Genomic DNA, 54,980 nt, shown 5'->3' on the forward strand with positions numbered 1-54,980 from the left:
TTCACCATCCTGATCGCGTCGCAGCTGCTGAACCTCGTGGTGATCTCGTTCGGGGGCGAACACTACATCCAGGATTTCCTGCGCAGCTTCGACAACGAGATCAAGGTCTTCCTGATCGTCATGCTGGTGCTGTTCATCCTGGGCTTCGTGCTGGATTTCCTGGAGATCATCTACATCGTGGTGCCGATCGTCGGCCCGGTCATCTATGGCGGCAGCTTCGATCCGAAATGGGTGACCATCATGATCGCGGTGAACCTGCAGACGTCGTTCCTGACGCCACCCTTCGGCTTCGCGCTGTTCTACCTGCGTGGCGTCGCCCCGGCCGAGGTCACGACCGGGCACATCTACCGCGGCGTCGTGCCCTTCGTGCTGATCCAGGTGATGGGGCTGCTGCTGCTGTTCTTCTTCCCGTCGGTGGTCACGATCCTGCCCGACCTGATGGCGAACTGACCGCGCCAAGCTAAAAAGTACGAAGGCCGCGTCCCCCGGGGCGCGGCCTTTTTGCTTTGGCGTCCTCGGTGGCCCGGCGCGTCAGCTGCGGGTGTCGGGCAGGCTGATATTGGCGACCTGCTCGGCGATCGGGTCGTTCGACAGGGGATGCGTGCTCGCCTCGTAGCCGGCGGGCTCCTTCAGGCGGGTCCACTGGCCGCGCACGTAGATCTCGAGCGCGTCGAACTGCGCCTTGTAGCCCATCTTCGGGCTGCCCGGGACCCAGTAGCCCAGGTAGATGTAGGGCAGTCCGGCCTCGCGCGCGATGTCGATGTGGTCGAGGATCATCCAGGTCCCGAGGCTCGCCTTGTGCAGCTCGGGCTCGTAGAAGCTGTAGACCATCGACAGCCCGTCATCGAGCATGTCGGTCAGGCACACCGCGATCAGCGCGCCGGTCTCCGAATCGACGTACTCGATCACGCGGCTGCGGATCGGCGTCTCCTCGATCATGGCGGCGAACTCGAACACGTCCATGTCGGCCATGCCGCCGTCGGCGTGCCGGTCGTCGAGGTAGCGGCGGAACAGGTCGTACTGCTCTTCGGTGGCCCAGGGGCTGGCGACGCGCCGTTCGAACCGGGCGTTGCGTTTCAGCGCGCGGCGTTGGCTGCGGCTGGGCGCGAAGTCGGCCACGTCGATCCGCGCCGACAGGCACGCCGCGCATTCCGAGCAGGAGGGCCGGTACAGCACGTTCTGCGACCGGCGGAAGCCCTGCTTGGACAGCGAATCGTTGAGCTTCTGCGCACCGTCGCCCTGCAGCGCGGTGAACAGCTTCCGCTCCATCCGGCCCGGCAGGTACGGGCACGGCTGGGGCGCAGTCACGTAGAACTGCGGGGCAAGCGGAAGCGAGTGGCGCATGGGTTTTTATCCCGGATTTTCGACAAAACGGTAACAACCAATTTGCGGTCCGCCAACCCTAATAGAAAGGCGCCGGACGGATGTCCGCGCCTTTCCTTGCAGTCGGTTAACGTGTCGGTGCAGGACCCAGCCTCAGATCGCGCGGCGATTGAGCGCGGCGGTCCCCATCACGTGGTCGGTCAGGCCCTGGCCGCGTTCGGTCGCCAGCATCAGGATGACCGAGATCACCTGCAGCGGCGCGAAGGCCAGTGAGACGGTGTAGCCGACCGTGTGCAGGAAGGCCTGGCCGAAATCCAGCCGGCGCCCGGCGGTGTCGCGCAGTTCGATCGCCATCAGGCGCATGCCCCAGGTGGCCGAGCCGCCCGAGATGCTCAGCACCCGGTAGACGAAGCTGATCGCGGCGTAGAGGAACGGAAGGAAGAACAGCCCGATGAAGGCCGTCAGCACCACCGCGGGCACCACCATCAGGGCGACCACGACGACGTCGATGGCCCAGGCGATGCCGCGCTTGACGGCGACGCCGTCGTAGAACTCGGGTTGAACCGCGGGGTCGGGCAGGGCGGGTTGAATGTCTGTGTACATGGATGTGCCGCTGTCTCGATGATGGTGTCCGGGAAAGGGTCGGCCGGCCCGGTCACGGGCCGGCATGGGAGCCGCCGGCCCGCGTCGGGCCGGCGCAGCGATCAGTCGGTCGCCTTGTCCGAACCTTGCTCGGGCGTGGCGTCGCGACGGGCGCGGTCGTCCATGAACTGGTCGAACTCGGCCTTGTCCTTGGCTTCGCGCAGACGCTCGAGGAAGGATTCGAAGGCGGCCTGCTCGTCCTGCAGGCGACGCAGGGTCTCTTCCTTGTAGGCGTCGAAGGCGGTGTTGCCCGAGGGTTTCATGGCCGCCATGGCATGGCGGTGCGAACCGGTGCGGCGGCTGCGGCAGGACCCGTTGAACATGCGTTTGCTCCAGATCATGTATGCGAGGACAGCCAGTCCGACCGGCCAGAAGAAGACGAAACCAAGTACCATGACTGCGATCCAGGCACCCTTGCCCTTGTGATCGAGCCAGGCCTCGGCGCGGGCGAACCAACCCGCGCGGGCGGGAAGGGTGGCGTCGTAGGTGGCGGTCATTGTCTCTCTCCGTTGTGGGTTGCGTCCCGGTGGGGATGTGAATGCGTTTCACATCACACAAGATCGGTCGCCAGGTTCGGTCTTTCAAGGCTCCATGTGAAGGTTTTTTACATTTTTCGCGCGGGCGGTCGGCGCGGGCTCTTCGCGTGCCTGTTGCAACCGCCCGCGCGGCATGGCCATCTGCGGTCATGTCCGCACTTTCAATCTCGCACCTGCCGCGCCCCTTCGACCCCGACCGCGGGGCCGAGGCGCGCGCCGCCGCGCCCTGGGCGTCTGGCGACGTCGCCGCGCTGATCGAGGGCGCCGGCGGGTCCAGCCCCTACCTCAAGTCCCTGATCGAGAAGGAGGCCGAGTGGCTCGGCCCCGCGCTCGACGATCCCGACGCGGCGCTGGCCGCGCAGGCCGAGGCACTGGCGAACCTGTCGCACGACGCGCTGCCCGACGCGTTGCGCCAGGCCAAGCGCCGCATGGCGCTGCTGGTGGGCCTGTGCGACCTCGCCGGCGCCTGGCCGCTCGAGCGCGTCACCGAGGCGCTCACCCGCTTTGCCGACATGGCCGTCGACCTTGCCCTGCGCGCCTGCGTCGGGCGCGAGATCCTGCGCGGCAAGCTGCCCGGCCAGACCGAGGCCGACATCCCCCAGGCCGGCGGCATGGTAGTGCTGGCGATGGGTAAGATGGGCGCGTTCGAGCTCAACTATTCCTCGGACATCGACCTGATCTGCCTCTTCGACGAGACCTGCTTCCACCCCGACGACTACCACGAGGCGCGCGCCTCGCTGGTGCGCGCGACGCGGAAGATGACGGCGATGCTGTCGGACATGACCGGCGCGGGCTACGTGCTGCGCACCGATCTGCGGCTGCGGCCCGACCCGGCGGTCACGCCCGTCTGCATGTCGATGGAGGGGGCCGAGCGCTACTACGAAAGCCTCGGCCGCACGTGGGAGCGCGCCGCCTACATCAAGGCACGGCCCTGCGCCGGCGACACGGCGGCGGGGACCCGGTTCCTCGAGACGCTGACGCCGTTCGTCTGGCGCAAGCATCTCGACTTCGCCGCGATCCAGGACGCGCACGACATGCGGCTGCGCATCCGCGCGCACAAGGGGCTGGGCGGGCCGATCACGCTGCCCGAGCACGACATGAAGCTGGGCCGCGGCGGCATCCGCGAGATCGAGTTCTTCACCCAGACGCGGCAGCTGATCGCCGGCGGCCGCGACCCCGACCTGCGCACCCGCGCCACCGTGCCGGGGCTGTCGGTGCTGGCCGACAAGGGCTGGCTGCCGCGCGACGTGGCCGATACGCTGAGCGATCATTACCGCGCGCATCGCGTGGTCGAGCATCGCCTGCAGATGATCGCCGACGCGCAGACGCACACGCTGCCGCGCGACGACGACGGCTTTGCCCGACTGGCCTGCCTGATGGGCGTGGACGAGGCCGAGATGTGCGCCGACCTCAAGCGCCGGCTGACCGAGGTGCACGACCTCGCCGACGGCTTCTTCGCGCCCGAGTCCGGCACCGGCGACGCGTGCGAGGATCTGCCCCCCGCGCTGCGCGACAGCGAGCTGCCCGCGCGATGGCCCAGCTACCCCGCGCTGCGCTCGAGCCGCGCGACCGAGATCTTCGCCCGGCTTGAGCCCGAGATCCTGCGCCGCCTCGCCACCACCGCCCGCCCCGAGGAGGCGCTGGGCAATTTCGACGGTTTCCTGCGCGGCCTGCCCGCCGGGGTCCAGCTGTTCTCGCTGTTCGAGGCGAACCCGCAGCTGATCGACTTGCTGGTGGACATCGTCGGCACATCGGCCGATCTCGGCCGCTACCTGTCACGCAACGCCGACGTGTTCGACGCGGTGATCGGCGGCGATTTCTTCGCCCCCTGGCCGGGCCGCGCGACGCTGCACCAGGGGCTGTCCCGACGCCTCGCACAGGAAGAAGACTACGAGCGGCAGCTCGACATCGCGCGGCGCTGGTGGCGCGAATGGCACTTCCGCATCGGCGTGCACCTGCTGCGCGGGCTGATGGACCCCGAAGAGGCCGGCCGAGCCTATGCCGACCTGGCCGAGGCGACCGTGGCCGCGCTGTGGCCCGTGGTGCAGGCGCAGTTCGCCCGCAAGCACGGCGCCCCGCCGGGGCGCGGGGCCGTGGTGCTGGGCATGGGCAGCCTCGGCGCGGGGCGGCTGCACGCGCGCTCGGACCTTGACCTGATCGTGATCTACGACGCCGAGGGCGACGACGCCTCGGAAGGGCCGCGGCCGCTGAGCGCGCGGCCGTACTACGCGCGGCTGACGCAGGCGCTGATCACCGCCCTGACCGCGCAGACCGCCGAGGGGCGGCTCTACGAGGTCGACATGCGCTTGCGCCCCTCGGGCAACCAGGGGCCGGTCGCGACGGCGCTGTCGTCCTTCCGCACCTACCAGGCCGAGGAGGCGTGGACCTGGGAGCATCTCGCCCTCACCCGCGCGCACGTCCTGGCCGGGCCGGCCGAGCTGGGCGAGGAGATCGAGGCGCTGCGGCGCGAGCTTCTGACCGCGCCGCGCGACCGTGATGCGGTGCTGCGCGCCGTCGCCGACATGCGCGCGCGCATCGGCCGGGCGAAAGGCCGGGGCGATGCGTGGAACCTCAAGATCGGGCCGGGGCGGATGCAGGACATCGAGCTTCTGGCGCAGGCCGCGGCCTTGGTGCCGGGGCCACCCGCGCGGCAGGTGGCCCGCGCGCTGCGCCGCGCCGACTGGCTCAGCGACGACGACCGCGCTGCGCTGACCGAGGCCTATGCCCTGCACTGGGCGGTGCAGATCGGCGCCCGGCTGGTCAGCGACAAGGCGCTGGACCCCGAAACCCTGGGCGCACAGGGCTGCGCCTTCCTGACCCGCCTGGCGGGGGTCGACGACATGAGCGCGCTGCAGCGCGCGCTAGACGATCACGCGGCCCGCGCCGACGCGATCCTGACCCGTGTGCTGCCCGATCCGGAGGCGATCGAATGAAGGGCGACGCGCTGGACCCCAAGGGCCTGATCTACGAGGCCTACCGCATCGACGGCATCTCCGAGGCCGAGTGCCGGTCGATCTTTCTCGACTGGGCGCTGTCGGTGACCGAGGGCGACATGCGCGCGATGATCGCCGCGCTACTCGACCGCTACGTCGTCGAGGGCCACGGCGAGGAGGACCATCCGATGACCCGCGTGCTGCGCGCCGGGCTGGACGGGCCGGTGACGCCCCGCCGCCGCGGCGGCCACCGGGCGCGGCCTCGGGGCTGATGTGCGGAAATTGACCGTGTTAATGCGGTAACCGCCCGCTTCGCGCAAAAAGGGCCGCAATCATGCGAGAAGTGGCCGACATTGTGGAGTTAGTGGCCGCTGATCGTGCGTAAACGTCCTTGATCATGCGCAATGCGCCCTAGCGTAGGCCGGCCGCCTCGGCCGCGAGGGCGGTGATGCCCGCCCAGTCGCCGGCTTCCAGCATGTCCTTGGGCGCGACCCAGCTGCCGCCGACGCACAGTACGTTCGACAGGCCCAGGTAATCGACCGCGTTGCCCAGCGTGACGCCACCAGTTGGGCAGAACCGAACCTGCGGGATCGGCGCGCCGATCGCCTTCAGCGCCTTGGCGCCGCCATTGGCCTCGGCGGGGAAGAACTTCTGCACCGAGTAGCCGCGCTCGAGCAGCGCCATTGCCTCGGATGCCGTGGCGGCACCGGGCAGCAGCGGCAGGTCGGCCTCCTCGCAGGCGTCCAGCAGCCGGTCTGTGGCGCCCGGCGAGACGCCGAAGCGTGCGCCCGCGTTCTTCGCGGCCTCGACGTCCTTGGGCGTCAGTAGCGTGCCGGCGCCCACGATTCCGCCCTCGACCGTGGCCATCTCGGCGATCGCGGCCAGCGCGGCCGGCGTGCGCAGCGTGACCTCGAGCACCGGCAGCCCGCCCTCGACCAGCGCGCGGGCCAGCGGCAGCGCGTGCGACACGTCGTCGATCACCAGTACCGGGATCACCGGCGCCATGCGGCAGAGTTTCTCGGTCTCGCGGCTTGCGTCTTGCGGAGTCATGCTTGGGCCCTTGCGTGGTATCGGCCGGGGCGGGGCGCCTCCGGCGGGAGTATTTGCGCCGAAGTGAAGGTCGCGTGCCTAGACGACGACGCCCGCACCGTGCGCGGCTTCGCCCACATTGGCGCGAAAGGCGGCGAAGAGCTCGCGCCCGACGCCGTGGCCGTTGGCCGACAGGTCCGATTTCACCGGTTCGCGCGCATCGAAGTCGGGGGCGAGGCAGTCGATCGTGCCGGTCTCGGCATCGACGCGGACGATGTCTCCGTCGCGCAGCTTGGCGAGCGGCCCGCCGTCGGCGGCCTCGGGCGAGACGTGAATCGCTGCCGGAACCTTGCCGGAGGCGCCCGACATGCGACCGTCGGTCAGCAGCGCGACCTTGTGGCCGCGGTCCTGCATCACCGCCAGCGTCGGCACCAGCCCGTGCAGTTCGGGCATGCCGTTCGACTTCGGCCCTTGGAAGCGCACCACCACGACCGTGTCCTGGTTCAGCTCGCCGGCCTTGAAGGCGGTCTTGACGTCCTCCTGCTCGGTGAAGATGCGCACGGGCGCCTCGATCACGCGGCGCTCGGGCGTGACGGCCGAGGTCTTCATCATGCCGCGACCCAGATTGCCCGCCAGCTGGCGCAACCCGCCGGTGGCCTGGAACGGGTCGATCGCCGGGCGCAGGATCTTGTCGTTCTGCGTCTCGGTGGGCGCGTCCTCCCACGTCAGGCGGCCGTCCTTCAGCTTGGGCTCCTGCCGATAGAGCGTCATGCCGTCACCCGCGACGGTGCGCACGTCGTCGTGCAGAAGCCCGGCATCCAGCAGCTGGCCGATCATGTATTGCAGCCCGCCCGCGGCGTGGAAGTGGTTCACGTCCGCAAGGCCGTTGGGATAGACCTTGGCCATCAGCGGCGTCACGCTGGACAGGTCGTCGAAATCTTCGAGGTCGAGCACGATTCCGGCGGCGCGGGCCATCGCCGGCAGGTGGATCACCAGGTTGGTCGAGCCGCCCGTCGCCATCAGCCCCACGATGCCGTTGACGAAGGCCTTGGCGTCGATAATGTCGCAGACCGGGCGGTAATCGTTGCCGAGCGCGGTGATTTCCAGCGCGCGCGCGGTGCCGGCCTTGGTCAACGCTTCGCGCATGTCGGTGCCCGGGTTGACGAAGCTCGCGCCAGGAAGATGCAGGCCCATGAACTCCATCAGCATCTGGTTGGAATTCGCCGTGCCGTAGAAGGTGCAGGTGCCAGGGCCGTGATAGCTTTCCATCTCGGCCTTCATCAGCGCGTCGCGGCCCACTTTGCCGGCAGCGAATTGCTGGCGCACGCGGGCCTTCTCGTCGTTGGGCAACCCGCTGGTCATCGGCCCGGCGGGCATGAACACACCGGGGATGTAGCCGAAGGTCGCCGCGGCGATCACGAGGCCCGGCACGATCTTGTCGCAGACGCCCAGGTAGGCGGCCGCGTCGAAGACGTTGTGCGACAGCGCGACGCCGGCGGCCAGCGCGATCACGTCGCGCGAGAACAACGACAGCTCCATGCCGACCTGGCCCTGGGTGACGCCGTCGCACATCGCCGGCACGCCGCCCGCGACCTGCGCGGTGCCGCCGGCCTCGCGCGCGGCCTTGCGGATCACGTCCGGAAACGTCTCGAACGGCTGATGCGCCGAGAGCATGTCGTTGTAGGCGGTCACGATGCCGAGGTTCGGCGCCCGGTGGCCGGCCAGGCTGTCCTTGTCAGGGCCGCTCGCGGCATAGGCGTGGGCCTGGTTGCCGCAGGTCAGGTGCGCGCGGCGCGGGCCTTCGTCGGCGGCGCGGCGCATCCGGTCCAGGTAGATCTCGCGCCTTTCGGCCGAGCGCTCCTCGATCCGCTGGGTGACGCGGGCGACGGTGTCGTTGAGCGGCATGGAATCCTCCGGTGTCCGAGTGCCCGGGACGGGGCGGGCGGGTTGGGCGGCTTGTCTTCCATGTAAGCGCGTTAGCGATATCAGTAAAGCCATGCCGCCATCTTCGCCGCCGCGGATGTCGGTCCGGGCGTCGCACGGGAAACGCCGCAGGGGCGCGATCGGGTCCGTACGCGGCGGCGCATCGCGGGTGCTTTCCTTGTCCCGCGGCGCGCGCTATGGCGGGGCATGACCGACATGCCCGATCGCCCCGTCCTTCGCCTGAAGCCCAAGGCCAACGCCCGCGCCATCCGCCGCGGCGCGCCGTGGATCTTCGACAACGAACTCGTCCTCGACCGGCGCACCAAGGCGCTGGCGCCGGGGACCATCGCCACGCTCGAGGATGCCGAGCGGACGCCGCTGGGCACGGTGGCGGTGAACACCGCCTCGCGCATCACCGGGCGGATGCTGGACCGCGACGCCGAGGCCGTGATCGACGGCGCGTGGCTACAGGACCGGCTGGCCCGGGCGCAGGCGCTGCGCGCGCGTCTCTACGACGCGCCGTACTATCGGCTGGTCCATGCCGAGGGCGACAACCTGCCCGGCGTGGTGATCGACCGTTTCGGCGACACGGCCGTGATCCAGCCCAACGCCGCCTGGGCCGAGGCGCTGCTGGAGCCGCTGACCGACGCGCTGGTCGCCGTGACCGGCGTGACCACCGTGCTGAAGAACGCGGGCGGGCGCGGGCGCGCATTGGAGGGCCTCGACGATGCCGGTACGGTGCTGCGCGGCACGGCGCCGGAGGCCCCGGTCCCGGTCGCGATGAACGGCGCGACCTACATGGCCGACCTCACCAGTGGGCAGAAGACCGGGCTGTTCTACGATCAGCGCGACAACCACGCCTTCGCCGCACGTCTTGCGGGCGAGGCGCGCGTGCTGGACGTGTTCAGCCACGTGGGCGGCTTCGCGCTGGCCGCGCTGGCGGGGGGCGCGTCGCACGCGCTGGCGGTCGACGGCTCGGCCCCGGCGCTGGCGCTTGCCACCCGGGGCGCCGAGGCCAGCGGCTTCGCCGACCGGTTCGAGACGCGGCAAGGCGACGCCTTTGCCACGATGGAGGCGCTGGCCGAGGAAGGCGCCACCTTCGACATGGTGATCTGCGACCCGCCCGCCTTCGCGCCGGGCAAGCCCGCGCTGGAAAAGGGCCTGCGCGCCTACGAACGCGTGGCGCGGCTGGCCGCGCCGCTGGTGGCCGAGGGCGGCACGCTGGTGCTCTGCTCGTGTTCGCACGCCGCGGACCTCTCGGCCTTCACCGGCGCCTGCCTGCGCGGCATCGGGCGCGCGCATCGCTGGGCGCAGCTGATCCACACCGGCGGCGCCGGCCCGGACCACCCGCTGCTGCCGCAACTGGCGGAATCGGGCTACCTAAAGGCGCTGGTCTTCCGGCTGTGAAGGTCCTGCTCGACGCCTGCGTGCTCTACCCCACGGTGATGCGCGAGGTGCTGCTGGGCGCGGCGGGGCAGGGGCTGTACCGCCCGCTGTGGTCCGCGCGCATCCTCGAGGAATGGGCCCGCGCGACGCGCAAGATCGGCCCGGACGCCGAGGCGCAGGCCCGCGGCGAGATCGCGCTTCTGGGCGCGCACTGGCCCGGCGCGGCGGTGACTTGGCCGCCCTCGCTCGAGGACCGGTTGTGGCTGCCGGACGCGAACGACACGCATGTGCTGGCGGCCGCGATCGCGGGCTCGGCGGACATGATCGTGACGATCAACGCCAAGGACTTTCCCCGCGGCATACTAGCCGAAGAGGGACTGAGCCGCGCCGATCCCGACGCGTTCCTGCTGGGGTTGTTCAAGGCCGATCCGGAGCCGGTGCGCACCGCCTGCGCGGCGGTGCTGGACAAGGCGCGCGCCCTGTCGGCGGATCCGTGGGAAATGCGCCCGCTGCTCAAGAAGGCGCGTTTGCCGCGGCTGGCCAAGGCGCTCGACCAGGCGGCGGCGTAGGCTCAGGCCAGCGCGGGCAGGCCGGACTTGGTCGCGGCTCGGTAGCGCGCAAGGATGCTGTAGACGCAGGCGCGCATGTCGCTGGCGCCGCGGTAATCCCGCGCCGGAAGCACGAAACGATGTTCGCCCACACGCGCGGTCAGCACGTCGCCGGACCGGCGCATGTCGAACGGCTTGGTGTCGTCGAGCACGCCTTCCACCGCGTCGTCGTTCAACGTCAGAATCTTCAGGCCCATGGTTCTGCTCCTTCTTTTTGTCGGGCGATGCCGGTGCGCGCGGTCCCTGGCCGCAAAGGGCGTGGACTGATGCGCGCATCGACACTCTATAACGCGTTGATTAACGAAGCGTTCCCGATCCTCCCCCGACGGCACGAGGCTTGCGGGCAACGGCCGCGAAGGCTATCTGGCGCCTGACCCGAGCAATTTCATCGGAAATCCGCTTCGAAAGGCAGGCATGACCGTCCCAAGGCTTGAAACCCGCGACCTGGTGCGCCGCTTCGACGGCAAGCCCGTCGTCGACCACGTGTCGCTGTCGATCCTGCCGGGCAACGTCACCTGCCTTCTGGGCCCGTCGGGCTGCGGCAAGTCCACCACGCTGCGCATGATCGCGGGGGTCGAGCAGCAGGACAGCGGCGAGATCCTCGTCGACGGCAAGCTGGTCTGCGACACCGTCACCCGCGTGCCGCCCGAGAAACGCTCGGTCGGGCTGATGTTCCAGGACTTCGCGCTGTTCCCGCATCTCAGCGTCGCCGACAACGTGGCCTTCGGCCTCAAGGGCGCCAAGGCCGCCCGCCGCCGCCGCGCGGGCGAACTGCTGGAACGCGTGGGTCTGTCGCATTACATGGACGACTTCCCGCACCAGCTGTCGGGCGGCGAGCAGCAGCGCGTGGCGCTGGCGCGCGCCATCGCGCCCAAGCCCAAGGTCATGCTGATGGACGAGCCGTTCTCGGGCCTCGACAACCGGCTGCGCGACGGCATCCGCGACGAGACGCTGGACCTGCTGAAGGAAGAGGGCGCCGGCGTGCTGCTGGTCACGCACGAGCCCGAAGAGGCGATGCGCATGGCCGACGAGATCGCGCTGATGCGCGACGGCCGGATCGTGCAGCGCGGCGCGCCCTACAACATCTACAACTCGCCCGCCGACAAGGCCGCCGTGTCCTTTTTCTCGGACGTCAACGTGCTGACCGGGCGCGTGCAGGGCGCGCTGGTCGACACGCCCTTCGGGCAGTTCCTGGCGCCCGGTGTGCCCGACGGCGCGAGTGTCGAGATCGTGTTCCGCCCGCAGCATGTCACCATAGACTTCGACCGCGGCGGGCGCGGCCCCAACCCGACCGAGATCGCCGGCACGCCGGCCCGCGGCGTGGTGCGCCGCGCGCGCTTCATGGGCTCCGAAAGCCTGGTCGAGTTCCGCATGGACCACGACGACCAGGTCTTGCGCGCGACCGTGCCCAACGTGTTCCTGCCCAAGCCAGGAACGCCGCTGTGGCTGAGCGTGCGGCGCGACCGCTGCTTCGTCTTCCCGGCCTGAGCGCCTAGGCGTCCTTCGCGGCCTCGGCCAGCCGCGCCTGCACGCGCCGCAGCACGAAGACCCGCATTGCCGAGGCCAGCCCTGTGCCCGGATCGCGCGCCGCGTCGATCTCGGCCGCCAGCGCCTCGATCGGCTTGCCCTCGGCGCGGGCGATGGCGCGGAATTCGGCCCAGAATTCGTCTTCCAGCGAGACCGAGGTGCGGTGCCCGCGCAGGGTCAGCGAGTGCTTGACCGGCGGCCCGCTCATGCGTCCGGGTCGGGCGTGTCGCGCTTCTTGCCGGCATGGGTGCGCCCGGCCTTCTCGGCCTCGGCCCGCGCCCGCGCCTTCTGCGCCTTGCTCAGCCCGTGGAAGGCGGCGTTCGCGTCGGCCTGGCGGCGCTTTTCCGCACGATCGCGGGCCTTTCGCGCCTTGTTGAGGTTCACCACCCCGGTCACGACACGACCACCGCGTCCAGCGGACGCACCTTCAGCCGTGTGATGCGGTTGTTCTCGCGCGCCATGACCTCGAACCGGAAGCCGTGGAACGAGAACACCTGCCCCACGGTCGGGATCATCTGCGCCTCGTGGATCACCAGTCCCGCGACGGTGTTGGCCTCGTCGTCCGGCAGGGTCCAGTCGGTGGCGCGGTTGAAGTCGCGGATCGTCATGGCGCCGTCGATCCAGTAATGGCCGTCCTCGGCCTTGCGGATCGGGTGGTCGGCCTGCGGGTCGAACTCGTCGGTGATCTCGCCCACGATCTCCTCGAGGATGTCCTCGAGCGTGATGAGCCCCTGCAGGCTGCCGTACTCGTCCACCACCAGCGCGAAATGCGTCCGCCGGCGGAGGAACTGGCGCATCTGGTCGTCCAGCGACGTGGTGTCGGGCACGAAGTAGGGCTTCATCATCACGTCGGTGACCTTGAACTCCTTCAGCGCCTCGGCGGCGGAATCCGTCCCGTCGATCAGCTTGTACATCGCCCGCAGCAGGTCCTTGGCGTGGATCAGGCCGATGATGTTCTCGGGGTCGTCGCGGAAGATCGGCAGCCGCGTGTGGCTGCTTTCCAGGCATTGCTGCAGGATGTCCTGCGGCGGCGTGTCGGCGTCCAGCATCTCGATCTTCGAGCGGTGCAGCATGATCTCCTCGACCGTGCGGTCGCCGAGATCCAGCGCGCCCAGGATGCGGTCGCGGTCCTCCTTCTCGACCACGCCCTCGGAATGGCCCAGCTGCAGTGCGCCGGCGATCTCCTCGCGCACGGCGAGGATCTGGCTGTCGGGGTCAGTGCGCACGCCGAAGATGCGCAGCACGCCGCGCACCAGCAGGCGCACCGCGCTGACCATGGGCGAGAACACCTTGACGATGAAGGCGATCGGCGTGGCCACGCGTGCGGCGGCCAGTTCGGGGTTGGTGATCGCGTAGGTCTTGGGCAGCACCTCGGCGAAGATCAGCACCAGCAGCGTCATCACCAGCGTCGCCAGAGCCACGCCGGATTCGCCGAAGATGCGGGTGAACATCGCGGTGGCCAGCGAGGTGGCCAGGATGTTGACCATGTTGTTGCCCAGCAGGACCGAGCCGATCAGCCGCTCGTTGTCCTCGGTGATCTTCAGCGCGCGCGCGGCCCCCTTCGATCCCTTGTCCTGCGCGGCGCGCAGCTTGCCCCGCGACGCGGCGGTCAGCGCCGTCTCCGAGCCCGAGAAGAAGCCCGAGAGCGTCAGCAGGCCAAGGATGGCTGCGATGGTGATCCAGAAGGCGGCGTCCATGTCATCCCGACCTGTTTGATGTCGTGCCGGTTATGGGTTGCCCGGGCGCGTCAATCAAGGTCCGCCTCGGCGCGGGCCAGCGGATGATGCTGCAGCACCAGGTCGCGCAGACGCGCCTCGAGCACGTGGGTGTAGATCTCGGTCGTCGCCAGGTCCGCATGCCCCAGCAGCGTCTGGATCGAGCGCAGGTCGGCGCCGTTCTCCAGCAGGTGCGTCGCGAAGGCGTGGCGCAGCGTGTGCGGCGTCACCGCCTCGGGCGACACGCCCGCCTCGACGGCGAAGGCCTTGATCAGCAGGTAGAAGCCGTGCCGCGTCAGGTGCCCCGAGCGACCGTGCGACGGGAACAGCCACTGCGATTGCGGCCGTCCGGCGATGCGCGCCACGTCCTGGTCGGCGTCGCGCAGCGCCAGCCACTCGGCCAGCGCGGCACGCGCGGGCGGCGACAGCGGCACCATGCGCTCCTTGCCGCCCTTGCCGCGCACCAGCAGCATGCGCGGATCGCCCCGCGCGGCCGAGGCGGGCAGCGAGACCAGTTCCGACACGCGCATGCCCGTGGCGTAGAGCACCTGCATCAGGCAGGCGTTGCGCGCGCGCTCGGCCGGGCTGCGGCCATGCGCTGCGGCGGCGTCCAGCAGGCGGTCGACATCGGGCACCGACAGGCTTTTGGGCAGGCGCCGGTCGCGGCCCGGCCCGGCGATCTGCACCGCCGGGTTGTCGTCGCGCAGGCCTTCCTCGAAGGCGAAGCGGTAGAGCTGCTTGATCGCCGACAGCCGCCGTGCCCGCGTGGCGCGCGACAGCCCGTCCGCGTCGCAGGCGATCAGGTAGGCCTCGATGGTGTCCCGGTCGGCGGTGGCGAAATCCGCGCCCCGGTCGGCCAGCCACTCGGCCGCCAGCCGCAGGTCGCGGGCATAGGCCGCCAGCGTGTTGGCGGCCGCGCCGCGCTCGGCGGCGATCGCCTCGAGGAAGGGTTCGATCCAGCGTGCGCTCATCGCCGCGCCCGCTCGGCGTCAAGCAGCATCGCCTGCAGCGCCGCGCGCCGCGCGGTGTCCTGCAGGCCGACGGCGCGCAGCGTCGCCAGCGCGTCGGTCAGGCTTTGCGGGTTGCCCGCCATCCCGTCCGAGAAGAGGTCGATCGCGCGCAGCAGCGTCTCGCCCAGCGAGGTTTCGGCCAGCGCCTGCGCCAGCGCGTCGGGCATCGCCGCGTCGTGCGTGAAGGCGGCGGCGACGGCCTCGGCATGGGGCAGGTCGGGGACCTCGGCGCTGGCCAGGTCGTAGTCCTCGGGCGCCGCACCCGCGATCGCCTTCAGGAAGGCGGTCTCGGCGTTGCGGGCGCGCATGCCCTCGGCCAGGCTGCGATAGCCCGGCGACAGCAGGGCGGCGCGCTCGGCCATGTCGGCGGCGCGGCCTTCCAATGGCAATTCGGACAATTGGCGCGCGAAAAGCGTCGAAAACGGCACGAGCAGCCCCGCGCTCGCCATCTGTGGCCAGGCCTTCTCCAGCGCCGGGCCGACCGCGCCGGGCACGTCGCTGGCCAGCGCGCGGTCCAGCGCCTGGAACGCCTCGACGCGGTCCCACACCCCGCCCGAGGCGGCGGGCTGCCGCGCGGTGTAGATGCCCAGCAGGCGGTTGGCGGTCAGCGCGCCGGCGCGCGCCAGCCGTTCGGCGGCGACGATCTGCGCGCGCCAGCCCATGTCGCCGGTCATGTCCAGCACCGCGAAGGGCAGCGGCAGCGGCGCCGTGGGCAGCGGCTCTCCGATCGCCTCGAACAGGCGGAATTCCAGCGGGGTGGGGCGCACCGGCGGCAGCAGCGGCCCGCGGGATTCGTGGATCTCGGGGTCGAGGTAGCGTTCGAGCAGGTCGACGCGGCGCGCGGGCAGGGCGCCGATCTGCCCGGCGCTGCCCAGGATCAGCGCGGCCCGGCTCCAGTCGCCGCCGCGCGCGATGCAGAATACCCGCAGGCCCAGATCGTCGCTGAGTGCCGGGCGCGCCGACAGCGTCCGGCAGGGCGCCTCGATCCGGCCCAGCAGCATCGTCAGGTCCGACCAGCGCGCGAAGAGCTCGGGCTCGTTCGTGCCGACGATCTCCAGCACGGCCAGCGCCTCGTCCACTGCGCCGTCGGCGATCAGCCAGTCCAGCCGCGCGCCCAGATGCGCCACGTCCGCCTGCGGCGAGGGTGGTGCGGCCTCGGCGAGCATCAGCGTGCGCATCAGCGATTGCAGCGCCGGAACCGCCGGCTCGGTCCGCTCGATCAGCCGCGCGACGCGCCCCGGGTCCGAGCCCTGCCAGAGCGTGTTGGGAAAGCCGGTGACCGAGGGTGGCAGCAGGCCCGCGGATCCCACGCCCTGCGCGCCCAGCGGCGCGCTGTCGACCCGCGGCACCTCGGCCCCGCCGGTGACCGGGGGCTGATCCTGTTGCGCGCCAAGCGGTGCGGCGAAGGCCAGCAGCGCCAGCGCGAGGCCCGTGGTCTTCCTAGCGGTCATCGAGCTCGACAGGCACGCGGACTTCGGATTGCGGCGGGCTGAAATCGGCACCGAACCACGGGCCGAGATAGGCATACGCCACCAGCACGACCAAGCAGAGGATTAGCAGATAGAACAGCCATTTGATGAAGCGACCCATGCGTACCCGTCTTTCCTGCCCTGGATTTTTTCTTCTTATAACTGGCCTTTTTGTTCCTTACACGGCATTCACGCAACTTAAATGACGAATGGGCGAAGGACAGCCGACCGGCGATGGGCGACCTGGGCACGCGCGAGGGACCGATCCTGCTCAAGACCGTGGTGCTGGTGGGCATGATGGGGGCCGGCAAGACCGCCGTGGGCCGCACCCTCGCCGCACAGCTCGGCGTGCCCTTCCGCGATTCGGACGCCGAGATCGAGCAGGCCGCCGACCGCTCGATCGCCGAGATCTTCGCCCGCGACGGCGAGCCGTTCTTCCGCCGCAAGGAAAGCCAGGTCATCGCCCGCCTGCTCGAGGGCGAGCCGTCGATCCTGTCGACCGGCGGCGGCGCGTTCCTGTCGGCCGAGAACCGCGCCATGATCTCGGCCCACGGCGTGTCGGTGTGGCTCGACGCGGGGCTCGACCTGCTGTGGGCGCGCGTGCGCCACAAGCAGACGCGCCCGCTGCTGCGCACCGCCGATCCGCGCGCCTCGCTCGCCGCGCTCTACCGCGACCGGGTGCCGGTCTACGCGCTGGCCGACGTCACGGTGAAATCCGAACAGAACCTGTCGCTGGACAAGATGGCCGCGCGGGTGACGCGCGGGCTGCTGGCGCACCGTCCCGACGTGCTGAAAGAGCGCGCATGACCCAGCCGAAGGCACACGCATGATCCACACCGTTCCCGTCCCGTTGCCCGGCCGCGCCTACGACGTGCGCATCGGCCCCGGCCTGATCGCGTGCGCCGGCGCCGAGATCGCGCCGCTCCTCGCCCGCCCGCGCGTGGCGATCGTGACCGATCAGACGGTGGCGGCGGCGCATCTCGACGCGTTGCAGTCTGCGTTTACGGCAGAGGACATCGCCTCCGAGGCGCTGCGGCTGCCCGCCGGCGAGGCCACGAAAAGCTGGGCGCAGCTTCAGGCCTGCACCGAATGGCTGCTGGACCAGCGGGTCGAGCGGCGCGACGTGGTGATCGCGCTGGGCGGTGGCGTGATCGGCGACCTCGTGGGCTTCGCCGCCGCCATCCTGCGGCGCGGCGTGCGCTTCGTGCAGCTGCCGACCTCGCTTCTGGCGCAGGTCGACAGCTCGGTCGGCGGCAAGACCGGCATCAACACGCGCCACGGCAAGAACCTGGTCGGCGCCTTCCACCAGCCCGCGCTGGTGCTGGCCGACACGGCCGTGCTGGACACGCTGCCGCCGCGCGACCTGCTGGCGGGATACGGCGAGGTGGTGAAATACGGCCTGCTGGGCGACGCCGACTTCTTCGCCTGGCTCGAGGATAACGGCCCGGCGCTTGCGCGCGGCGACGCGGCCGCCCGCGCCCATGCGGTGCGTCGGTCGGTCGAGATGAAGGCCGAGATCGTGCTGCGCGACGAGACCGAGCAGGGCGACCGCGCGCTGCTGAACCTCGGCCACACCTTCGGCCACGCGCTCGAGGCCGCGACCGGCTATTCCGACCGTCTGCTGCACGGCGAGGGCGTGGCCATCGGCTGCACGCTGGCGTTCGACCTGTCCGCGCGCCTCGGCCTCTGTTCGCAAGAGGACCCGTCGCGCCTGGCCGCGCATCTGCGCGCCATGGGCATGAAGGCGACCCTGTCGGACATCCCGGGCGCGCTGCCCGATGCCGAGGGGCTGCTTGACCTGATGGGGCAGGACAAGAAGGTGATCGACGGCCGGCTGCGCTTTGTCCTCGCGCGCGGGATCGGGCGGGCCTTCGTCGCCTCGGACGTGCCGGGCGACACCGTGCGCGCCGTGTTGGCGGACGCGCTGAGGGCCTGATCGCACGAAAAAGGCTGCCCGGTATGCCCGGACGGCCCCTCATCATGCATTAATCGACCTGACGGCCTAGAACGGGATCTCGTCGTCCAGATCGCGCGACGGTGCGCGCGAACCGCCGCCACCACCGCCACCGCTGCTGCCGCCGCCATAGCCGGGGTCGTCGTAGCCGCCGCCGTAATCGCCGCCGCCGCCATAGCCGCCACCCTGGCCACCAGCACCACCGCCACCGCCGCCGCCTTCGCCGCGGCCGTCCAGCATGGTCAGCGTGCCGCCCACGCCGGCGACCACGATGTCGGTCGAATAACGGTCCTGGCCGGACTGGTCCTGCCACTTGCGGGTCTGCAGGCTGCCCTCGACATAGACCTTGCTGCCCTTCTTCAGGTACTGCTCGGCCACGCGCACCAGCCCGTCGCCGCGCAGCACCACGTTGTGCCACTCGGTGCGCTCGCGGCGCTCGCCTGTGCTGCGGTCCTTCCACTGCTCGGAGGTGGCGATGCGCAGGTTGCACAGCTTGCCGCCGTCCTGGAACGTGCGGACCTCGGGGTCGCGCCCCAGGTTGCCCACGATGATCACCTTGTTCACGGATCCGGCCATTCTGCCCCCTTGCGAATCTCTGTCCTGGCTTCGTTGGCGACAAACTACATCACGCGCGCGGCGGAGATAAGGGCGCGACGGCCGATCCGGCGGCGCATCGCCCGAAAGCGACGCTGCGACACGAAGGACTCGCGCTCTGGCGAAAAGTGCGTAGCATGCGCGCAAAAGACGTTCTCATAACGGACCGGGGGGACCGCCATGCGACCGACTGCATCCAGACCGCGTGCGACCACGCCATACCTGCGCGCCGCGCCGGCGCTGATCCTCGGCCTCGGGCTGACGATGGCCGCGACGCATGCCTTCGCCGACATCGTGTCGACCAAGTCGCGCCAGGGCCTCTTCGCCAGCAAGACCTCGGTCCTCGACGATCGCGCGGCCGAGCAATACAAGAGCTCGATCCGCCTGCAGCCGCCCAGCGTGGTCACGCCCACCAAGTACGGCGCGCTCGACGGCACGGTGCCGAAATACCGCGGCGCCTATAACGGCGAATACGCCGGCCTCGCCCGTGACGCCGCGCGCCGCCACGGCATCCCCGAGGACCTATTCCTGCGCCTCGTCCAGCAGGAATCGCGCTTCAATCCCAAGGCGTTGTCGCACAAGGGCGCGATCGGTCTGGCGCAGCTGATGCCCGGCACCGCGCGCCTGCTGGGCGTCGATCCGCACGACCCGCTCGACAACCTCGAAGGCGGGGCGCGGTACCTGCGGATGATGCACGAGAAGTTCGGCTCGTGGCGGCTGGCGCTGGCGGCCTACAATGCCGGCCCCGGCGCGGTCGAGAAGCACGGCGGCGTGCCGCCCTACCGCGAGACGCTGGGCTACGTGAAGGCGATCTGGGGCAGCTAGCCCGCGACGCGCCACTTGTAGGCGCGCGGCAGGTAGGCGATGTGCTGGTCCGCATCGATCACGTGCGGCGCCGCGTGCCGGAACAGCGCACGCCAGAACGGCTGGATCACCACGCCCTGTTCGATCAGGATCGTCTGCAGCCGGCCCATCAGCACGCGCCGCGCGTCCGCCGACAGGATCCCGTTCGCCTCGTTCAGAAGCGCGTCGAAGGCGGGGTCCGCGAACCCCGTCTCGTTCCAGGCCGCGCCCGAGCGGTAGGCCAGCGACAGCACCTGCGTGCCCAGCGGCCGGTGGTTCCAGTCGGTCGTGCTGAACGGGAACTGCGTCCAGCCCTCCCAGTACATGGCGCGGGGCAGGATACGCCTCGACACGATCAGGCCCGCGTCGCGCAGTTGCACCGCCACCGCGTCGGCGGTCGGCCGGCGCAGGTCGTCGTCGACCGAGATCAGCACGTGGTCATAGTCCGACATGCCGGCCTGCACCATGATCGCGCGCGCCTGCCGCGGATCGTAGGGCAGGCGCGTGACCGATCCGTCGTATTCGGGATGCATCGGGCCCACGTGGCAGTTCTCGGCCGGGATGCCGCGTCCGTGCACGCCCAGTTCCAGGCAGATCGCGTTGTCGACCGCCATGGTCAGCGCGCGCCGTACGCGCATGTCGGCATAGGGCCGGCGCCCGCTGCCGTCCTCGGCTTGCTGGTTCGCCCGCACCACCACGGTCGAGCCGCTGTCGATCGCGGATTTCTTCCACCCCAGCGCGTCCATCTCGTCCACCTGGCCGCCGATCGTCTCGTAGAGCACGTCGACCTCGCCCGCCGCCGCCGCGGCGACCCAATTGCGCGGGTCGGTGCCGAGATCGACCAGCTCCAGCCGGTCGAGGTGCCAGCCTCCGAAGGGCAGGGCGTCGTAGCCCCACCAGGGATGCTCGGTCTTCTCCAGCACGGCGCGCTCGCCCGGCAGGTGCGTGGTGACGCGCATCGGGCCGGTGCCGATCAGGGCGGAAAGCGCATCGTCGGGGTCGTAATCCGCATGAACGATCGCGGCGGGATAATCCGCCATTCCGGGGATCAGCGTGATGTCCGACCGCGTCGGCCGCAGGCGGACGGTGGCGTCGTCGAGCACCGCGATCGCGCCGTCTGCCGCGCGCCCGGTCGCCAGGTCGATCAGCGAGGCCATGCGCGCGGCCATCGAGTTGCCTTGCACCGAGACGTCGCACCACCGCTCGATGTTGCGTGCCACGTCCGAGGCCGTAAAGGGCTCGCCGTTCGACCACGTGACGCCGGGGCGCACGTGCAGGACGTATTCCATCGCGTCGTCCGAGGCGTCCCAGTGCGACAGCAGCATCCCGTGGAACGACCCGTCCGAGTTGTACTCGACCAGGTATTCCAGCGTGCCGTGGGTGACATAGGCCATCTGCGGCCAGTCGTAGGTGCGCGGATCGCGGTGGTCGCGCACGTCGCATTGCAGCCGGATCATGCCGCCCGTAGGCCCCGCCTGTTGCGCGCGCGCCGGCGCCGGCAAGCCCGCCAGCGCGCAGGCCGCGGCGGTCGTCATGCCCAGCGCGGTGGCCTGCGACAGGAATTCGCGCCGGCTCAGCCGGCCGGCGGCCAGGTCGGCGGCGCAGGCGCGCGCGGCGGGGTGGACCGGGGATGGGCGGCGAGGTGTCATGCATGCTCCGGCGATCGGGGCTTCATGCAACGCCCTTCGCGGCGGGGCGTCAACGGGCGGATTGCCGCGATCGTGCGACAAAGGCCGGTTTTCGTTCACGAAGGGATCAGCCTGCTATAGCGCCCGCGCATCCACAGGTCGCCAACCGCCCATGCGCGCGCGGAACCACGTGCGCTGCCGCTTGGCGAATTGCCGCGTCAGGATCGTGCCGCGCTCGACGGCCTCGTCCAGCGACAGCGCGCCGTCGAGATACGCCATCAGTTCCGCCGCGCCGATCGCCTTGGCCGAGGGACGGTCGGGCGACCAGGCGGGGCGGTTGGCGCGCGCCTCGTCCAGCGCGCCGCCCTCGACCATCGCGCGGAAACGGCCGGCGATGCGCGCGTTCAGCCAGTCGGGCGGCGCCTCGACCAGCAGCGGCTGCGCGCGGTCCAGCGGCAGCAGCGGCGGCGGCGTGTCGGCCTGCCACTCAGTCAGCCCGCGCCCCGTCGCGGTCAGCACCTCCCAGGCGCGCATCACGCGGCGCGGGTTCATCAGGTCGATCCCGCCGCGCGTCCGTGCGTCAAGTGCCGCGACCAGCGCACCCAGCCCGTCGCGGGCCAGCCGATCCTCGGCCTCGGCGCGCACCGCCGCGGGCGTGGGCGGGATCTCGGCCAGCCCCTCGGTCAGCGCGCGGAAATACAGCCCCGTGCCGCCCGTCACGATCACCCGGCCCGCAGCCAACAGCGGCGACACCTCGCGCAGCCAGTCGCCCACGGAATAGGCGACGTCGCCGGGCACGTGTCCGTAAAGCGCATGCGGCGCCCGCGATTCGTCCGCCGCCGAGGGCCGCGCCGTCAGCACCCGCCAGTCGTCGAACACCTGGATCGCGTCGGCGTTGACGATCGTGCCGCCCTGCGCCTCGGCGATCGCCAGCGCCAGCGCCGACTTGCCGCTGGCCGTCGGCCCCGCGATCAGCACCGGCCGGTCGGCATCCAGCCCGTCCAGCAGGCGTTTCACGGGATCTGATGGCGCCATGCGTTCCTCGGGGTCGGCGGCGGGCATCCCGCCATTGCAGCGCCCCGGGATTTACGACAAACAGGGCCGCGATCCCAGCCCGCCCAAAAACGGAGTGACGGCATGACCGCCCAGCCCAGCCAAGAGCCCCAGAAGGAGACGACCTACAGGCGCGTCCTGCTCAAGATTTCCGGCGAGGCGCTCATGGGCGACCAGGGCTTCGGCCTGCACCCGCCGACCGTCCAGCGCATCGCCCGCGAGGTCCAGAGCGTGCACGAACTGGGCGTCGAGATCTGCATGGTCATCGGCGGCGGCAACATCTTCCGCGGCCTCGCCGGCTCGGCCCAGGGGATGGAGCGCACCACAGCCGACTACATGGGCATGCTCGCCACCGTGATGAACGCGCTGGCGATGCAATCCGCGCTGGAAGGCCTCGGCGTCTTCACCCGCGTGATCAGCGCCATCCGCATGGACGAGGTGGCCGAGCCCTATATCCGCCGCCGCGCCGTGCGCCATCTGGAAAAGAAGCGCGTCTGCATCTTCGCCGCCGGCACCGGCAACCCGTACTTCACCACCGACACCGCCGCGACCCTGCGCGCGAACGAGATGGCCTGCGAGGCGATCTTCAAGGGCACGAAGGTGGACGGCGTCTACGACAAGGACCCGATGAAGCACGCCGACGCGGTCCGCTACGACACCGTCAGCTACGACGATTGCCTGCAGAAGAACCTCAAGGTGATGGACGCCTCGGCGATCGCGCTGGCGCGCGACAACAGCCTGCCGATCATCGTCTTCTCGCTGGACGAACCGGGCGGCTTCAAGGGCATCCTGGCCGGCCGGGGCACCTACACGCGGGTGCACGGCTAGGCCGTTGGGTCCGCGCGCGGCCCTCAGGCGGGCTGCGCGCCGGTTTCCGCCGCTTGCGCCCGCGCCGGGCCGAACAGCGCGCCCGCGCGCAGGTCGCGCGGCGACAGCGCGTATTGCTCGCGGAAGCTGCGCGTGAAGGACGACGGCGATTCGAAGCCGGCGGCGCCCGCGATGTCCGCGATCGGGCGCATCGTGCGCTCGACCAGCAGGCGGGCATGGTCCAGCCGCAGCGCCACGTAGACCCGCGCGGGCGACGCACCCTCGATCCGCTGGCAGCGGCTGCGCAGCTGCTTCGGGCTAAGCCCCAGCAGGCGCGCGATCTCGGTCAGGCTCAGCGGCTCGGCGATATGGGCGCCCATGATCGCCTTCATCCGCGCGATCAGCGGATCGCCCGGCGGGGTCGCCACGCCGTCCTCGGGGGCGGGCAGGGCGCCGCGCTCGCAGGCCGGCAGCAATCCCTCGGCATGCAGCCCGCGCGCGGCGGCATGCGCCAGCGCCGGCGCGCTGCGCCCGGCGACCCAGTCCAGCAGCGCCGCCCCCGTGGCCAGCCCGCCGCGACAGGTCAGCCGCGCGCCGTCATGCACGAAATCCGCGTCCTCGTGCGTGATCGGCCGGGGCGGCGGAAACGGACCCAGTGGTTCTGGCGCGGGCGGCAGCACCGCGCGGTGCCCGTCGAGATACCCCAGCGCCGACAGCACGTGCGCGCCGTGGCCCAGCCCTCCCAGCGTGGCGCCGCGCGCCGCCGCCAGCCGCAGCGCGTCGCGCAGCCGCATCGGCATGTAGAGCGCCGCGTCCGGCCCGCCCGCGATCAGCAGCAGGTCGGCCGAGGCCAGCGCCGCGGCCTCCGCATCCGGCGCCACCGCGACGCCGTCGGCGGACAGGACCGGCGCACCGGTCACGGTATCGGTGACCAGCACCGCCGCCCCGTCGCCCGCCGCGCGCCTGACGCTGCGCACCAGTGCGGCCGTCAGCGCATGGTCGAGCATCGGAAACGCCTCGCACAGGATCATCGCGATCTGCATGTCCACCCCTTCGATGCAGGCTTTCCCAGTTCGCGCCCATCATCCGCGAACCCGGTGAAGGGGCGGTAAACGCGCGCGCGAAACAGGTCGTTTCGCGCATGCCGCGCGCCGGCAAGGGGTCGCGAAAACCGCCCCGCCTCTGGTCAAGGCCGCGTCACCTGCGCTAATAGGCGCCCAAATGGCTGCAACAGGCGGGAACACAATGTCCGAAGAGTTCGAACTGGATACCGACGATCTGAAACGGCGCATGGATGGCGCCATGGCGAACCTGCGCACCGAATTCGCCAGCCTGCGCACCGGGCGGGCCTCGGCCTCGATGCTCGAGCCCGTGCAGGTCGAGGCCTACGGCCAGATGACGCCGATCAACCAGGTGGGCACGGTCAACGTGCCCGAACCGCGCATGGTCACGATCAACGTCTGGGACAAGGGCCTCGTCAACAAGGTCGAGAAGGCGATCCGCGAAAGCGGCCTGGGGATCAACCCGCAGATGAACGGCACGATCATCATGCTGCCGATCCCCGAGCTCAACGAGGAACGCCGCCGCGAGCTGACCAAGGTCGCCGGCCAGTACGCCGAGCATGGACGCGTCTCGATCCGCAACATCCGCCGCGACGGCATGGACCAGATCAAGAAGGCCAAGTCCGACGGCATGTCCGAGGACGACCAGAAGTTCTGGGAGACCGAGGTGCAGCAGCTGACCGACGCCTACATCAAGAAGATCGACGAGGCGCTCGAGGGCAAGCAGGCCGAGATCATGCAGGTCTGATACGCCCGCATCGGCGCCCCCGCGCGGGGCGCCCGCAGGCCCGCTTGCGGCGGCGTTTCCTAACGAAGGATGAATCCGTCTCTGGAAGTCATTGAAATCGTTGGGGCGCCTGGGTGCCCCACCGTGGGACACCGGTTTCGACCGCCCCGCCGCGCCGCAGGCGGAAGACCCGCACGGGTCGCCATGCCACGACCGCCCGATTTCGCCGCATTGCCCGGTAGCAGCCGGCGAGGGGGGGCGTTATTGTCGCAGGCGTGCCGAATGCAAGGATACACGATGCCCGATTCCTTCCGTGAAACCGGTGGCCCGCGCCATGTGGCCATCATCATGGACGGCAACGGGCGATGGGCGACCATGCGCCACCGGCCGCGCCTGTTCGGCCACCATGCCGGCGCCCGCCGCGTCCGCGAGGTCGTCGAGGCCTGCCCGGGCTTCGGGATCAAGTACCTCACGATCTTCGCCTTCTCGACCGAGAACTGGCGCCGCACCCAGGTCGAGGTCGCCGGCCTCATGAGCCTGTTCCGCCGCTACATCACCAAGGAGATGCAGGCCTTCGTCAAGGAGAACGTCCGCGTCCGCTTCATCGGCGACCGGCCGCGCCTGGACGCCAAGCTGCGCGCCCTGATGGACGAGGCCGAGGCCATGACCGCCCATTGCACCGGCACCAACCTGACGATCGCCCTGAACTACGGCGGCCGCGACGAGGTCGCGCGCGCCACGCGCCGCCTGGCCGAGGACGTGCGCGACGGCCGCCTCCACCCCGAGGACGTGAACGAGGAAACCTTGCCGCGCTACCTGGACACCCACGTGCTGCCCGACCCCGATCTCGTGATCCGCACCAGCGGCGAGGCGCGGGTCTCAAACTTCCTTCTGTGGCAATCGGCCTATTCCGAATACATCTTCGTCGACACGCTCTGGCCCGATTTCGGCGCCGACGAGCTGGGGCGCCTGCTGTGCGCCTTCGCCGAACGCGATCGCCGCTACGGCGCGGTGAAGGCATGAGCGGGGCGCGCTGGGACGATCTCGCCGTCCGGCTGGGTTCGGGCGCGGTGCTGGTGGCGCTGGGCCTAGGCGCGGTCTGGCTGGGCGGACTGTGGTTCCACGCCCTGATCGCCGTCGTCTGCGGCGTCATGGTGTGGGAGCTGGTGGTCATGCTCGACGCCGGCCGCCAGCGCAGCCAGTACCTGCTGGCCGGCGCCACCGCGGCCGCGGCGATGATCTCGATCGAACTGCCGCCCGCCTTCGCGCTACCGCTTCTGCTAGCGCCGTCGATGCTGGGCCTCGGGCGGATGCAGACCGGTGGCGTGACCTACGCGGTCTTTACCGCGACGATCCTGCTGGCCGGCTACGGCATGATGGCGCTGCGCGACGATTTCGGCCTGTGGTGGATGCTGTGGCTGGTGCTGGTCGTCGTGGTCACCGACGTGGGCGGCTACTTCGCCGGGCGCTATTTCGGCGGGCCGAAGCTGTGGCCCCGCGTCAGCCCCAAGAAGACCTGGTCCGGCGCCGTCGCCGGCTGGGCCGCGGCCGCGGTGGTCGGCCTGCTGTTCGCCGGCACGGACGAGGCGGGGCTGGGCCTGGTCGGCATCTCGATCGCGGTCAGCATGGCCAGCCAGATCGGTGACATCACCGAAAGCGCAATCAAGCGGCGCGCGGGCGTCAAGGACAGCTCGAACCTGCTGCCGGGGCATGGCGGCCTGCTCGACCGGTTCGACGGGATGCTCGGCGGCGCGCTGTTCATCGTCATCGCCGGCCAGATCGTGAATTTCCCGCCGGGCGTCGCATGAGGCGCATCTCGGTCTTCGGCGCGACCGGATCGATCGGGCTGAACACGCTGGACCTGCTGCGCCGCGACCGCGACGCCTACGATATCGTCGCGCTGACCGGCGGGCGCAACGTGGCCCGGCTGGTCGAACTGGCGCGCGAATTCCGCCCCGCCGTGGCGGTCCTGTCGGACGAAGGCGACCTGCCGGCGCTGCGCGACGGCCTCGCCGGCACGGGGGTCGAGGCCGCCGCCGGACACGCCGCGCTGATCGAGGCGGCGTCGCGCCCCGCCGACTGGGTCATGTCGGCGATCGTCGGCGCCGCGGGGCTCGAGCCCGGGCTGCACGCGCTGCGCGCAGGCGCGACGCTGGCGCTGGCCAACAAGGAAAGCATGGTCTGCGCCGGGCCGCTCATGCTCGAGACCGCGCGCACCCACGGCGCCGCGATCCTGCCGGTCGACAGCGAGCATTCCGCCGTCTTCCAGGCCCTGATCGGCGAGGATCTGGCGGCGGTCGAGCGTGTCATCATCACCGCCAGCGGCGGCGCGTTCCGGGACTGGCCGCTGGCCGACCTCGCACGCGCCACGCCGGAACAGGCGGCGACGCACCCGAACTGGGCGATGGGGCAGCGCATCACGATCGACTCGGCCTCGATGTTCAACAAGGCTCTGGAGCTCATTGAAACGAAAGAGTTCTTCGGCATCGACCCCGACCGGATCGAGACCGTCGTGCACCCGGAATCGATGATCCACGCGCTGGTCGGCTTCGTCGACGGCGCGTTGATGGCCCACGTGGGCCCGCCCGACATGCGCCACGCGATCGGCTTTGCCCTGCACCACCCGGCGCGCCGCACGCTGCCGGTCGAACGGCTGGACCTCGTCCGTCTCGGCACGCTCAGCTTCCGTACCGCCTGCGAGGACCGCTGGCCCGCGCTGCGCCTTGCGCGCGAGGTCATGCGCGCGGGCGGTCTGTCGGGCGCGGTGTTCAACGCCGCGAAGGAGGCCGCGCTGGATGCCTTCGTGGCGCGGCGCATCGGCTTCACCCAGATGGCCGAAGTGGTCGAGGACGTGCTCGACCGCACGACGCCGGAACGGGATGCCGCAGATGGCGTGATTTCCCTTGATACGGTGCTGCACGCGGACCAAATGGCACGGCAGGCCGCGGGCGACGCGATCGCGGCCCGCGCGCGATGATCCGGGCGCGACCCGGCTTCCCGAAAGACAAAGAACGGAGCGATCCTTGGACCCGACGAGTTTGATCCCGCAATTCGGGGGGCTGATCTGGACGCTTCTCGCCTTCGTCGTCGCGCTGTCGGTGATCGTCGCGATCCATGAATACGGCCATTACATCGTCGGCAAGAAGACCGGCATCTACCCCGAGGTCTTCTCGCTGGGCTTCGGACCGGTGCTGTTCTCGCGCCGCGACGGCTACGGCACGCTGTGGCAGGTCGCGGCACTTCCCTTGGGCGGCTACGTGCGGTTCCGCGGCGACGCGAATGCCTCGGGCGGCAAGGACGAGGACGCCATGGCCGCGCTGAGCGAGGCCGAGCGGCGCACCACGATGAACGGCGCGCCGCTCTGGGCGCGCAGCCTGACCGTGGCCGCGGGGCCGCTGTTCAACTTCATCCTGTCGGCGCTGATCTTCACCGGCATCTTCATGGCGCGCGGCCAGGTGGCCGAGCCGCTGACAGTGGGCGACCTGCGCCCGCTGCCGGCCGTGCAGGCGCTGCAGGAGGGCGACGAGATCCTCGAGATCGAGGGCGCGCCGACGCCCGCCCGCGACGACGGCGGCTTCGACGCGTTCCTCGCCGCGCTGCCCAAGCAGGCGCAGCTGGACTACACCGTCCGCCGCGACGGCGCGCCGATGGTCGTCGAGGGGCCTTACGTCTACCCGCCGCTGGCCACGCAGGTGGTGCCGCGCTCGGCCGCGGCGGATGCGGGCGTGCGGCCGGGCGACGTCATCCAGGCGGTCGACGGCACGCCGATCTTCGCCTTCTCGCAAATCCAGGAGGCGGTCGAGAATTCCGGCGGCGCGGCGCTCGACCTGACCGTCTGGCGCGACGGCGATACCCTCGAACTGACCATGACCCCGCGCCGCACGGACGAGCCGCAGCCCGACAACAGCTTCCGCTCGGTCTACCGGATCGGCGTCGTCGGCGGCATGGCCTTCGAGCCTGCCACCGAATCGGTTGGCCCGGTGGCGGCGCTGGGGCAGGGCGTGGCGCAGGTGGGCGCGGTGATCGAAAGCTCGCTGTCGGGCTTGTGGCACATGGTCACCGGCGCGATCTCGACCTGCAACCTGTCGGGGCCCATCGGCATCGCCGAGGTGTCGGGCGACATGGCCGCGCAGGGCACGCAAAGCTTCATCTGGTTCATCGCCGTGCTGTCGACGGCCGTGGGCCTGCTGAACCTGTTCCCGGTCCCGGTGCTCGACGGCGGCCACCTGGTGTTCCACGCCTACGAGGCGGTGACCGGTCGCCCGCCCAGCGACCGCGCGCTGCAGGTGCTCATGTCGATCGGCCTGACGCTGGTGCTGGGGATGATGGTCTTCGCGCTGACCAACGACATCTTCTGCCCCTGACCCACGCGCCGGGGCAGGCCGGGCCATCCCGCCGCCCCGGCCGCGCCATGATCGCGCCCGAATCCCTGCCTACCCCGAAGGGGTGGTGGAAGAACGGAGTGGGATCGATGCGCGCGATCGAAGACGGCTATCGCAGTCTCAACCTCATCCTGACGCTCAGCTGGGACCGGGTCCTGTTCGTCGCGGGGCTTGCCGGAGCGCTCTGGCTGGGGGCTCAATTCGGCGCGTTCGCCGGATGAAGCCGGGGCCGGGCGCGGGCGGATCTGCACCTGCGTCCGGCCTCACAGCGTTTTGACAAGGCCGGTCAATCCCGATACTGAACCCGAAGGGTTTTCAGATTTGGGTAGGCGAAATGGCCGCAGTCACTGGCGCGCGTGAAGCGCGGTTCGAAAGGCTTCACGCAGCGCGGCTGGCACGGGCGGCACGCATCGTCGCCTCGGCCATCGTCCTGGGCGCCGGCGCCGCTTCGGTCACGCCCGGAATGGCGCTTGCGCAAAGCTACACGTTCAACGCCGTCTCGATCGAGGGCAACGAGCGGATCGAGCCCGGCACGATCCTCAGCTATGCCGGCATCGCGCGCGGCGAGACCGTCACCGCGGCCGAGCTGAACGACGCCTACCAGAACATCGTGGCCACGGGCCTCTTCGAGACGGTCGAGATCGTGCCGCAGGGGTCGACCCTGACGATCCGCGTGGTCGAATTCCCGACGATCAACCGCATCACCTTCGAGGGCAACCGCCGCGTCGACAACGAGGAGCTGTCGGCCATCGTGCAGTCGCAGCCGCGGCGCGTCTTCTCGCCGGCGACGGCCGAGGCCGACGCCCAGCGGATCGCCGAATCCTACGCCCAGCGGGGCCGCCTGGCGGCGACCGTGACTCCCCGGATCATCCGCCGCAGCGAGAACCGCGTCGACCTGGTGTTCGAAGTGCTCGAGGGCGGCGCGACCGAGATCGAGCGCATCGCCTTCGTCGGCAACGACGCCTATTCCGACCGCCGCCTGCGCCGCGTGCTGCAGACCAAGCAGGCCGGCCTTTTGCGCTGGATCATCCAGTCCGACACGTTCATCGAGGACCGGATCGCCTTCGACCGCCAGCTGCTGCAGGATTTCTACGCCTCGCGCGGCTACGTCGATTTCCGCATCACCGGCGTCAACGCCGAGCTGGCGCAGGAGCGTGACAACTACTTCGTCACCTTCAACGTCGAGGAAGGCCAGCAATTCCGCGTCGGCGACATCACCGTCTCGTCGGACCTGGCCGAGGTCGATCCGCAGGTCTTCCAGGACGGGCTCAGCCTGCGCGAGGGCGCGGTCTATTCGCCCAACCGCATCGACAACCAGATCGCCCGGCTCGAGCGCGTCGCTGTGCGCGAAGGGCTCAACTTCGTGCGCGTCGAGCCGCGGATCACCCGCAACGACCGCGACCTGACGCTGGACGTAGAGTTCCTGCTGACCCGGGGCGAGCGGATCTTCGTCGAGCGCATCGACATCGAGGGCAACACCACCACGCTCGACCGCGTGATCCGGCGCCAGTTCGACACCGTCGAGGGCGACCCGTTCAACCCGCGTGCCATCCGACAGGCGGCCGAGCGGATCCGCGCGCTCGGCTTCTTCTCGACCGCCGAGGTGAACGCGCGCGAAGGCTCGACCCCGCAGCAGGTGGTCGTCGACGTCGACGTCGAGGAACAGCCCACCGGCTCGCTCAGCCTCGGCGGCTCCTATTCGACGACGGACGGGCTGGGCGCCTCGGTGTCCTTCTCCGAGCGCAACTTCCTGGGCCGCGGCCAGCGGCTGGGCTTCACCATCAACACCGCGTCGCGGTCGCAGAACTACGCGTTCAACTTCTCCGAGCCGGCCTTCCTGGGCCGCGACCTGACCTTCGGCATCGCGCTCAACTACCGCGAAACGGAAGGCCTGAACTCGGACTACGACACGACCCGCGGCCTGTTCCGGCCCTTCATCGAGTTTCCGCTGTCCGAGAGCAGCCGGCTGCAGCTGCGCTACGAGCTGAACTATTCCGACCTCACCGCCGAGGACGCACTGACCGACGTGGGCGAGGTCATCCAGGCCGAAGCCGCGCTGGACGAGCGCTACGACAGCTCGATCGGCTACACCTACAGCTTCGACAGCCGCCGCACCGGGCTCAACCCCGATGCCGGGTTCCTGGTCGAGTTCGGGCAGGATTTCGGCGGGGTCGGCGGCGACACCCAATTCGTGAAATCAAGCCTGCGCGCCACCGCCCAGCGGCTGGTCTGGGCCGAGGAGGTCACCCTGCGCGCCAGTTTCGAGGCCGGCGCGCTCAGCTACAACGAGGGCAACAGCCGCACGACCGACCGCTACCTGCTGGGGCCCAACACGATGCGCGGCTTCGAGTACGGCGGCATCGGCCCGCGCGACCTCAGCAACGACGCCGACGATCCGATCGGGGGCGAGTATTTCGCCGTGGCCCGCTTCGAGGCCGAGTTCCCGCTGGGCCTGCCCGAGGAATACGGCCTTAGCGCCGGCCTGTTCTACGACGTGGGCTCGGTCTGGGGCCTGTCGGACGAGACCGCGTCGACCCCCGGCGCCGACATCGTGGGCGAGGATTTCTTCGCCCGCCACGTAATCGGCTTCTCGGTCTTCTGGGACAGCGCGCTGGGTCCGCTCCGGCTCAACTTCTCCGAGGCGCTGGTCAAGGAGGACTTCGACGAGCCGCTGAACTTCAACCTGACGCTGTCGACCCAGTTCTGATCCCATGCTGCGCGCGCTGAGCCTGCTGGCCGTCCTGCTGTGGCCGGCCACGCTGCCCGCGCAGCAGGCGGGCGGCGACGCGGGCCTGGTGCGCAGCGACATCCTGGTGCTGGATTTCGAACGCTTGTTCGCCGACAGCGCCTATGGCCGGCGGATCGCGCGGGACATCGAGGCGGCCGGCGCCGAGATCGCGCAGCAGAACCGCCGGATCGAGGCCGAGCTGATCGAGGAAGAGCGCCGCCTGACCCGGCAGCGCGACGGCATGGCGCCCGAGGATTTCCGCGAACTGGCGCGCGCCTTCGACGAGAAGGTGCAGCGCCTGCGGTCCGAACAGGACGCCAAGGCCCGCGCCCTGGGCGCCCGCGGCGACGCGGCGCGGCGTGAATTCCTCGATGCGGCGCAACCGGTCTTGGGCACGCTGATGCGCGAGGCGGGCGCCACGATCGTCGTCGAGCGCCGGACCGTGTTCATGTCGGCCGACACGATCGAGGTGACGGACGAGGCCATCGCCCGCATCGACGCCGCGCTGGGCGAGGGCGACGGCCTGCCCGAGGCGCCGCCCGAGACGCCCACCGAGGGCGCGCAGCCGGGCGATGCCGCGCCGGTGACGCCCGGAGCCCCGGTGGTGCCCGCGCCCGCGCGCTGAGCCTGCGCCTTGCCCCCCGGGCCGCGCGTTGATACCCAAGCGGCAACCGACGAACCGGAGACCGCCCCATGTCCGAGACCCTGCGCAGCGCCGACATCCAGACGATCCAGCGGCTGCTGCCGCACCGCTACCCGTTCCTTCTGGTGGACAGGGTCGAACAGATCGACGGCTGGCAATCGGCGGTGGGGATCAAGAACGTCTCGATGAACGAGCCGCATTTCCAGGGGCACTTTCCCGGCCTGCCGATCATGCCGGGCGTGACGATCGTCGAGGCCATGGCGCAGACCTCGGCGGTCATGGTGGGCACCGCGCTCGACATGATCGACAAAAACATGCTGATCTACTTCATGGCGATCGACAACTGCAAGTTCCGCCGCAAGGTGATCCCCGGCGACCAGTTGCGGATGGAACTGCGCACCCTGCGCGGCAAGCCCGGTGGCAAGGTGTGGAAGTTCGGCGGCACCGCCACGGTCGACGGCCAGATGGCGGCCGAGGCCGAGTTCACCGCGATGATGGACGTGCCCGCGTGAGCGACGCCGCTACAATCCATCCCAGCGCCGTGGTCGAGGAGGGGGCGCACCTGGCGCCCGGCTGCGTGGTCGGCCCGTTTTGCCACGTCGGCCCCGAGGTTTCGCTGGCGGCGGGGGTGGAGCTGAAAAGCCACGTGGTGGTCACCGGCCGCACCGAGATCGGCGAGGACACGATCGTCTTTCCGTTCGCGGTGATCGGCGAGATCCCGCAGGACCTCAAGTTCAAGGGTGAATCCACCCGGCTGGTGATCGGCAAGCGCAACCGCATCCGCGAACACGTCACCATGAACACCGGCACCGAGGGCGGCGGCGGCGTGACCACCGTGGGCGACGAAGGCCTGTTCATGGCCGGCTGCCACGTGGCGCACGACGCGCGCATCGGCAACCGGGTGATCCTGGTCAACAACTCGGCCGTCGCCGGGCATTGTGTGCTCGAGGACGAGGTCATCGTCGGCGGCCTGTCCGGCGTGCACCAGTGGGTGCGGATCGGCCGGGGGGCCATCATTGGCGCGGTCACGATGGTGACGAACGACGTCATCCCGCACGGACTGGTGCAGGGGCCGCGGGGGCGGCTCGACGGGCTCAATCTGGTCGGCCTCAAGCGGCGCGGCGTGCCGCGGGTCGAAATCACCGCCCTGCGTGCCGCGTACCAGATGCTCAGCCAAGGCGAGGGCGCGTTCCAGGACCGCGCCCGCCGTCTCGGCGACGAAACCCAAAGCGACCATGTGCGCGAGATCGTGGCCTTCATCATGGGCGACAGCGACCGGTCGTTCCTGACCCCCGGCTGAGGCGATGCTGGCGCTGATCTGCGGGGCCGGCGCGCTGCCGGCCCAAGTGGCCCGGGCGCTGGATGCGCCGCCGATCGTCTGCGCGCTGCAGGGCTTCGCCCCCGATGGCCTGACCCCCGAGATCACCTTCCGGATCGAGACGCTGGGCAGCCTGATCGCCTGGCTCAAGGCGCGCGGTGTCACCGCGCTGTGCCTCTGCGGCCATATCCGCCGGCCCCAGATCGACATCACCACGCTCGACGCCGCGACCGCGCCGCTGGTGCCGCGGCTGAAGCAGGCGATGGAGCTGGGTGACGACGGCGCGCTGCGGGTCGTCCTGGCGCTCTTTGCCGAGGCCGGGTTCGAGATCCTCGCCGCGCACGAGGCCGCGCCGGATCTTCTGCCGCCGCCTGGCGTGCCCACCCGGGCGCAACCGCCCGAGGGGGTCCGCGACGCGGCGCAGGCGGGGGACGCCGAGATCGCGCGCCTCGCTGCCGCCGATGCCGGCCAGGCCTGTGTGATCCGCGACGGGCGCGTCGTCGCCTCGGAAGGGCCGGACGGCACCGACGCCATGCTCGCGGGTCTGACCAGGCCCGAGGCGGACGATCCGTTTTCATGGGCCGTCGACCGGGTCGACGACGTGCTGGGGCAGGCGGCGGACTGGCTGTCCAACGCGTCGCCCGCGCCGGCCTTCCTGTTCAAGGCGCCGAAGCCCGGCCAGGACCGGCGCGCCGACCTGCCCGTGATCGGGCCCGGCACCGCCGCCGCGCTGGCCCGTGCGGGCCTGTCGGGCGCGGTGATCGAGGCGGGCGGCGTCATGGTTCTGGACCGCGCGCGCACCATCGCCGATTTCGACGCGGCGGGCCTGTTCCTCTGGGTCCGCGAGAGGCCGGCCTGATGCAGGTCTTCGTCATCGCGGGCGAGGCGTCGGGCGACAAGCTGGGTGCGGCGCTGATGGGCGGGCTGCGCGGCATGGTCCCCGAGGTGACCTTCCGCGGCATCGGCGGTGCGCGCATGGCCGAGCAGGGGCTGCACAGCCTGTTCCCGATGGACGAGATCTCGGTCATGGGCGTGGTCGAGATCCTGCGCGAATACCGCAGCCTCAAGGCCCGCATCCGCGAAACCGCCGAGGCAGTGATCGCCGCGCGCCCGGACGTGCTGATCACCATCGACCTGCCCGAGTTCTGCCTGCGCGTGGCCAAGCTGGTCAAGGCGCGCGCGCCCGACATCCGCATCGTGCATTACGTCGCACCGACGGTCTGGGCGTGGCGGCCGGGACGTGCGGCGAAGATGGCGCCGCTGGTCGACCAGGTGCTCGCGCTGCTGCCGTTCGAGCCGCCCTACATGGAAGCCGCCGGAATCCCGTGCGACTTCGTCGGCCATCCGGTGGTCACCGACCCGCAGGCGACCGAGGCCGAGGCGGCGGCGTTTCGCGCCGCACACGGCATAGACGGCCCCATGGCGCTGCTGCTGCCCGGCTCGCGCCGGTCGGAACTGGCGCGGCTGGCGCCGGTTTTCGCCGAGGTCGCGGCGCGCCTGCACGCGGCGCGGCCCGACCTGCGGCTGGTGCTGCCGGCGGCTTCGTCGGTGGCGGAACAGGTGGCCGCGCTCGCCTCTGGCCTGCCTGGCAAGCCGGTGGTGATCGACCCGCGCGAGGATCCCGGCGGCGCACGGAAGCGCGCCGCGTTCCGCGCGGCAGACGTGGCGCTGGCGGCGTCGGGGACCGTCTCGCTCGAACTGGCGGCCGCCGACACGCCGATGGTCGTCGCCTACGACATGAGCTGGCTGTCGCGGCAGATCATCGGCCGGATGCTGCGGGTCGACACGGTGACGCTGGTCAACCTCGTCTCGGACACCCGCGCCATCCCGGAATTCATCGGCGCGAACTGCCGCCCCGCGCCGATCGCGGCCTCGGTCCTATCGGTGCTGAAGAACCCCGGCGCGCAGCGCGAGGCGATGGCGCTGGCGATGGATCGACTGGGCCGCGAGGGACCGCCCCCGGGCGACCGTGCGGCGCGCGCGGTGCTGGACCGGATGCCGACATGAAAAGACCCCGGCGCGGTGGCCGGGGTCCTGGATGCGCCTTTGGCGCGGATTACTGGCTCAGCGACGACGCGGCGTCGTAGGCATTGGTGAAGCCCGCGAGCGACATCTCGACCACGACTTCCTGGTCCGGTGCCAGCGCGGGCACGATCCTAACGCGCGCGGTGGCGCCGGCGCGGAAGCGGTCGATATCGGCCTGCGTGAAGCCGACGCGCGCGTAGCAGCCGATCGGGTTGCAGAACGAGAAATCGTAGCGCCGCGGCTCGCCCCCATCGACGCTGATCGTCAGCTTCTGGGTCAGCAGCGTCTCGAGCGGGACGACGAAGGTGCCGCCGGCCACCGCCTGGCCGCCATTCTCGAGCTTGAAGATGCTCGCTTCGGCCACGCTCGAGCCGCCGGCATCCTCGAGAAGCTGGTACATCTGGCAGATCTCTTCGCCGTCCTGCACCTCGATGCACTGCAGCGCCCAGTCGTCGAAGGTTTCCTTGACGTAGGTCTGCGGCTCGGACGGCGCATTGCCTTCGCCGAGATCGAGCGGACCGCCGATCGTCGAGCGGTTCGTCGGCGCCTGCGCGTCGGCGGCCGGTGCCTCGGTCGTCTCGGGCGCGGCTGTCGGCTGGTCCTGCGTCTCGGTGTCCTGCGCCAGCGCCGGCGCGCCGGCGAGCGCGGCCATGATCGACATGGTGATGAGCGGATGTTTCATGAACGCCCCCTGCGTTTCTTCGGGTGTGGCCTGCCGCCTACCATGCGCGCGCGGCGGTGTCAGGCCGATTTTGTCGCAGGCCGGCAAGCCGCCGCCGAGCAAGGGGCGCTGGATGCCCCCCGCCGATGCGGTCGGAATGTCCGCGTCGGCCGCCGAAAGTCACGGGCCGGAAACGCGAAAAGGGGCCGATGGCCCCTTTCCTGTTTTCTCCCTGTCGGACCGGCCGACTTTGTAATTGATGGGAACGCTACGAAAGTCGTAGGCATCGGTCAACAGGCTTTATGGGCGGGGCCGAGGCGCACGAACGATGCCCCGCAACCCCGGGCGAGGGCGGGACAAAGCCGGCTGGCTCTGGCGGGGAGCGCGGCGCCCCTTCCGGGAAAGGGGCCGCGCCGTTTCGGGCGCGGCCAGTCAGACAGGGAGGAAGTCGCCCAAGACAGGAGAGGACATGAAGCCTTGGACAGGTTCACCCTGCCAGAAAGAGGTTAACAAAGGGTGTGGGAACCCGCTTTTCCGGCAGGTCCTAAGACTATTTCGACGGTGCCCGGCCCGCACGCGGGCTTGACGCCGGGGAAGCGCGGTATCACGGTTTCCCCAGCATCCGCCCGCGGCCGCGATGCCGGGCCGAGGCGCCCGCCGCGCCGGGCCGGGCGGCGACGACCAGGGCCCGGTTGGGCCGGCGCAGAACAAGAAGGACGACGACGATGCAGATGAGCGACAGCCGCCGGATCGAAGCCCCACAGGACGTGGTCTGGGCCGCGATCCTCGACCCCGAGGTGCTCAAGCGCTGCGTGCCCGGCTGCACCGAGATGACCGGCAACGCCGAGGACGGCTTCGAGGCGACGGTCGTGCAGAAGGTCGGCCCGGTGAAGGCGACCTTCAAGGGCACCGTGAAGGCGCTGGACATGGACGCGCCCAACGCCGTGACCCTGTCGGGCGAGGGCAAGGGCGGTGCCGCGGGCTTCGCCAAGGGCGACGCCAAGGTGACGCTGGCGCCCGACGGCGACGGCACGACCCTGACCTACGAGGTAGAGGCGAAGGTCGGCGGCAAGCTCGCGCAGCTGGGCAGCCGGATCATCGACGGTTTCGCCAAGAAGATGGCCGACCAGTTCTTCCAGAACCTGCAGGACGCGGTCGAAGGCCCCGCCGACCCCGACGAGGCCCCCGAGGCCGACAGCCAGGAGGGTCAGAAGAAGGGCTGGTTCAAGCGGATGGTGTCGTCCTGACCCGCCGCGCCTGGGCAAAAACGAATTCGCCGCGGACACGCTCCGGCGGCAGCAAAGACGGACTTCCGGGAGGAGAGACATGAAAGACGTGACGATGACGGTGAACGGCAAGACCGTCAAGAAGCCGGTCAAGGGCAACACCCTGATGACCGAGTTCCTGCGCGAGACTCTGCGCCTGACCGGCACCCACGTGGGCTGCGACACGTCGCAATGCGGCGCCTGCGTGATCCACGTGAACGGCGAGGCGGTGAAGGCCTGCACCATGTTCGCGATGGAGGCCGAGGGCGCCGAAGTCACCACGATCGAGGCGATGGCCAACGCGGACGGTTCGCTCAACACGATCCAGCAGGCGTTCCAGGATCACCACGGGCTTCAGTGCGGCTTCTGCACGCCGGGCATGGTGATGTCGGCGGCGGCGCTGCTGAAGGACAACCCCAAGCCGACCGAGGCCGAGGTGCGCGACTACCTCGAGGGCAACATCTGCCGCTGCACCGGCTACCACAACATCGTGAAGGCGATCATGGCGGCCTCGGGGCAGGATGTTAGCCGCATCGCGGCCGAGTAAGCGGCGGTCGAAGGGTTCGGGCCGGGCACCGCCCGCCCACAGGGAGGAGACAGACAATGCCGAAGGATCACGGGATCGGTGCGAGTCACAAGCGGCGCGAGGACGTCCGCTTTCTGACCGGAACCGGGCAATACACCGACGACATCAACGTGGCCGGCCAGGCCTACGTGCATTTCCTGCGCTCGGACGTGGCGCACGGCCGCATCAACGGGATCGACACGGCCGAGGCCGAGAAGATGCCCGGCGTGGTGCGCATCTTCACCGGCAAGGACTTCGAGGGCGTGGGCGGTCTGCCCTGCGGCTGGCAGGTGACCGACAAGCACGGCCAGCCGATGAAGGAACCCGGCCACCCGGTGCTGGCGCAGGGCAAGGTGCGGCACGTGGGCGATCCGATCGCCGCCGTGGTCGCCGACAGCCTCGAAGAGGCGCGCGACGCCGCCGAGGCGATCGTGCTCGACATCGAGGAACTGCCCGCCGCCATCGACATGAAGGCCGCGCTGCAGCCCGGCGCGCCGAAGGTGCACGACGATCTGGACGACAACCTGTGCTACGACTGGGGTTTCGTCGAGGAAAACAAGGCCGCCGTGGACGAGGCCTTCACCAAGGCCGCGCACGTCACCACGCTGGAATTGCGCAACAACCGCCTCGTCGCCAACCCGATGGAGCCGCGCGTGGCGGTGGGCGACTACAACCGCGCGAACCAGGAATCGACGCTCTACACCACGTCGCAGAACCCGCACGTGATCCGGCTGCTGATGGGCGCCTTCGTCCTCGGCATCCCCGAGCACAAGCTGCGCGTCGTGGCGCCTGACGTGGGCGGCGGCTTCGGCACCAAGATCTTCCACTACGCCGAGGAAGCCTTCTGCACCTTCGCGGCGAAGGCCTGCAACCGCGCGGTCAAGTGGACGGCTTCGCGGTCCGAGGCGTTCATGTCCGACGCGCATGGCCGCGACCACGTGACAAAGATCGAGCTGGCGCTGGACGCTGACAACAACTTCACCGCGCTGCGGACCGAGACCTACGCCAACATGGGCGCGTATCTGTCGACCTTCGCGCCGTCGGTACCCACCTGGTTGCACGGCACGTTGATGGCGGGCAATTACAAGACGCCGCTGATCTACGTGAACGTGAAGGCGGTGTTCACCAACACCGTGCCCGTCGACGCCTATCGCGGCGCCGGCCGCCCCGAGGCGACGTTCCAGCTGGAACGCGTGATCGACAAGGCAGCGCGCGAACTGGGCGTCGACCCGGTCGCGCTGCGCCGGCAGAACTTCGTGACCGAGTTCCCGTACCAGACGCCCGTTGCGGTGGTCTACGACACGGGCGACTACACCGCCACGATGAACAAGCTCGAGGAGATCGCCGATCTTGCCGGGTTCGCCGCGCGCCGCAAGGACAGCGAGGCGAAGGGCAAGCTGCGCGGGCTGGGCGTCAACTGCTACATCGAGGCCTGCGGCATCGCGCCGTCGAACCTAGTGGGACAGCTGGGCGCGCGCGCGGGCCTGTACGAATCCGCCACCGTGCGCGTCAACGCCACCGGCACGATCAGCGTGATGACCGGCAGCCACAGCCACGGGCAGGGGCACGAGACGTCCTTCCCGCAGGTGGTGGCCGAGATGCTGGGCATCGACGAATCGATGATCGACATCGTGCACGGCGACACGGCGCGTACCCCGATGGGCATGGGCACCTACGGCTCGCGCAGCCTTGCCGTGGGCGGCTCGGCCATCGTGCGGGCGACCGAGAAGATCATCAACAAGGCCAAGAAGATCGCGTCGCACCTGCTCGAGGCCTCCGAGGCGGATATCGAGCTGAAGGACGGCGCCTTCACCGTCGCGGGCACCGACAAGTCGGTGGCCTGGGGCGACGTCACGCTCGCGGCCTACGTGCCGCACAACTACCCGCTGGAAGAGATGGAGCCGGGGCTGGAGGAGACGGCGTTCTACGACCCGTCGAACTTCACCTATCCCGCCGGCGCCTATGCCTGCGAGGTCGAACTCGACCCCGAGACCGGCAAGGTGACGATCGAGCGCTTCGCCGCGGCGGACGATTTCGGCAACGTCATCAACCCGATGATCGTCTCGGGCCAGGTGCACGGCGGCATCGCGCAGGGCATCGGACAGGCGCTGCTGGAAAACTGCGCCTATGACGAGAACGGCCAGCTGCTGTCGGCGTCCTACATGGATTACGCCATGCCGCGCGCCGACGACCTGCCGTTCTACAGCGTCGATCATTCGTGCCAGACGCCGTGCACGCACAACCCGCTGGGGGTGAAGGGCTGCGGCGAGGCGGGGGCCATCGGCTCGCCCCCGGCGGTGATCAACGCGGTGGTGGATGCACTGCAATCGGGCGGCCACAAGGTCGACCACATCGACATGCCGGCGACGCCGGGGCGCGTCTGGCAGGCGATGCACGGGTGAGACGATTGGCGGCGCCGGGGGCTCTGCCCCCGGACCACCGGGAAATTTGTGGACCAAAGAAGCCCCGAGCGGCGCGGTTCAACGGACGGAGAAAGACATGTACTCATTCGAGATGGAGCGGCCGACATCGGTTGCCGAGGCGGTCAAGGCGCTGGGCCAGGACGAGGCGCAGCCGCTGGGCGGCGGGCAGACGCTGATCCCGACGCTCAAGCAGCGGCTGGCGATGCCCAGCGTGCTGGTCAGCCTGTCGGCGATCGACGAGATCAAGGGCGTGTGCCTGACCGACGACGGCAAGCTGGCGATCGGCGGCGGCACCACCCACGGCGTGGTGGCGCGCGACGCGGCGCAGCACTACCCCGGCCTTTCGTCGTTGGCTGCGCGCATCGGCGACCCGGCGGTGCGCAACCGCGGCACGATCGGCGGCAGCCTGGCGAACAACGACCCCTCGGCCTGCTATCCGGCGGCGGCGCTGGCCTCGGGGGCGACGATCGTGACCGACAAGCGCGAGATCGCGGCAGACGACTACTTCCAGGGCATGTTCGCCACCGCGCTGGACGAGGGCGAGATCATCACCGAGGTGCGCTTTCCGATCCCCGAAAAGTCGGCCTACACGAAGTTCGAACAACCCGCGTCGCGCTTTGCCCTGGTCGGCGTGTTCGTCGCCAAGTACGCGGACAGTGTCCGCGTGGCCGTGACGGGCGCTTCGGAAGCCGGCGTGTTCCGCTGGACCGAAGCCGAGGAGGCGCTGTCGTCGGACTTTTCCGAGAAGGCCGTATCCGGCCTGACGGTGCCCGCCGACGGCATGATCGCCGACCTGCACGGAACGGCGGCCTACCGCGCGCACCTGGTGGGTGTGATGACCCGCCGCGCGGTCACGGCAGCCGCCTGACGCTTTTGCCTTGAGGCGATCGATCGGGGCGGCGGTGCCGTCGCCCCGGATGCCGGCGCGCGGGATCTCGGTCCGCGAAATCCAGCTGGATCAGGACGCGCCGTTGCGGTCGTCGGCACTCGCAGAGCGGCAGGCGCGCGCGAGGTCTTCGATCACTGCGCGGGGATCGCCGGCATCGGCTTCGGCGCCATTGATAGTCTCAGTCGCGTCCGCCGATGCCGCGCGGGCAGGCTGCGCGCGACACAAGGCCTCGGAAGCGCGGTCCAGCGCATCGGCAAGACCCGCGAAGCCTGCGGCCATGCGTGCGTCGACCAGGCGCGACACCCGGAACGTCAGGGCGTCGAACGCGTCCTCGACCAAGGTCTCCGAAAGGGCCGGGGCGCGCGCCGCTGCCTGGGCCTGTGCGGCGGCCTGGCGGGCGGAAAGGTCGGCTATCGCTTGCAGCACGGCGTCGTCGCCTTTCGCATCCGGCGCGGCGCGCTCGGCCACGTTTGCCAGCATCGCGTGCAGCGTGTCGAACCGGGTCTGCTGATCCGTGGCCAGCTGCGTCAGCGTGTTCGAGTCCTGCTCGTCCGACGTGGCGAGAGAGGCCAGCGTATCGAGCAGAGCGTCGTGCCGCGTGCCCATGTCCTCGGCCAGCGCGTCGATCGCGGACTCGCCGCCCGCCAGCGCGCCCAGCATGTCCTGCATCGCATCGAGGCGCGCGTCCATTTCGGCCGCGGCCCGGCGGCTCTCGGCCAGCGTCGTCAACTGGTCGTGCATGGCCTGCAGCCGCGTCTCGATCTGCGCGAGGCGGTCGTCCTCGTGGCCGTCGATGTCGGTGTCGAACAGCCGCTGGAACGTGAATTCGAGCTGCTCGAGCCGGTCCATCAGCAGGTCGAGCCGGTGCTCGACCACCGTGCCCTCGACCTCGGGCGGGCGGGCGGATGATCTGCTTCCCTTCGCCCGGAAACTGGCGAAGACCGGCGACTTGGCCACGGCGAGGGTTTGCGACATCCGATGGTTCCCCGGTTTCGACGTGGCCGAGCGTGCCGGAATTTCCTTAATGAACCGTTTCGGACGCCAGGCGATTCGCATTTGGCCTTCCGAGGCGTGGATAGTGACGCCCCCATGAGACGATTGTTCGCATTCGGAAACGCCACGGGCGTGCCGTCCCGCCACAGGCCGGCGCGCCGACCACGTCGGTGGCCAGGGGCGAAAGCCGGGCACGCAGATCGCGCCAGGGATGAAACTCGCCGGTCCAGCGGACGCAATCACGAGACGATCGCCGCCATTGACCACGGACCCGGTAAAGTCCGCTGGCACTTGCCGCGCCGATGCCACGCGGGAGGCGCCCGTTCGCCGCAGGGAACCCGTGCCGCGAAAGCGGATATCCCGCGATTTGCCAATAATTTGTTTTTCTTCACGAAGACTTGCGACAATATCCGCTCACGACCTGCTGGCCACGGGGGCGGCCGCATCGCTGAAATTGCATCTTGCGTGATGTGTCGGACGCCCCTGGGCAGAACCGCCCCGGTCCGTTGCCTGCCCTGCGGGGCAGCGACGAAAACGGGTGCATTCCGTCACACCACGAATCGGAATTCATGTGCCGAGGCGGGCCCGCCGCCTTGGACGAGTGTCACGATCGACCGCGTTTGAACACGAGAGGCCTGCCAGATGCCTGATCTTTTCCTGAGCTGGGGTGCGCTTGCGTCCTACAACTCGAACCTGCCCGACGGCTCCGTCACGTCGGTCGACACCGGGGGCGTGGCGGTCTCGGTGGGTTTCTCGGCGGATGATGCGAACGCGCAGGCCTTCACGTTCGAGACGCCGGGATACACCGCGCCGGGCGAGCCGTTCGACTCGGACTCGTACCTCAAGCTGCGCGACAGCACCAACGACGACGGCCAGCCCGACACCTCGACCACGACGATCAACTTTTCGGCCACGGACGCGCTCTATTCCGACGAGGTGCAGAACGTCTCGTTCCGGATCAACGACATCGACGCCCGCGCGACGGGGGGCGACCTGCACACCGGGGGCACCGGCTGGCAGGACATCGTGTCGATCCGCGCCTTCGACGCGGAGGGCAACCCGGTATCGGTCACGCTGACGCCCTTGGGCACGCTGGCGGCCTCGGGCGACACCGCGACGGGCAACTCGGTCACCGACTTCACGTCCGAGAACGGCTCGCTTCGGGTCGACATCGCCGGCCCCGTGTCGCGGATCGAGATCGACTACGACAACGGCGGCGACTCCGCGCAGACGATCATGGTCTCGGACGTGCATTTCTCGACGCTGCCGGTCGACGACACGCTGACCGCCGTGGACGATTCCGCCGAGACGGACGAGGACGTCGCGGTGGTGATCGACGTGCTCGACAACGACGTGGATTCCAATGGCCAGCCGCTGACGGTGACCTCGGCCACCGCGACCAACGGCACGGTGACGATCAACCCCGACAACACGCTGACCTTCACGCCCGACCCCGACTACAACGGCCCGGCGACGATCACCTACATAATCGAGGACACCGACGGAAACACCGACAGCGCCGACGTGGCGATCACGGTCAACCCGCTCAACGACCCGCCCGTGGCGATCGACGACAGCGCCACCACGGACGAGAACACGGCCGTGACCATCGACGTGCTGGCCAACGACAGCGATCCCGACGGCGATCCGCTTACGGTGACGGGCCTCGGCACGCTGGCGCCGGCCAACGGCTCGGTCGTGATCAACGGCGACGGCACGCTGACCTACACGCCGAACGCGGGCTTCTCGGGCACCGACAGCTTCGAATACGTGGTCGAGGATCCCGATGGCGCCAGCGCCGTGGCACTGGTCACCGTCACCATCGACGAGACCGGCGAGCCGCGGATCGACACCGATGTCTTCCCCGTCGCACCCGGCGACCAGCCGCGCGATCCGCTCGACGGGCTGGACCAGGACCCCGATCCCGACGACGACCGCGAGACGTTGACCGGCGACGGTTCGGCCGACGTGTTCGACGGCGGTGACGATTCCGACACGATCAGCGGCAACGGCGGCAACGACACGATCGAGGGCGGCATCGACGACGACGTTATCGACGGCGGCGGCGGCGACGACCTGATCACCGACATCCAGGGCGCCGACACGGTCTATGGCGGGCAGGGCGACGACACGATCATCGTCGGCACCGACACGTTCAGCGACTACGAGGGCGACGATCCGTCCTTCGGGCCGGGCACGCTGCTCAACGACCTCGGCTTCACCTCGGACCCGAACCCCGACGACGGCCGCGATTACGTCGAGGGCAACCTGGGCAACGACTCGATCATGACCGGCGACGATGCCGACACGATCGACGGCGGCGGCGGCAACGACACGATCGACGCAGGCATCGACGACGACAGCGTCATGGGCGGGCAGGGCGACGACGTCATCTATGGCGGCCACGGATCGGACACGCTGGATGGCGGGCAGGACGACGACTACATCGACGGCTCGAACATCCCCGCGCTGGAACTGACCGACGACGTCGACCCGGTGCCCGACAACGACCGCGACTACATCATGGGCGCGCTGGGCAACGACACGCTGATCGGCGGCGACGACGACGACACGCTGCTGGGCGGCTCGGGTGACGACAGCCTCGACGGCGGGATCGACGACGACAGCCTGCTGGGCGGTGAGGGCAATGACACGCTGCTGGGCGGGCAGGGCGGCGACACGCTGAACGGCGGCGCCGGCATGGACGCGATCGACGGCGGCGCCGACCGTGACGTGATCGTCGTGGACAGCCAGTCCGACGTCTACATCGACGACCTGACCTTCGAGACGGTCGACGGTGGCTCGACCGGCGACGACTTCGACCGGCTCGACCTCTCGGCCATCGGCGAGCGCGACGTCGACTGGCGGCTGGTGAACACCACCACCGACAGCGACGGCAACGGCCTCGACGGCACGGTCGAGTTCCTCGACGGCGACGGCAACGCGACCGGGCGGTTCGACTTCGTCAACATCGAGGAGGTGGTGCCCTGCTTCACCCCCGGCACGCTGATCGCCACCCCCGAAGGCGAGCGCCCGGTCGAGGATCTGCGGCCCGGCGACCGGGTGATCACCCGCGACAACGGCATCCAGCCGCTCGCGTGGGTCGGCCGCAAGGACCTGACCGGCGACGACCTGGCGTGCAACCCGCACATGAACCCGGTGCGGATCCGGCGCGGCGCGCTGGGCAAGGGCCTGCCCGAGCGTGACATGCTGGTCTCGCCCAACCACCGCGTGCTGGTCGCCAGCGACCGCGCCGCGCTCTACTTCGAAGAGCGCGAGGTCCTGGTCGCGGCCAAGCACCTGACCGGCATGCACGGCATCGACACGGTCGTGGCGGCCGAGGTGTCCTACATCCACGTCATGTTCGACCGGCACGAGGTCATCCTGTCGGACGGCGCCTGGACCGAAAGCTTCCAGCCGGGCGACTACTCGCTGCGCGGGATCGACGAGGAGCAGCGCGAGGAGATCCTGGCGCTCTTCCCGGAACTCGCCCGCGCCGAGGGGCTGGATCGCTACGGCGCGGCCCGCCGCTCGCTCAAGCGGCACGAAGCGCTGTTGCTGACCGCGTGATGTCGGCCCGGTCGGGTAGGTAGGAACATCAAGGGGCGGTCTTCGGGCCGCCCTTCGTTGTTTGCGGGCGGATCAGGCGCCGGGATTCGCGTGGCGCCAGGCGCGCCACGCCTCGGGCGTGTCGAGGTCGGTCAGCGCGCGCGCGCCCGTCAGCGGCACCCGGACCAGCCTGTGGCGGTTGGCCTGCACCACAGTGCGCCCGCCCGTGTCACCGGTGACCTCTCTCAGCGCCGGCAGGCAATCGGCCGGAAAGATCACCGGGTGCCCGGGGGTGCCGTCGCCACCGGTGGCCTGCACCAGAAGCGCCGAATCCGCCGCGTCGAAGCGGGCGAACAGCGTCGCGATGTCGGCGGCGTCGATGTCCGGCATGTCGGCGGGCAGGATCGCCAGCCCCCGCACCCCCGGCGGCAGGCAGGCGACACCGCGGCGCAGCGACGCGGCCATGCCCGTGGCGGCGTCGGGCACGGGCACCAGCCGCAGCGGCAGGCCATGCAGCGCCGCGACGCGGGGATGATCGAGCGCGGGCACGGTGACCAGCACGGCGGCGCCCGCTTCCAGCGCGCGTTGCGCCTGGCGCCGCAGCAGCGGCAGGCCGTCGACCATCTCCAGCAGCTTGTCGCGGCCCTCCATGCGGCGGCTTGCCCCGGCGGCGGGGATCAGGATGGCGTGCGGGTTCATGCGCGCAGCTTGCCCGTCCGCGCGGTGGTTGCAAACGCAAATGCCCGGACCTTTCGGCCCGGGCATGTCGCGCGATCGGTCGGTCTCGCGATCAGAAGGTGAAGGCCACCTGCAGGCCGACGCCCACGGCGTGGTTGTCCTCGAACTCGGCCACGGCCTGGTCGGCCACGCCAGCATCGGCGTCGCCCAGCCACGTGTAGTTCACTCCGCCCGACAGCGACATCGGGCCGTCGTTGTAGCGTGCGCCCAGCGAGAGGCCGAACAGGCCGTCGGTGGGCCCCAGCGGCGACACGGTCTCGTTGTCGTTGGTCGGCTCGTAGCTGATCGAGGCCGAACCGGCGAGCTTCTCGTTGAACTGGCGGCCGATACCCAGCGTGTAGCGGTGGCTGTCCTCCAGGTCGACGAGGTCCGATCCCAGCGCCTCGGGCACCAGATCGACGGCCGAGAACTCGGTCCAGCGGTAGCCCAGCGTCAGCAGCGTGCCCGGCGCGATGCCGGTCTGCGCCTCGAGGTTGAAGCTTTGCGGGGTCACGTATTCGACTTCGCCGTCCGTGGTCGTCCCGAAGACGGTCTCGGTCGTGTCGGCCTTGTGCTCGGTCTCGAAGCGATAGGTGCCGGCGATGCGCATCGCGATCGACGGGATCTCGTAGGCGGCGCCCAGCAGGTAGGTCGGGCGGTTCGTCTTCTCCATCTCGAAGTCGTAGCCGTCACCGGCGACGAACGCGCCGCGCGTCGGCGCGAACGAGGAAGCCAGGTTGGTGTATGCGGTAGAGCCGTAGGTGCCGATTATGGCGTCTCGGGCATCTGTGTCGCCAGCGATTGCCGCGCCAAGAACCGAACTGTCCAGTTCCGGCACGCCGGAGGGAAGCCCGGCGTTGAACTGGCTGGTGATCGCGCCGGTGGTGATCGCGTTGGCGTAGGCGTTGCCGTTCAGCGTGACCTCGGCGTCGACGCTTTGCACGCCGAGCCCGGCGAAGACGCTGAAGCGCTCGTTGATCGCGTAGCGGCCGACGAAGGTCAGCGCCTGGCTGTTGAGGTCGGCCATCGTGCCGCCCAGGTTCGACGTGGTCGGATCGTCGTCGTAGGACACGTCCGCGCCGTAGGGCTTGTCGAGGATGATGGCGTAGTTGAAGCCGCCCTTGACCGCGTTGGTATAGCTCAGGCCCGGCTGGACGTAGTTCTCGCCCACGTCGTAGTCGCCGCCACCGCCGCCGGTGTCCTCGCCGGTGATCGACGGCATCACGTAGCCGAAGCTCAGCCGCGCGGTGCCGGCCTCGTCGAAGATGGCAGAGACGCTCTGGCCCGAGCGGTCGAGCCCGCCGGCCTGCGCGCCGGTGGCCGCCAACGCCGCGAGCGCGGCCCCTGTCAGTGTCTTTTTCATGGTGTCCTCATCCCTCGTGCCCGCAACCCGCAAAGGCGGAGGCGCGCTCTCCTGTCCGATAGGAATGCGGGTTGGTGAATTTTTCGTCAATTTTTACGCGGCGTCAGGAAAAAGCGGCCGTTACGGAAACGTCACGTATTTGACACGCTCCGCGCCCGGGCCGAGCGGCGGCTTTCCACCACGATGTTGGCGTAGTTCGCACCGAAGATCACCAGCGCGCCGAGGCCGACGAACGGGTCCAGAACCTCGCCGTAGACGGCCATGCCGACGATGGCGATCACCGGCAGCCGCGCGAAGTCCAGCGGCATGACCACCGTCGCCGGCGCGAAGCGCAACGCCGTCGTCAGGCAGAAATGCGCGACCAGCCCCGCGCAGGCGATCAGCACGACCCAGGGCCAGCTCGCGGCCGCGGGCAGGGCGATGTCGCCGTCGAACCCGGCGCAGATCACGCCGAACGCGGCCTGCATCACCGTCAGCCAGAACAGGATCGAGGTGATCGTCTCGGTCCGCGTCAGGCGGCGGGTGAAAACGGCCGAGCCGGCGAAGCCCACCGCGGCCAGCGCGGCGGCGATCTGGCCGGCCTCGATCGTGGCGATCGACGGGCGCGTGACGATCAGGATGCCCACGAAGCCCGCCGCCGCCGCCAGCACGCGGTTGAGGGTCAGCCGTTCGCCCAGGATCACCACCGACAGCAGCATCACCCAAAGCGGCGAGGTGAACTCGAGCGCGAAGACCTGCGCCAGCGGGATCATGGCGATCGCGTAGAACCACAGGTTCTGCCCGGCGAAATGGCACAGGTTGCGCACCCCGTGCAGGCCCAGCTTGCGCGCGCGCACCTCGCGCAGCGTGCCCGCGGCACCGGCCACCCCGACCACCAGCACGATCCCGATGAGCGAGCGGTACATCATGATCTCGAACGTATCGAGATCCAGGCTCACCGCGCGGCCGGCCACGGCCATGGTCGTGAAGGACAGGATCGCGCCCAGCATCCAGGCGGCGGCGCGCAGGGTCTCGTTCATCGGGGGCCTTGGAGGTTTGGATGCGCCGCCTGCACACGCATGCGGGAAGGGCGCCGCGGACGGGCCGCGGCGCGGCCGCGTCAGCTTTCCTCGACCAGCTGGGCCTTGGCCTTGACCATCATCTCCTCGCGCTTGGCGCGGATCTCGGCGTCGGTCGCCTTGTCGCCCAGGTCGGCCGCGACCTTGCGGATCACGTCGTCATGGCCGGCTTCCTCGAAGTCGGCGCGGATGACCTCCTTGGCGTAGGCGTCGGCATCGTCGCCGGACTTGCCCAGCTTCTCGGCGGCCCACAGACCCAGCAGACGGTTGCACCGGGCCTCGGCGCGGAACTTCATTTCCTCGTCATGGGCGAACTTGTTCTCGAAGGCGCTTTCGCGGTCGTCGAAGGTGCTCATCTGTCTGGCTCCGGTCGAATGATCTGGTCCGGCCCCGGGTATGACGCGGCGCCGCGCGGGGCGCAAGAAAAAGCGCGTGGTGCGCGGCTTGCGGGAATGGGGTCCATGCAGTATGTCACAGCCACCGCGTGTCCCGTCCGGGCGACGCGGCTCTCTTTCATGGAAAGGGCCTTCATGGCACGCCGCAAGAAGATTTACGAAGGCAAGGCGAAGATCCTTTACGAAGGGCCCGAACCCGGCACCATCGTGCAGTACTTCAAGGACGACGCCACCGCCTTCAACGCGGAAAAGCGCCAGGTGATCGAAGGTAAGGGCGTGTTGAACAACCGCCTGTCGGAATTCTTCATGACCGGGCTCAACGCCATCGGCGTGCCCACGCACTTCATCAAGCGCCTCAACATGCGCGAGCAGCTGGTCCGCGCGGTCGAGATCATCCCGCTCGAGATCGTCGTGCGCAACGTCGCCGCCGGCTCGCTGGCCAAGCGGCTGGGCATGGAGGAGGGCGCCGACCTGCCGCGCCCGATCGTCGAGTACTACTACAAGGACGACAAGCTGGGCGACCCGATGGTCACCGAGGAACACATCGCCGCCTTCGGCTGGGCCAGCCAGGCGGACATGGACGACATCGTCGCCCTTGCGCTGCGCGTGAACGACTACCTGTCGGGCCTGATGTACGGCGTCGGCATCAAGCTGGTGGACTTCAAGATCGAGGTCGGCCGCGTCTACGACGGCGATTTTCAGCGCCTGATCGTCGCCGACGAGATCAGCCCCGACAGCTGCCGGCTGTGGGACATCGAGACCGGCAAGAAGCTGGACAAGGACGTGTTCCGCCGCGACCTGGGCAACCTCGCCGATGCCTATACCGAGGTCGCGCAGCGCTTGGGCGTGATGCCCAAGCAGGCCGCGCAGATGGGCAAGCCCCGCCTGATCAACTGAGACCGCGGCCCGGCCCCGCGCCGGGCCGTCCGGCCGCACACACCCCACCGGACACCAGGACTGACGAAGGAACCGCACGCATGAAGGCACGGGTCGAGATCATGCTCAAGACCGGGGTCCTCGACCCGCAGGGCGAGGCCGTGCGCCACGCGCTGGGCGCGCTGGGATTCGACGGCGTCGACGGCGTGCGGCAGGGCAAGGTGATCGAACTCGACGTCGCCGACGGCACGACCGAGGCGACCATCGCCGAGATGTGCGAGAAGCTGCTCGCCAACACGGTGATCGAAAGCTACCGGATCGAACTGGCCTGATCCGTCGCCGGGCGCCCACGGCCCCGGCTTTGTCCCCCGACGCAGACGCGCCGCGCCACGCAAGGATTTCAGCCCATGAAAGCCGCCATCCTCGTCTTCCCCGGGTCGAACTGCGACCGCGACCTCGCCACCGCCTTCCGCGCCGCCGGCTGCGACGTGGCGATGGTCTGGCACAAGGACACGTCGCTGCCCGCGGGCACCGACATCGTCGGCGTGCCGGGCGGGTTCTCCTTCGGCGACTACCTGCGCTGCGGCGCCATCGCGGCCAACGCGCCGGTAATCGGCGCGCTGCGCGACCACGCGGAACGCGGCGGCTACGTGCTGGGCGTGTGCAACGGCTTCCAGGTGCTGACAGAGACCGGCCTGCTGCCCGGTGCCCTGCTGCGCAACGCGCGGCTGAAATACATCTGCCGCACCGTCGGCCTGCGCGCCGAGGGCGAAAGCCTGTTCACCGACGCCTACGGACCGGGGACCGAGATCGCGCTGCCGATCGCGCATCACGACGGCAACTACTACGCCGACGCGGACACGCTCGACCGGATCGAGGGCGAGGGCCGCGTCGCCTTTCGCTACACCGAGACGCCCAACGGCTCGCAGCGCGACATCGCCGGCATCCTGTCGGAAAACCGCCGCGTGCTGGGGATGATGCCGCACCCCGAACGCGCCTGCCATCCGGCGCACGGCAACACCGACGGTGCGCGCCTTTTCGCCCATCTGTCGACGGCGCTGACGGCCGCTTGACTTGAGGCTGCGCGCCTGTGCGCGTATCCTGCCCGCCATGTCAGACAATTCCGAGCCACAGGGCCGTTTCCGACGCTCGAACCCGCTGTCCTGGCGGGTGCGCCTGGCGTTGGCGATCCTGCTCGGCGTGGCGATCGCCACGATCTGGGTCACGCACCTGCTGCTGACCGACCGGTTCACCGAGACGACGCGCAACCGGGCCGAACTGCGCCTCGCGCTCTATTCCGGCAACCTGGTGTCGGAACTGCGCCGCAACGCCATCGTGCCGCAGCTTCTGGCGCGCGACCCGGCGCTGATCGGCGCGCTGAACGGGGCCGACTACTCGCAAAGCTCGCAGCGGCTGATTTCCTACGTGGACGAGATCGGCGCCGCCTCGCTGATGCTGCTGGACGGCGAGGGGCGCACCGTCGCAGCGACCGACCGCAACCGGCTGGGCGAACGCCACGCGGATGCGGCGTATTTCACCGAGGCCATGCGCTCGGCCTCGACGGTGTTCACCTCGATCCCGCGCGAGGCGGGCGGCTACCAGTTCACCTATTCGCGCCGCGTCGAAAGCCAGGCCTCGCCCGTCGGCGTCATCGTGGTCGAGGTCGACCTCGCCAAGTTCGAGCGCGCCTGGGCCGGCATCTCGGACGCTGTGATGGTCACCGACAGCGACGACGTCATCATCCTCGCGACCGAACCGCGCTGGCGCGGGCTGAAGCCCGAGGTCGCGCTGGAACGCCAGCCGCCGACCGGCGCGATCGAGCGAGCGATCCAGGCCACCGCGGACTGGACCGCGCAGGACGCCGACGCCTACCTGCGCGGCGAGGCGGTGATGCGCATCAACGGCCGTATCCCGTTCCGCGGCTGGACGCTGACCACGTTCACCACCTATGCCAGCGTGCGCGAGCGGGTGAACGCCGTGCTGGCGCTGGAGATCATGGGCTTCGCGCTGCTGGCGGCCCTCGCGTTCTACGCGCTGTCGCGCCGCACCGCGCTGCGCATGGCCCTGTTCCAGCGCGAATCCGACGAGCTGCGCAAACTCAACGCGCGGCTCAGCCGCGAGATCGCCGAGCGCGAGCGCGTGCAGAAGAACCTTGCCGTGGCCGAGCAAAGCCTGGCACAAAGCTCGAAACTCGCCGCCCTGGGCGAGATGTCGGCCGCCGTCAGCCACGAGCTCAACCAGCCTCTGGCGGCGATGAAGACCTACCTCGCCGGCGCGCGGCTGCTGCTGAACCGCAACCGCCCGGACGAGGCGCTGTCGGCCTTCCACCGCATCGACGACCTGATCGAGCGCATGGGCGCCATCACCCGCCAGCTGAAATCCTACGCCCGCAAGGGCCAGCAGGACCTGACGCCCGTGGACATGGCCGATGCGCTGGCCAGCTCGCTGTCGATGATGGAGCCGCAGCTGAAGGCGCGGCGCGTGAAGATCTCGAAGATCCTGCCCGACGCGCCGGTGCGCGTGCTCGGCGACCGCATGCGGATCGAGCAGGTTCTCGTCAACCTGTTGCGCAACGCGCTCGACGCCACCAAGTCAGTGGCCGAGCCGCAGATCGAGATCCTGCTCGCGGCGGGCGAGACCGCGACCCTGTCGGTGCGCGACAACGGCCACGGGATCGAGGAGATGGAAGCCCTGTTCGAGCCCTTCTACACCACGAAGGCGCCGGGCGACGGGGTGGGGCTTGGCCTGGCGATCTCGTCGGGCATCGTGAACGAGCTTGGCGGGCGGCTGACGGCCCGCAACGGAGAGAACGGCGGGGCGGTGTTCGAGATGCAGCTGCCCGTGCTGACCCAGCAATCGCAAGCGGCGGAGTAGGCAATGGCCAATGCCATGAAGATCGCAATCGTGGACGACGAGAAGGACATGCGCCAGTCGATCAGCCAGTGGCTGGCGCTGTCGGGCTACGACACCGAAAGCTACGCCAGCGCCGAAGAGGCGCTGGGCGCGCTCGGCCCCGACTATCCCGGGATCGTGATTTCCGACATCAAGATGCCCGGCATGGACGGGATCCAGTTCCTCAAGAAGCTGATGGGCAACGATTCCACGCTGCCCGTCATCATGATCACCGGCCACGGCGACGTGCCCATGGCGGTCGAGGCGATGCGCGTCGGCGCCTTCGACTTCCTGGAAAAGCCGTTCAACCCCGACCGCATGTCCGAGCTGGCCAAGAAGGCCACCAACGCGCGGCGCCTGACGCTCGACACTCGCGCGCTGCGGCGCGAGCTGGGCGAGGGCGGGCAGATCATGCAGAAGCTGATCGGCAGCAGCCCCGTCATGCAGCGCCTGCGCGAGGATATCCTCGACCTCGGGCAGGCCGACGGCCACGTCCTGATCGAGGGTGAGACCGGCACCGGCAAGACGCTGGTCGCCCACGCCCTGCACGCGGTCGGCACCCGCGCCGGCAAGAAGTTCGTCCTGCTGTCGTGCGGCGCGCTGGACGAGGCCGCGCTGATGCGCCGCCTCTTCGGCCCCGCCCAGCCCGACGAGACCTGGCTGCCGGCGATCGAGGAGGCCCGCGGCGGCACGCTGGTGCTCGAGGATATCGAGGCGCTGTCGGACGCCGCCCAGGCGCGCCTGCTGTCGGCGATCAACGACCAGGGCAACCCGCCCGAGACCCGCATCGTCGCGATCTGCAACCTCCAGGACGAGGGGCGCACCTGCGAAAGCGCGCTGCGTGCCGACCTGTTCTACCGGCTCGCCGCGCTCAACATCACCGTGCCGCCGCTGCGGGCGCGCGGCGAGGACATCCTGACGCTGTTCACCCGCCTTTCCGAGCAGTTCGCCGAGGAATACGGCTGCGAGGCGCCCAAGGTCTCGGCGCAGGAGGCGGCACAGCTGCTGCAGGCGCCGTGGCCCGGCAACGTGCGCCAGCTGATCAACCTTGCCGAACGCGCGGTGCTGCAATCGCGGCGCGGGCAGGGCACCATCGCCTCGCTGCTGATGAGCGATCACGACAGCATGCAGCCGGTGATGACCACCGAGGGCAAGCCGCTCAAGGAATACGTCGAGGCGTTCGAGCGGATGCTGATCGACAACACGATGCGGCGCCACAAGGGCTCGGTCGCCGCGGTGATGGACGAATTGTGCCTGCCGCGCCGGACCCTGAACGAGAAGATGGCCAAGTACAGCCTGCAGCGCGCGGACTACCTCTAGCGTGCCGGGCGCGCGCCCGGCCGGGACGACGCGGGCGGGCGACTGGGCCACCCTTGCGGGCCGCTGCCTGATCGCGGCGCTCTTCGTGGCGGGGGCGGTGCAGAAGTTCGTCGATCCCGAACCGGCGCGCGCGCTGCTGGCCGGCTGGGC

General features: G+C 69.9%; 55 protein-coding genes (1 of these 55 running past the window's edge). 33 read left to right on the forward strand and 22 right to left on the reverse strand.

Annotation, left to right across the window (positions count from 1 at the left end; all coding sequences use genetic code 11):
- Positions 1-450, forward strand: a 450-nt coding sequence (locus ACFDTC_RS00355) for a TRAP transporter large permease subunit (protein WP_375256866.1), incomplete at its 5' end; no start/stop codon positions are given.
- A gap of 81 nt (positions 451-531) precedes the next feature.
- Here ACFDTC_RS00355 and ACFDTC_RS00360 read toward each other — a convergent pair.
- The 3 genes from ACFDTC_RS00360 to ACFDTC_RS00370 form a co-directional block, all read right to left on the reverse strand.
- A complete protein-coding gene (locus ACFDTC_RS00360) occupies positions 532-1,344 on the reverse strand; it encodes an arginyltransferase (protein ID WP_375256867.1) in 813 nt (270 codons plus the stop codon).
- A 132-nt stretch (positions 1,345-1,476) separates the two neighbouring features.
- Positions 1,477-1,926: an RDD family protein gene (locus ACFDTC_RS00365; RefSeq protein ID WP_375256868.1), complete on the reverse strand. Its 450-nt coding sequence runs from the start codon at positions 1,924-1,926 to the stop codon at positions 1,477-1,479.
- 101 nt (positions 1,927-2,027) lie between these two features.
- Complete coding sequence (locus ACFDTC_RS00370) at positions 2,028-2,462, reverse strand: DUF2852 domain-containing protein (protein WP_375256869.1); 435 nt, start codon at positions 2,460-2,462, stop codon at positions 2,028-2,030.
- Between the two features lie 188 nt (positions 2,463-2,650).
- On the opposite strand from ACFDTC_RS00370, the gene ACFDTC_RS00375 reads away from it, so the two are divergent.
- Positions 2,651-5,434, forward strand: coding sequence for a glutamine-synthetase adenylyltransferase (locus tag ACFDTC_RS00375; RefSeq protein WP_375256870.1), 2,784 nt, complete (start codon positions 2,651-2,653; stop codon positions 5,432-5,434).
- A complete protein-coding gene (locus tag ACFDTC_RS00380) occupies positions 5,431-5,706 on the forward strand; it encodes a hypothetical protein (protein ID WP_375256871.1) in 276 nt (91 codons plus the stop codon). The genes ACFDTC_RS00375 and ACFDTC_RS00380 overlap by 4 nt, the downstream gene beginning before the upstream one ends.
- Positions 5,707-5,845: 139 nt before the next feature.
- Here ACFDTC_RS00380 and eda read toward each other — a convergent pair whose 3' ends face one another.
- Positions 5,846-6,484 carry a bifunctional 4-hydroxy-2-oxoglutarate aldolase/2-dehydro-3-deoxy-phosphogluconate aldolase gene (gene eda, locus ACFDTC_RS00385; protein WP_375256872.1) on the reverse strand — a complete coding sequence of 213 codons (639 nt, stop codon included), beginning with the start codon at positions 6,482-6,484 and terminating at the stop codon, positions 5,846-5,848.
- Positions 6,485-6,562: 78 nt separating this feature from the next.
- The gene (edd, locus tag ACFDTC_RS00390) at positions 6,563-8,368 is read right to left on the reverse strand and encodes a phosphogluconate dehydratase (RefSeq protein ID WP_375256873.1); all 1,806 of its coding nucleotides are present in this window, start codon (positions 8,366-8,368) and stop codon (positions 6,563-6,565) included.
- A 225-nt stretch (positions 8,369-8,593) separates the two neighbouring features.
- Between edd and ACFDTC_RS00395 the strand changes: the two genes are divergently transcribed.
- Positions 8,594-9,793 (forward strand): RSP_2647 family RNA methyltransferase, encoded by a 1,200-nt coding sequence (locus tag ACFDTC_RS00395; RefSeq protein ID WP_375256874.1) that lies wholly within the window; start codon positions 8,594-8,596, stop codon positions 9,791-9,793.
- Positions 9,790-10,341: an RSP_2648 family PIN domain-containing protein gene (locus ACFDTC_RS00400; protein ID WP_375256875.1), complete on the forward strand. Its 552-nt coding sequence runs from the start codon at positions 9,790-9,792 to the stop codon at positions 10,339-10,341. The genes ACFDTC_RS00395 and ACFDTC_RS00400 overlap by 4 nt, the downstream gene beginning before the upstream one ends.
- Before the next feature lie 2 nt (positions 10,342-10,343).
- Here ACFDTC_RS00400 and ACFDTC_RS00405 read toward each other — a convergent pair whose 3' ends face one another.
- On the reverse strand, positions 10,344-10,577 hold the full coding sequence (locus ACFDTC_RS00405) for a hypothetical protein (protein ID WP_375256876.1): 234 nt from the start codon (positions 10,575-10,577) through the stop codon (positions 10,344-10,346).
- 217 nt (positions 10,578-10,794) lie between these two features.
- Between ACFDTC_RS00405 and ACFDTC_RS00410 the strand changes: the two genes are divergently transcribed.
- Positions 10,795-11,868, forward strand: a complete 1,074-nt coding sequence (locus ACFDTC_RS00410; RefSeq protein ID WP_375256877.1) for an ABC transporter ATP-binding protein — start codon at positions 10,795-10,797, stop codon at positions 11,866-11,868.
- Between the two features lie 4 nt (positions 11,869-11,872).
- Here ACFDTC_RS00410 and ACFDTC_RS00415 read toward each other — a convergent pair whose 3' ends face one another.
- From ACFDTC_RS00415 to ACFDTC_RS00440, 6 genes are read right to left on the reverse strand one after another with little or no spacing between them, the layout of a single operon-like run.
- On the reverse strand, positions 11,873-12,115 hold the full coding sequence (locus ACFDTC_RS00415; RefSeq protein WP_375256878.1) for a ribbon-helix-helix domain-containing protein: 243 nt from the start codon (positions 12,113-12,115) through the stop codon (positions 11,873-11,875).
- A complete protein-coding gene (locus ACFDTC_RS00420; protein WP_375256879.1) occupies positions 12,112-12,303 on the reverse strand; it encodes a DUF4169 family protein in 192 nt (63 codons plus the stop codon). Before ACFDTC_RS00420 ends, ACFDTC_RS00415 begins: the two co-directional genes overlap by 4 nt.
- Positions 12,300-13,604 carry an HlyC/CorC family transporter gene (locus tag ACFDTC_RS00425; protein ID WP_375256880.1) on the reverse strand — a complete coding sequence of 435 codons (1,305 nt, stop codon included), beginning with the start codon at positions 13,602-13,604 and terminating at the stop codon, positions 12,300-12,302. The genes ACFDTC_RS00420 and ACFDTC_RS00425 overlap by 4 nt, the downstream gene beginning before the upstream one ends.
- A 50-nt stretch (positions 13,605-13,654) precedes the next feature.
- Entirely contained in the window at positions 13,655-14,593 is a 939-nt protein-coding gene (locus ACFDTC_RS00430; RefSeq protein WP_375256881.1) for a tyrosine recombinase, read from the reverse strand.
- Complete coding sequence (locus ACFDTC_RS00435) at positions 14,590-16,083, reverse strand: hypothetical protein (RefSeq protein WP_375256882.1); 1,494 nt, start codon at positions 16,081-16,083, stop codon at positions 14,590-14,592. Before ACFDTC_RS00435 ends, ACFDTC_RS00430 begins: the two co-directional genes overlap by 4 nt.
- Positions 16,073-16,222, reverse strand: a complete 150-nt coding sequence (locus ACFDTC_RS00440) for a hypothetical protein (RefSeq protein WP_375256883.1) — start codon at positions 16,220-16,222, stop codon at positions 16,073-16,075. The genes ACFDTC_RS00435 and ACFDTC_RS00440 overlap by 11 nt, the downstream gene beginning before the upstream one ends.
- Before the next feature lie 113 nt (positions 16,223-16,335).
- On the opposite strand from ACFDTC_RS00440, the gene ACFDTC_RS00445 reads away from it, so the two are divergent.
- Positions 16,336-16,908 (forward strand): shikimate kinase, encoded by a 573-nt coding sequence (locus ACFDTC_RS00445; RefSeq protein ID WP_375256884.1) that lies wholly within the window; start codon positions 16,336-16,338, stop codon positions 16,906-16,908.
- 19 nt (positions 16,909-16,927) lie between these two features.
- A complete protein-coding gene (aroB, locus tag ACFDTC_RS00450) occupies positions 16,928-18,037 on the forward strand; it encodes a 3-dehydroquinate synthase (protein ID WP_375256885.1) in 1,110 nt (369 codons plus the stop codon).
- Between the two features lie 66 nt (positions 18,038-18,103).
- On the opposite strand, the gene ssb is transcribed toward aroB, so the two are convergent.
- Entirely contained in the window at positions 18,104-18,631 is a 528-nt protein-coding gene (gene ssb, locus ACFDTC_RS00455; protein WP_375256886.1) for a single-stranded DNA-binding protein, read from the reverse strand.
- A gap of 282 nt (positions 18,632-18,913) precedes the next feature.
- On the opposite strand from ssb, the gene ACFDTC_RS00460 reads away from it, so the two are divergent.
- Positions 18,914-19,474 (forward strand): lytic transglycosylase domain-containing protein, encoded by a 561-nt coding sequence (locus tag ACFDTC_RS00460; RefSeq protein ID WP_375256983.1) that lies wholly within the window; start codon positions 18,914-18,916, stop codon positions 19,472-19,474.
- On the opposite strand, the gene ACFDTC_RS00465 is transcribed toward ACFDTC_RS00460, so the two are convergent.
- On the reverse strand, positions 19,471-21,141 hold the full coding sequence (locus ACFDTC_RS00465) for an ABC transporter substrate-binding protein (protein ID WP_375256887.1): 1,671 nt from the start codon (positions 21,139-21,141) through the stop codon (positions 19,471-19,473). The two genes, ACFDTC_RS00460 and ACFDTC_RS00465, sit on opposite strands and share 4 nt — an antisense overlap.
- A gap of 114 nt (positions 21,142-21,255) precedes the next feature.
- Entirely contained in the window at positions 21,256-22,155 is a 900-nt protein-coding gene (gene miaA / locus ACFDTC_RS00470) for a tRNA (adenosine(37)-N6)-dimethylallyltransferase MiaA (protein ID WP_375256984.1), read from the reverse strand.
- A 102-nt stretch (positions 22,156-22,257) separates the two neighbouring features.
- On the opposite strand from miaA, the gene pyrH reads away from it, so the two are divergent.
- Entirely contained in the window at positions 22,258-23,001 is a 744-nt protein-coding gene (gene pyrH, locus ACFDTC_RS00475; RefSeq protein WP_375256888.1) for a UMP kinase, read from the forward strand.
- 23 nt (positions 23,002-23,024) lie between these two features.
- Here the strand turns inward: pyrH and ACFDTC_RS00480 are convergent, their stop codons facing one another.
- Positions 23,025-24,023 carry a helix-turn-helix domain-containing protein gene (locus ACFDTC_RS00480; RefSeq protein WP_375256889.1) on the reverse strand — a complete coding sequence of 333 codons (999 nt, stop codon included), beginning with the start codon at positions 24,021-24,023 and terminating at the stop codon, positions 23,025-23,027.
- A gap of 202 nt (positions 24,024-24,225) precedes the next feature.
- On the opposite strand from ACFDTC_RS00480, the gene frr reads away from it, so the two are divergent.
- From frr to lpxB, 12 genes are all read left to right on the forward strand, one after another.
- Positions 24,226-24,789, forward strand: a complete 564-nt coding sequence (gene frr, locus ACFDTC_RS00485) for a ribosome recycling factor (protein WP_375256890.1) — start codon at positions 24,226-24,228, stop codon at positions 24,787-24,789.
- A 276-nt stretch (positions 24,790-25,065) separates the two neighbouring features.
- A complete protein-coding gene (locus tag ACFDTC_RS00490; RefSeq protein ID WP_375256891.1) occupies positions 25,066-25,791 on the forward strand; it encodes an isoprenyl transferase in 726 nt (241 codons plus the stop codon).
- A complete protein-coding gene (locus ACFDTC_RS00495; protein ID WP_375256892.1) occupies positions 25,788-26,576 on the forward strand; it encodes a phosphatidate cytidylyltransferase in 789 nt (262 codons plus the stop codon). Before ACFDTC_RS00490 ends, ACFDTC_RS00495 begins: the two co-directional genes overlap by 4 nt.
- The gene (gene dxr, locus ACFDTC_RS00500) at positions 26,573-27,745 is read left to right on the forward strand and encodes a 1-deoxy-D-xylulose-5-phosphate reductoisomerase (RefSeq protein ID WP_375256893.1); all 1,173 of its coding nucleotides are present in this window, start codon (positions 26,573-26,575) and stop codon (positions 27,743-27,745) included. The genes ACFDTC_RS00495 and dxr overlap by 4 nt, the downstream gene beginning before the upstream one ends.
- A 46-nt stretch (positions 27,746-27,791) precedes the next feature.
- Positions 27,792-29,132, forward strand: a complete 1,341-nt coding sequence (rseP, locus tag ACFDTC_RS00505) for an RIP metalloprotease RseP (RefSeq protein WP_375256894.1) — start codon at positions 27,792-27,794, stop codon at positions 29,130-29,132.
- A 107-nt stretch (positions 29,133-29,239) separates the two neighbouring features.
- The gene (locus tag ACFDTC_RS00510; RefSeq protein ID WP_375256895.1) at positions 29,240-29,371 is read left to right on the forward strand and encodes a hypothetical protein; all 132 of its coding nucleotides are present in this window, start codon (positions 29,240-29,242) and stop codon (positions 29,369-29,371) included.
- A 113-nt stretch (positions 29,372-29,484) separates the two neighbouring features.
- On the forward strand, positions 29,485-31,857 hold the full coding sequence (bamA, locus tag ACFDTC_RS00515) for an outer membrane protein assembly factor BamA (protein WP_375256896.1): 2,373 nt from the start codon (positions 29,485-29,487) through the stop codon (positions 31,855-31,857).
- A gap of 4 nt (positions 31,858-31,861) precedes the next feature.
- Entirely contained in the window at positions 31,862-32,503 is a 642-nt protein-coding gene (locus ACFDTC_RS00520; RefSeq protein WP_375256897.1) for an OmpH family outer membrane protein, read from the forward strand.
- A 68-nt stretch (positions 32,504-32,571) separates the two neighbouring features.
- A complete protein-coding gene (gene fabZ / locus ACFDTC_RS00525; RefSeq protein WP_375256898.1) occupies positions 32,572-33,033 on the forward strand; it encodes a 3-hydroxyacyl-ACP dehydratase FabZ in 462 nt (153 codons plus the stop codon).
- Positions 33,030-33,821, forward strand: coding sequence for an acyl-ACP--UDP-N-acetylglucosamine O-acyltransferase (lpxA, locus tag ACFDTC_RS00530; protein WP_375256899.1), 792 nt, complete (start codon positions 33,030-33,032; stop codon positions 33,819-33,821). The genes fabZ and lpxA overlap by 4 nt, the downstream gene beginning before the upstream one ends.
- 4 nt (positions 33,822-33,825) lie before the next feature.
- On the forward strand, positions 33,826-34,698 hold the full coding sequence (locus tag ACFDTC_RS00535; protein ID WP_375256900.1) for an LpxI family protein: 873 nt from the start codon (positions 33,826-33,828) through the stop codon (positions 34,696-34,698).
- Positions 34,698-35,846, forward strand: coding sequence for a lipid-A-disaccharide synthase (gene lpxB / locus ACFDTC_RS00540; protein ID WP_375256901.1), 1,149 nt, complete (start codon positions 34,698-34,700; stop codon positions 35,844-35,846). Before ACFDTC_RS00535 ends, lpxB begins: the two co-directional genes overlap by 1 nt.
- A gap of 49 nt (positions 35,847-35,895) precedes the next feature.
- Here the strand turns inward: lpxB and ACFDTC_RS00545 are convergent, their stop codons facing one another.
- A complete protein-coding gene (locus ACFDTC_RS00545) occupies positions 35,896-36,546 on the reverse strand; it encodes an invasion associated locus B family protein (protein ID WP_375256902.1) in 651 nt (216 codons plus the stop codon).
- A 704-nt stretch (positions 36,547-37,250) separates the two neighbouring features.
- Here ACFDTC_RS00545 and ACFDTC_RS00550 point away from each other — a divergent pair.
- The 4 genes from ACFDTC_RS00550 to ACFDTC_RS00565 all read left to right on the forward strand — a co-directional run bounded on the left by ACFDTC_RS00550 (position 37,251) and on the right by ACFDTC_RS00565 (position 41,646).
- Positions 37,251-37,772 carry a CoxG family protein gene (locus ACFDTC_RS00550; RefSeq protein WP_375256903.1) on the forward strand — a complete coding sequence of 174 codons (522 nt, stop codon included), beginning with the start codon at positions 37,251-37,253 and terminating at the stop codon, positions 37,770-37,772.
- A 79-nt stretch (positions 37,773-37,851) separates the two neighbouring features.
- A complete protein-coding gene (locus ACFDTC_RS00555; protein WP_375256904.1) occupies positions 37,852-38,337 on the forward strand; it encodes a (2Fe-2S)-binding protein in 486 nt (161 codons plus the stop codon).
- A 56-nt stretch (positions 38,338-38,393) separates the two neighbouring features.
- On the forward strand, positions 38,394-40,757 hold the full coding sequence (locus ACFDTC_RS00560; RefSeq protein ID WP_375256905.1) for a xanthine dehydrogenase family protein molybdopterin-binding subunit: 2,364 nt from the start codon (positions 38,394-38,396) through the stop codon (positions 40,755-40,757).
- A gap of 97 nt (positions 40,758-40,854) precedes the next feature.
- Entirely contained in the window at positions 40,855-41,646 is a 792-nt protein-coding gene (locus ACFDTC_RS00565; protein WP_375256906.1) for an FAD binding domain-containing protein, read from the forward strand.
- Positions 41,647-41,736: 90 nt separating this feature from the next.
- On the opposite strand, the gene ACFDTC_RS00570 is transcribed toward ACFDTC_RS00565, so the two are convergent.
- Positions 41,737-42,855: a hypothetical protein gene (locus ACFDTC_RS00570; protein ID WP_375256907.1), complete on the reverse strand. Its 1,119-nt coding sequence runs from the start codon at positions 42,853-42,855 to the stop codon at positions 41,737-41,739.
- Between the two features lie 447 nt (positions 42,856-43,302).
- On the opposite strand from ACFDTC_RS00570, the gene ACFDTC_RS00575 reads away from it, so the two are divergent.
- A complete protein-coding gene (locus ACFDTC_RS00575; protein WP_375256908.1) occupies positions 43,303-46,230 on the forward strand; it encodes a Hint domain-containing protein in 2,928 nt (975 codons plus the stop codon).
- 72 nt (positions 46,231-46,302) lie between these two features.
- Here ACFDTC_RS00575 and ACFDTC_RS00580 read toward each other — a convergent pair whose 3' ends face one another.
- From ACFDTC_RS00580 to ACFDTC_RS00595, 4 genes are all read right to left on the reverse strand, one after another.
- Positions 46,303-46,908, reverse strand: a complete 606-nt coding sequence (locus tag ACFDTC_RS00580) for an NTP transferase domain-containing protein (RefSeq protein WP_375256909.1) — start codon at positions 46,906-46,908, stop codon at positions 46,303-46,305.
- Positions 46,909-46,999: 91 nt separating this feature from the next.
- A complete protein-coding gene (locus ACFDTC_RS00585; RefSeq protein WP_375256910.1) occupies positions 47,000-48,289 on the reverse strand; it encodes an outer membrane protein transport protein in 1,290 nt (429 codons plus the stop codon).
- Positions 48,290-48,420: 131 nt separating this feature from the next.
- The gene (locus ACFDTC_RS00590; RefSeq protein ID WP_375256911.1) at positions 48,421-49,308 is read right to left on the reverse strand and encodes a DMT family transporter; all 888 of its coding nucleotides are present in this window, start codon (positions 49,306-49,308) and stop codon (positions 48,421-48,423) included.
- 80 nt (positions 49,309-49,388) lie between these two features.
- Complete coding sequence (locus tag ACFDTC_RS00595) at positions 49,389-49,703, reverse strand: DUF1476 domain-containing protein (RefSeq protein ID WP_375256912.1); 315 nt, start codon at positions 49,701-49,703, stop codon at positions 49,389-49,391.
- Between the two features lie 174 nt (positions 49,704-49,877).
- Between ACFDTC_RS00595 and purC the strand changes: the two genes are divergently transcribed.
- The 6 genes from purC to ACFDTC_RS00625 all read left to right on the forward strand — a co-directional run.
- Positions 49,878-50,639 carry a phosphoribosylaminoimidazolesuccinocarboxamide synthase gene (gene purC / locus ACFDTC_RS00600; protein ID WP_375256913.1) on the forward strand — a complete coding sequence of 254 codons (762 nt, stop codon included), beginning with the start codon at positions 49,878-49,880 and terminating at the stop codon, positions 50,637-50,639.
- An 80-nt stretch (positions 50,640-50,719) separates the two neighbouring features.
- Positions 50,720-50,950 (forward strand): phosphoribosylformylglycinamidine synthase subunit PurS, encoded by a 231-nt coding sequence (gene purS / locus ACFDTC_RS00605; protein WP_375256914.1) that lies wholly within the window; start codon positions 50,720-50,722, stop codon positions 50,948-50,950.
- Positions 50,951-51,025: 75 nt separating this feature from the next.
- Positions 51,026-51,691 carry a phosphoribosylformylglycinamidine synthase subunit PurQ gene (purQ, locus tag ACFDTC_RS00610; RefSeq protein ID WP_375256915.1) on the forward strand — a complete coding sequence of 222 codons (666 nt, stop codon included), beginning with the start codon at positions 51,026-51,028 and terminating at the stop codon, positions 51,689-51,691.
- A 37-nt stretch (positions 51,692-51,728) separates the two neighbouring features.
- Positions 51,729-53,492 carry an ATP-binding protein gene (locus ACFDTC_RS00615; protein WP_375256916.1) on the forward strand — a complete coding sequence of 588 codons (1,764 nt, stop codon included), beginning with the start codon at positions 51,729-51,731 and terminating at the stop codon, positions 53,490-53,492.
- A gap of 3 nt (positions 53,493-53,495) precedes the next feature.
- Complete coding sequence (locus ACFDTC_RS00620; protein ID WP_375256917.1) at positions 53,496-54,830, forward strand: sigma-54-dependent transcriptional regulator; 1,335 nt, start codon at positions 53,496-53,498, stop codon at positions 54,828-54,830.
- A 1-nt stretch (position 54,831) separates the two neighbouring features.
- Positions 54,832-54,980, forward strand: the 5' end (the start) of a protein-coding gene (locus ACFDTC_RS00625) for a DoxX family protein (protein WP_375256918.1). It continues 295 nt past the right edge of the window; only the first 149 of its 444 coding nucleotides appear in the window; its start codon is at positions 54,832-54,834; its stop codon lies beyond the right edge, outside the window.

It is taken from the genome of Citreimonas sp., from assembly GCF_042096055.1.
GTDB lineage: Bacteria > Pseudomonadota > Alphaproteobacteria > Rhodobacterales > Rhodobacteraceae > Citreimonas.

Excerpts from the sequence above, each read along its gene's own strand:
- ACFDTC_RS00410 (WP_375256877.1), top strand. The coding sequence starts at position 10,795 with ATGACCGTCCCAAGGCTTGAAACCCGCGACCTGGTGCGCCGCTTCGAC.
- purC (WP_375256913.1), top strand. The coding sequence starts at position 49,878 with ATGGCACGCCGCAAGAAGATTTACGAAGGCAAGGCGAAGATCCTTTAC.
- ACFDTC_RS00590 (WP_375256911.1), bottom strand. The coding sequence starts at position 49,308 with ATGAACGAGACCCTGCGCGCCGCCGCCTGGATGCTGGGCGCGATCCTG.
- ACFDTC_RS00560 (WP_375256905.1), top strand. The coding sequence starts at position 38,394 with ATGCCGAAGGATCACGGGATCGGTGCGAGTCACAAGCGGCGCGAGGAC.
- ACFDTC_RS00480 (WP_375256889.1), bottom strand. The coding sequence starts at position 24,023 with ATGCAGATCGCGATGATCCTGTGCGAGGCGTTTCCGATGCTCGACCAT.
- ACFDTC_RS00395 (WP_375256874.1), top strand. The coding sequence starts at position 8,594 with ATGACCGACATGCCCGATCGCCCCGTCCTTCGCCTGAAGCCCAAGGCC.
- ACFDTC_RS00425 (WP_375256880.1), bottom strand. The coding sequence starts at position 13,604 with ATGGACGCCGCCTTCTGGATCACCATCGCAGCCATCCTTGGCCTGCTG.
- bamA (WP_375256896.1), top strand. The coding sequence starts at position 29,485 with ATGGCCGCAGTCACTGGCGCGCGTGAAGCGCGGTTCGAAAGGCTTCAC.
- ACFDTC_RS00440 (WP_375256883.1), bottom strand. The coding sequence starts at position 16,222 with ATGGGTCGCTTCATCAAATGGCTGTTCTATCTGCTAATCCTCTGCTTG.
- miaA (WP_375256984.1), bottom strand. The coding sequence starts at position 22,155 with ATGGCGCCATCAGATCCCGTGAAACGCCTGCTGGACGGGCTGGATGCC.
- purQ (WP_375256915.1), top strand. The coding sequence starts at position 51,026 with ATGAAAGCCGCCATCCTCGTCTTCCCCGGGTCGAACTGCGACCGCGAC.
- ACFDTC_RS00460 (WP_375256983.1), top strand. The coding sequence starts at position 18,914 with ATGGCCGCGACGCATGCCTTCGCCGACATCGTGTCGACCAAGTCGCGC.
- ACFDTC_RS00370 (WP_375256869.1), bottom strand. The coding sequence starts at position 2,462 with ATGACCGCCACCTACGACGCCACCCTTCCCGCCCGCGCGGGTTGGTTC.
- ACFDTC_RS00615 (WP_375256916.1), top strand. The coding sequence starts at position 51,729 with ATGTCAGACAATTCCGAGCCACAGGGCCGTTTCCGACGCTCGAACCCG.
- ACFDTC_RS00495 (WP_375256892.1), top strand. The coding sequence starts at position 25,788 with ATGAGCGGGGCGCGCTGGGACGATCTCGCCGTCCGGCTGGGTTCGGGC.
- ACFDTC_RS00415 (WP_375256878.1), bottom strand. The coding sequence starts at position 12,115 with ATGAGCGGGCCGCCGGTCAAGCACTCGCTGACCCTGCGCGGGCACCGC.
- ACFDTC_RS00375 (WP_375256870.1), top strand. The coding sequence starts at position 2,651 with ATGTCCGCACTTTCAATCTCGCACCTGCCGCGCCCCTTCGACCCCGAC.
- ACFDTC_RS00520 (WP_375256897.1), top strand. The coding sequence starts at position 31,862 with ATGCTGCGCGCGCTGAGCCTGCTGGCCGTCCTGCTGTGGCCGGCCACG.
- aroB (WP_375256885.1), top strand. The coding sequence starts at position 16,928 with ATGATCCACACCGTTCCCGTCCCGTTGCCCGGCCGCGCCTACGACGTG.
- fabZ (WP_375256898.1), top strand. The coding sequence starts at position 32,572 with ATGTCCGAGACCCTGCGCAGCGCCGACATCCAGACGATCCAGCGGCTG.
- ACFDTC_RS00365 (WP_375256868.1), bottom strand. The coding sequence starts at position 1,926 with ATGTACACAGACATTCAACCCGCCCTGCCCGACCCCGCGGTTCAACCC.
- ACFDTC_RS00585 (WP_375256910.1), bottom strand. The coding sequence starts at position 48,289 with ATGAAAAAGACACTGACAGGGGCCGCGCTCGCGGCGTTGGCGGCCACC.
- ACFDTC_RS00435 (WP_375256882.1), bottom strand. The coding sequence starts at position 16,083 with ATGACCGCTAGGAAGACCACGGGCCTCGCGCTGGCGCTGCTGGCCTTC.
- pyrH (WP_375256888.1), top strand. The coding sequence starts at position 22,258 with ATGACCGCCCAGCCCAGCCAAGAGCCCCAGAAGGAGACGACCTACAGG.
- ACFDTC_RS00535 (WP_375256900.1), top strand. The coding sequence starts at position 33,826 with ATGCTGGCGCTGATCTGCGGGGCCGGCGCGCTGCCGGCCCAAGTGGCC.
- ACFDTC_RS00575 (WP_375256908.1), top strand. The coding sequence starts at position 43,303 with ATGCCTGATCTTTTCCTGAGCTGGGGTGCGCTTGCGTCCTACAACTCG.
- ACFDTC_RS00555 (WP_375256904.1), top strand. The coding sequence starts at position 37,852 with ATGAAAGACGTGACGATGACGGTGAACGGCAAGACCGTCAAGAAGCCG.
- ACFDTC_RS00510 (WP_375256895.1), top strand. The coding sequence starts at position 29,240 with ATGCGCGCGATCGAAGACGGCTATCGCAGTCTCAACCTCATCCTGACG.
- lpxB (WP_375256901.1), top strand. The coding sequence starts at position 34,698 with ATGCAGGTCTTCGTCATCGCGGGCGAGGCGTCGGGCGACAAGCTGGGT.
- ACFDTC_RS00595 (WP_375256912.1), bottom strand. The coding sequence starts at position 49,703 with ATGAGCACCTTCGACGACCGCGAAAGCGCCTTCGAGAACAAGTTCGCC.
- ssb (WP_375256886.1), bottom strand. The coding sequence starts at position 18,631 with ATGGCCGGATCCGTGAACAAGGTGATCATCGTGGGCAACCTGGGGCGC.
- dxr (WP_375256893.1), top strand. The coding sequence starts at position 26,573 with ATGAGGCGCATCTCGGTCTTCGGCGCGACCGGATCGATCGGGCTGAAC.
- ACFDTC_RS00550 (WP_375256903.1), top strand. The coding sequence starts at position 37,251 with ATGCAGATGAGCGACAGCCGCCGGATCGAAGCCCCACAGGACGTGGTC.
- ACFDTC_RS00565 (WP_375256906.1), top strand. The coding sequence starts at position 40,855 with ATGTACTCATTCGAGATGGAGCGGCCGACATCGGTTGCCGAGGCGGTC.
- ACFDTC_RS00380 (WP_375256871.1), top strand. The coding sequence starts at position 5,431 with ATGAAGGGCGACGCGCTGGACCCCAAGGGCCTGATCTACGAGGCCTAC.
- ACFDTC_RS00490 (WP_375256891.1), top strand. The coding sequence starts at position 25,066 with ATGCCCGATTCCTTCCGTGAAACCGGTGGCCCGCGCCATGTGGCCATC.
- purS (WP_375256914.1), top strand. The coding sequence starts at position 50,720 with ATGAAGGCACGGGTCGAGATCATGCTCAAGACCGGGGTCCTCGACCCG.
- ACFDTC_RS00620 (WP_375256917.1), top strand. The coding sequence starts at position 53,496 with ATGGCCAATGCCATGAAGATCGCAATCGTGGACGACGAGAAGGACATG.
- ACFDTC_RS00360 (WP_375256867.1), bottom strand. The coding sequence starts at position 1,344 with ATGCGCCACTCGCTTCCGCTTGCCCCGCAGTTCTACGTGACTGCGCCC.
- ACFDTC_RS00545 (WP_375256902.1), bottom strand. The coding sequence starts at position 36,546 with ATGAAACATCCGCTCATCACCATGTCGATCATGGCCGCGCTCGCCGGC.
- ACFDTC_RS00430 (WP_375256881.1), bottom strand. The coding sequence starts at position 14,593 with ATGAGCGCACGCTGGATCGAACCCTTCCTCGAGGCGATCGCCGCCGAG.
- eda (WP_375256872.1), bottom strand. The coding sequence starts at position 6,484 with ATGACTCCGCAAGACGCAAGCCGCGAGACCGAGAAACTCTGCCGCATG.
- frr (WP_375256890.1), top strand. The coding sequence starts at position 24,226 with ATGTCCGAAGAGTTCGAACTGGATACCGACGATCTGAAACGGCGCATG.
- ACFDTC_RS00465 (WP_375256887.1), bottom strand. The coding sequence starts at position 21,141 with ATGACACCTCGCCGCCCATCCCCGGTCCACCCCGCCGCGCGCGCCTGC.
- ACFDTC_RS00445 (WP_375256884.1), top strand. The coding sequence starts at position 16,336 with ATGGGCGACCTGGGCACGCGCGAGGGACCGATCCTGCTCAAGACCGTG.
- edd (WP_375256873.1), bottom strand. The coding sequence starts at position 8,368 with ATGCCGCTCAACGACACCGTCGCCCGCGTCACCCAGCGGATCGAGGAG.
- ACFDTC_RS00405 (WP_375256876.1), bottom strand. The coding sequence starts at position 10,577 with ATGGGCCTGAAGATTCTGACGTTGAACGACGACGCGGTGGAAGGCGTG.
- ACFDTC_RS00580 (WP_375256909.1), bottom strand. The coding sequence starts at position 46,908 with ATGAACCCGCACGCCATCCTGATCCCCGCCGCCGGGGCAAGCCGCCGC.